Annotated in this window: 47 protein-coding genes; 24 read left to right on the top strand and 23 right to left on the bottom strand. The window is 70.5% G+C overall.

Features of this window, described 5'->3' with window-relative positions; genetic code table 11:
* The first annotated feature begins 113 nt into the window (after positions 1–113).
* The 3 genes from ACFOGJ_RS21380 (at position 114) to maiA (ending at position 2,551) form a co-directional block, all read left to right on the top strand.
* The gene (locus ACFOGJ_RS21380; protein ID WP_379904372.1) at positions 114–1,112 is read left to right on the top strand and encodes a TIGR00341 family protein; all 999 of its coding nucleotides are present in this window, start codon (positions 114–116) and stop codon (positions 1,110–1,112) included.
* A gap of 98 nt (positions 1,113–1,210) precedes the next feature.
* Positions 1,211–1,831 carry a DJ-1/PfpI family protein gene (locus tag ACFOGJ_RS21375; protein ID WP_379904370.1) on the top strand — a complete coding sequence of 207 codons (621 nt, stop codon included), beginning with the start codon at positions 1,211–1,213 and terminating at the stop codon, positions 1,829–1,831.
* Positions 1,832–1,900: 69 nt separating this feature from the next.
* A complete protein-coding gene (gene maiA, locus ACFOGJ_RS21370) occupies positions 1,901–2,551 on the top strand; it encodes a maleylacetoacetate isomerase (protein WP_379904629.1) in 651 nt (216 codons plus the stop codon).
* Here maiA and ACFOGJ_RS21365 read toward each other — a convergent pair.
* Together ACFOGJ_RS21365 and ACFOGJ_RS21360 are read right to left on the bottom strand one after the other, a co-directional pair.
* Positions 2,538–2,807, bottom strand: a complete 270-nt coding sequence (locus tag ACFOGJ_RS21365) for a hypothetical protein (RefSeq protein ID WP_379904368.1) — start codon at positions 2,805–2,807, stop codon at positions 2,538–2,540. The genes maiA and ACFOGJ_RS21365 overlap by 14 nt on opposite strands.
* Before the next feature lie 399 nt (positions 2,808–3,206).
* On the bottom strand, positions 3,207–6,425 hold the full coding sequence (locus tag ACFOGJ_RS21360) for a bifunctional cytochrome P450/NADPH--P450 reductase (RefSeq protein ID WP_379904367.1): 3,219 nt from the start codon (positions 6,423–6,425) through the stop codon (positions 3,207–3,209).
* 129 nt (positions 6,426–6,554) lie between these two features.
* Between ACFOGJ_RS21360 and ACFOGJ_RS21355 the strand changes: the two genes are divergently transcribed.
* On the top strand, positions 6,555–7,193 hold the full coding sequence (locus ACFOGJ_RS21355) for a TetR-like C-terminal domain-containing protein (RefSeq protein WP_379904365.1): 639 nt from the start codon (positions 6,555–6,557) through the stop codon (positions 7,191–7,193).
* Between the two features lie 36 nt (positions 7,194–7,229).
* On the opposite strand, the gene ACFOGJ_RS21350 is transcribed toward ACFOGJ_RS21355, so the two are convergent.
* The 4 genes from ACFOGJ_RS21350 to ACFOGJ_RS21335 form a co-directional block, all read right to left on the bottom strand.
* The gene (locus ACFOGJ_RS21350; protein ID WP_379904363.1) at positions 7,230–7,712 is read right to left on the bottom strand and encodes a GNAT family N-acetyltransferase; all 483 of its coding nucleotides are present in this window, start codon (positions 7,710–7,712) and stop codon (positions 7,230–7,232) included.
* Positions 7,713–7,723: 11 nt separating this feature from the next.
* Positions 7,724–8,566, bottom strand: coding sequence for a phytanoyl-CoA dioxygenase family protein (locus tag ACFOGJ_RS21345; RefSeq protein WP_379904361.1), 843 nt, complete (start codon positions 8,564–8,566; stop codon positions 7,724–7,726).
* An 89-nt stretch (positions 8,567–8,655) separates the two neighbouring features.
* Positions 8,656–9,357: a TetR/AcrR family transcriptional regulator gene (locus ACFOGJ_RS21340; protein ID WP_379904359.1), complete on the bottom strand. Its 702-nt coding sequence runs from the start codon at positions 9,355–9,357 to the stop codon at positions 8,656–8,658.
* Positions 9,354–10,124, bottom strand: coding sequence for an ABC transporter permease (locus ACFOGJ_RS21335; protein WP_379904357.1), 771 nt, complete (start codon positions 10,122–10,124; stop codon positions 9,354–9,356). Before ACFOGJ_RS21335 ends, ACFOGJ_RS21340 begins: the two co-directional genes overlap by 4 nt.
* 79 nt (positions 10,125–10,203) lie before the next feature.
* On the opposite strand from ACFOGJ_RS21335, the gene ACFOGJ_RS21330 reads away from it, so the two are divergent.
* Positions 10,204–11,235 (top strand): cobalamin-independent methionine synthase II family protein, encoded by a 1,032-nt coding sequence (locus ACFOGJ_RS21330; RefSeq protein ID WP_379904355.1) that lies wholly within the window; start codon positions 10,204–10,206, stop codon positions 11,233–11,235.
* An 84-nt stretch (positions 11,236–11,319) separates the two neighbouring features.
* On the opposite strand, the gene ACFOGJ_RS21325 is transcribed toward ACFOGJ_RS21330, so the two are convergent.
* Both ACFOGJ_RS21325 and ACFOGJ_RS21320 read right to left on the bottom strand, forming a co-directional pair.
* Positions 11,320–11,907 (bottom strand): pyridoxamine 5'-phosphate oxidase family protein, encoded by a 588-nt coding sequence (locus tag ACFOGJ_RS21325; RefSeq protein ID WP_379904353.1) that lies wholly within the window; start codon positions 11,905–11,907, stop codon positions 11,320–11,322.
* 13 nt (positions 11,908–11,920) lie between these two features.
* Entirely contained in the window at positions 11,921–12,523 is a 603-nt protein-coding gene (locus ACFOGJ_RS21320; RefSeq protein ID WP_379904351.1) for a 2-hydroxychromene-2-carboxylate isomerase, read from the bottom strand.
* A 96-nt stretch (positions 12,524–12,619) separates the two neighbouring features.
* Here ACFOGJ_RS21320 and ACFOGJ_RS21315 point away from each other — a divergent pair, with 96 nt between their 5' ends.
* The gene (locus tag ACFOGJ_RS21315; RefSeq protein WP_379904349.1) at positions 12,620–13,162 is read left to right on the top strand and encodes an SET domain-containing protein; all 543 of its coding nucleotides are present in this window, start codon (positions 12,620–12,622) and stop codon (positions 13,160–13,162) included.
* 24 nt (positions 13,163–13,186) lie between these two features.
* On the opposite strand, the gene ACFOGJ_RS21310 is transcribed toward ACFOGJ_RS21315, so the two are convergent.
* A complete protein-coding gene (locus tag ACFOGJ_RS21310) occupies positions 13,187–14,125 on the bottom strand; it encodes a hypothetical protein (protein WP_379904347.1) in 939 nt (312 codons plus the stop codon).
* A 57-nt stretch (positions 14,126–14,182) separates the two neighbouring features.
* On the opposite strand from ACFOGJ_RS21310, the gene ACFOGJ_RS21305 reads away from it, so the two are divergent.
* Complete coding sequence (locus ACFOGJ_RS21305; protein WP_379904345.1) at positions 14,183–15,058, top strand: SDR family oxidoreductase; 876 nt, start codon at positions 14,183–14,185, stop codon at positions 15,056–15,058.
* A gap of 9 nt (positions 15,059–15,067) precedes the next feature.
* Here the strand turns inward: ACFOGJ_RS21305 and ACFOGJ_RS21300 are convergent, their stop codons facing one another.
* Together ACFOGJ_RS21300 and ACFOGJ_RS21295 are read right to left on the bottom strand one after the other, a co-directional pair.
* Positions 15,068–15,844 (bottom strand): DUF1206 domain-containing protein, encoded by a 777-nt coding sequence (locus ACFOGJ_RS21300; protein WP_379904343.1) that lies wholly within the window; start codon positions 15,842–15,844, stop codon positions 15,068–15,070.
* Between the two features lie 89 nt (positions 15,845–15,933).
* Positions 15,934–17,253: an MFS transporter gene (locus ACFOGJ_RS21295; RefSeq protein ID WP_379904341.1), complete on the bottom strand. Its 1,320-nt coding sequence runs from the start codon at positions 17,251–17,253 to the stop codon at positions 15,934–15,936.
* 277 nt (positions 17,254–17,530) lie between these two features.
* On the opposite strand from ACFOGJ_RS21295, the gene ACFOGJ_RS21290 reads away from it, so the two are divergent.
* The 5 genes from ACFOGJ_RS21290 to ACFOGJ_RS21270 all read left to right on the top strand — a co-directional run bounded on the left by ACFOGJ_RS21290 (position 17,531) and on the right by ACFOGJ_RS21270 (position 23,915).
* Entirely contained in the window at positions 17,531–17,890 is a 360-nt protein-coding gene (locus tag ACFOGJ_RS21290) for a hypothetical protein (protein WP_379904340.1), read from the top strand.
* Between the two features lie 30 nt (positions 17,891–17,920).
* Complete coding sequence (locus ACFOGJ_RS21285) at positions 17,921–18,409, top strand: acyl-CoA thioesterase (protein ID WP_379904338.1); 489 nt, start codon at positions 17,921–17,923, stop codon at positions 18,407–18,409.
* Positions 18,410–18,436: 27 nt separating this feature from the next.
* Positions 18,437–20,860 (top strand): patatin-like protein, encoded by a 2,424-nt coding sequence (locus ACFOGJ_RS21280; protein WP_379904336.1) that lies wholly within the window; start codon positions 18,437–18,439, stop codon positions 20,858–20,860.
* A gap of 108 nt (positions 20,861–20,968) precedes the next feature.
* On the top strand, positions 20,969–21,844 hold the full coding sequence (locus tag ACFOGJ_RS21275) for an SMP-30/gluconolactonase/LRE family protein (protein WP_379904334.1): 876 nt from the start codon (positions 20,969–20,971) through the stop codon (positions 21,842–21,844).
* Positions 21,845–22,076: 232 nt separating this feature from the next.
* On the top strand, positions 22,077–23,915 hold the full coding sequence (locus ACFOGJ_RS21270; protein WP_379904332.1) for an amidohydrolase: 1,839 nt from the start codon (positions 22,077–22,079) through the stop codon (positions 23,913–23,915).
* 39 nt (positions 23,916–23,954) lie between these two features.
* On the opposite strand, the gene ACFOGJ_RS21265 is transcribed toward ACFOGJ_RS21270, so the two are convergent.
* The 7 genes from ACFOGJ_RS21265 to ACFOGJ_RS21235 all read right to left on the bottom strand — a co-directional run bounded on the left by ACFOGJ_RS21265 (position 23,955) and on the right by ACFOGJ_RS21235 (position 31,302).
* On the bottom strand, positions 23,955–25,013 hold the full coding sequence (locus ACFOGJ_RS21265; RefSeq protein WP_379904330.1) for a succinylglutamate desuccinylase/aspartoacylase family protein: 1,059 nt from the start codon (positions 25,011–25,013) through the stop codon (positions 23,955–23,957).
* A gap of 43 nt (positions 25,014–25,056) precedes the next feature.
* Positions 25,057–25,962, bottom strand: a complete 906-nt coding sequence (gene rimK / locus ACFOGJ_RS21260; RefSeq protein WP_379904328.1) for a 30S ribosomal protein S6--L-glutamate ligase — start codon at positions 25,960–25,962, stop codon at positions 25,057–25,059.
* Positions 25,963–26,133: 171 nt separating this feature from the next.
* The gene (locus ACFOGJ_RS21255; protein WP_379904326.1) at positions 26,134–27,573 is read right to left on the bottom strand and encodes an aldehyde dehydrogenase family protein; all 1,440 of its coding nucleotides are present in this window, start codon (positions 27,571–27,573) and stop codon (positions 26,134–26,136) included.
* Positions 27,574–27,697: 124 nt separating this feature from the next.
* Entirely contained in the window at positions 27,698–28,342 is a 645-nt protein-coding gene (locus tag ACFOGJ_RS21250; protein WP_379904324.1) for a histidine phosphatase family protein, read from the bottom strand.
* The gene (locus tag ACFOGJ_RS21245) at positions 28,333–29,295 is read right to left on the bottom strand and encodes an alpha/beta hydrolase (protein WP_379904322.1); all 963 of its coding nucleotides are present in this window, start codon (positions 29,293–29,295) and stop codon (positions 28,333–28,335) included. Before ACFOGJ_RS21245 ends, ACFOGJ_RS21250 begins: the two co-directional genes overlap by 10 nt.
* Position 29,296: 1 nt before the next feature.
* Entirely contained in the window at positions 29,297–30,340 is a 1,044-nt protein-coding gene (locus tag ACFOGJ_RS21240) for a quinone oxidoreductase family protein (protein WP_379904320.1), read from the bottom strand.
* A 41-nt stretch (positions 30,341–30,381) separates the two neighbouring features.
* Positions 30,382–31,302 (bottom strand): NAD-dependent epimerase/dehydratase family protein, encoded by a 921-nt coding sequence (locus tag ACFOGJ_RS21235; RefSeq protein WP_379904318.1) that lies wholly within the window; start codon positions 31,300–31,302, stop codon positions 30,382–30,384.
* A gap of 158 nt (positions 31,303–31,460) precedes the next feature.
* Here ACFOGJ_RS21235 and ACFOGJ_RS21230 point away from each other — a divergent pair, with 158 nt between their 5' ends.
* The 4 genes from ACFOGJ_RS21230 to ACFOGJ_RS21215 all read left to right on the top strand — a co-directional run bounded on the left by ACFOGJ_RS21230 (position 31,461) and on the right by ACFOGJ_RS21215 (position 37,198).
* On the top strand, positions 31,461–32,921 hold the full coding sequence (locus tag ACFOGJ_RS21230) for a mannose-1-phosphate guanylyltransferase/mannose-6-phosphate isomerase (protein WP_379904316.1): 1,461 nt from the start codon (positions 31,461–31,463) through the stop codon (positions 32,919–32,921).
* A gap of 232 nt (positions 32,922–33,153) precedes the next feature.
* Positions 33,154–34,386, top strand: coding sequence for a hypothetical protein (locus ACFOGJ_RS21225; RefSeq protein ID WP_379904314.1), 1,233 nt, complete (start codon positions 33,154–33,156; stop codon positions 34,384–34,386).
* A gap of 298 nt (positions 34,387–34,684) precedes the next feature.
* Positions 34,685–35,797, top strand: a complete 1,113-nt coding sequence (locus ACFOGJ_RS21220; RefSeq protein ID WP_379904312.1) for a hypothetical protein — start codon at positions 34,685–34,687, stop codon at positions 35,795–35,797.
* Between the two features lie 144 nt (positions 35,798–35,941).
* On the top strand, positions 35,942–37,198 hold the full coding sequence (locus tag ACFOGJ_RS21215) for an NAD(P)/FAD-dependent oxidoreductase (protein WP_379904310.1): 1,257 nt from the start codon (positions 35,942–35,944) through the stop codon (positions 37,196–37,198).
* A 28-nt stretch (positions 37,199–37,226) separates the two neighbouring features.
* Here the strand turns inward: ACFOGJ_RS21215 and ACFOGJ_RS21210 are convergent, their stop codons facing one another.
* Entirely contained in the window at positions 37,227–37,757 is a 531-nt protein-coding gene (locus tag ACFOGJ_RS21210) for a tetratricopeptide repeat protein (protein ID WP_379904308.1), read from the bottom strand.
* 198 nt (positions 37,758–37,955) lie between these two features.
* On the opposite strand from ACFOGJ_RS21210, the gene ACFOGJ_RS21205 reads away from it, so the two are divergent.
* Genes ACFOGJ_RS21205 through ACFOGJ_RS21195 form a run of 3 tightly spaced genes read left to right on the top strand, consistent with a single transcriptional unit; the run spans position 37,956 to position 41,780 of the window.
* Positions 37,956–39,320: an ABC transporter substrate-binding protein gene (locus tag ACFOGJ_RS21205; protein ID WP_379904306.1), complete on the top strand. Its 1,365-nt coding sequence runs from the start codon at positions 37,956–37,958 to the stop codon at positions 39,318–39,320.
* 16 nt (positions 39,321–39,336) lie between these two features.
* A complete protein-coding gene (locus ACFOGJ_RS21200) occupies positions 39,337–41,100 on the top strand; it encodes an ABC transporter permease (RefSeq protein WP_379904304.1) in 1,764 nt (587 codons plus the stop codon).
* The gene (locus ACFOGJ_RS21195; RefSeq protein WP_379904302.1) at positions 41,097–41,780 is read left to right on the top strand and encodes an ATP-binding cassette domain-containing protein; all 684 of its coding nucleotides are present in this window, start codon (positions 41,097–41,099) and stop codon (positions 41,778–41,780) included. The genes ACFOGJ_RS21200 and ACFOGJ_RS21195 overlap by 4 nt, the downstream gene beginning before the upstream one ends.
* Here the strand turns inward: ACFOGJ_RS21195 and ACFOGJ_RS21190 are convergent.
* On the bottom strand, positions 41,723–43,354 hold the full coding sequence (locus ACFOGJ_RS21190) for a glycosyltransferase family 39 protein (RefSeq protein ID WP_379904300.1): 1,632 nt from the start codon (positions 43,352–43,354) through the stop codon (positions 41,723–41,725). The genes ACFOGJ_RS21195 and ACFOGJ_RS21190 overlap by 58 nt on opposite strands.
* A 107-nt stretch (positions 43,355–43,461) precedes the next feature.
* Between ACFOGJ_RS21190 and ACFOGJ_RS21185 the strand changes: the two genes are divergently transcribed.
* Complete coding sequence (locus ACFOGJ_RS21185) at positions 43,462–44,220, top strand: phosphatase PAP2 family protein (protein WP_379904298.1); 759 nt, start codon at positions 43,462–43,464, stop codon at positions 44,218–44,220.
* Here ACFOGJ_RS21185 and ACFOGJ_RS21180 read toward each other — a convergent pair.
* The 3 genes from ACFOGJ_RS21180 to ACFOGJ_RS21170 form a co-directional block, all read right to left on the bottom strand.
* Positions 44,170–45,219, bottom strand: coding sequence for a lysylphosphatidylglycerol synthase transmembrane domain-containing protein (locus ACFOGJ_RS21180; protein WP_379904296.1), 1,050 nt, complete (start codon positions 45,217–45,219; stop codon positions 44,170–44,172). The two genes, ACFOGJ_RS21185 and ACFOGJ_RS21180, sit on opposite strands and share 51 nt — an antisense overlap.
* Positions 45,216–46,505, bottom strand: coding sequence for a glycosyltransferase family 9 protein (locus ACFOGJ_RS21175; RefSeq protein WP_379904294.1), 1,290 nt, complete (start codon positions 46,503–46,505; stop codon positions 45,216–45,218). The genes ACFOGJ_RS21180 and ACFOGJ_RS21175 overlap by 4 nt, the downstream gene beginning before the upstream one ends.
* A gap of 226 nt (positions 46,506–46,731) precedes the next feature.
* Complete coding sequence (locus tag ACFOGJ_RS21170; protein WP_379904292.1) at positions 46,732–47,268, bottom strand: MarR family winged helix-turn-helix transcriptional regulator; 537 nt, start codon at positions 47,266–47,268, stop codon at positions 46,732–46,734.
* Positions 47,269–47,351: 83 nt separating this feature from the next.
* On the opposite strand from ACFOGJ_RS21170, the gene ACFOGJ_RS21165 reads away from it, so the two are divergent.
* From ACFOGJ_RS21165 to ACFOGJ_RS21150, 4 genes are all read left to right on the top strand, one after another.
* Positions 47,352–47,939: a hypothetical protein gene (locus ACFOGJ_RS21165; protein ID WP_379904290.1), complete on the top strand. Its 588-nt coding sequence runs from the start codon at positions 47,352–47,354 to the stop codon at positions 47,937–47,939.
* A 123-nt stretch (positions 47,940–48,062) separates the two neighbouring features.
* The gene (locus ACFOGJ_RS21160; RefSeq protein ID WP_379904288.1) at positions 48,063–49,850 is read left to right on the top strand and encodes a monovalent cation:proton antiporter-2 (CPA2) family protein; all 1,788 of its coding nucleotides are present in this window, start codon (positions 48,063–48,065) and stop codon (positions 49,848–49,850) included.
* Between the two features lie 183 nt (positions 49,851–50,033).
* Positions 50,034–51,080, top strand: coding sequence for a Gfo/Idh/MocA family protein (locus tag ACFOGJ_RS21155; protein WP_379904286.1), 1,047 nt, complete (start codon positions 50,034–50,036; stop codon positions 51,078–51,080).
* A gap of 27 nt (positions 51,081–51,107) precedes the next feature.
* Positions 51,108–52,253, top strand: coding sequence for a DegT/DnrJ/EryC1/StrS family aminotransferase (locus ACFOGJ_RS21150; protein WP_379904284.1), 1,146 nt, complete (start codon positions 51,108–51,110; stop codon positions 52,251–52,253).
* Positions 52,254–52,338 lie beyond the last annotated feature (85 nt).

Genomic DNA, 52,338 nt, shown 5'->3' with positions numbered 1-52,338 from the left:
CCGGGCACCCGCCCGGCGGCCGTTTCCGTTTGCGGCGGCGCGGCTCTCGTCTACCGTCGGCGGCAAACGGAGCTCCGGCGCCGGGAAGCCGCTTTCGGGGGAGGCATGAGCCCTTGTCTCTGAAATACATCCAGGTCACCGCGCCATCGGCACATGCCGAGGCACTCCGCTCGACGCTGGCCGACCGCGACTCGATCGTCGATCTTCGCCTGTCCGGCATCGAGGACGGCGAGCGGACCCTGCACCTGGTGGCCGGACCGCAGGATCGCCAGACCCTTCTTGACGATATCCAGGGCCATTTCGGGCCTGGAACCGACTGGCGGATGATCGTACTGCCGGTCGAGGCGTCCGTTCCCCAGCCCGAGGAACCGGAGGAGGTGCGGGCACGCCTGGCCTGGGCGGCCACCGTCCAGACCCGTGAGGAACTCTACACAACCATCGAGAAGGGCGCGTCGCTCGACACGAACTACCTGCTGCTGGTCGCCCTCTCCACCATCGTCGCGGCGATCGGCATGAGCGAGGACAATATCGCCGTGGTGATCGGGGCGATGGTGATCGCCCCCCTCCTCGGCCCCAACCTGGCGCTGATCCTCGCCACCGCGCTCGGCGACCGCGACCTGATCCGGCGCGCCCTGACCACCGGCACCGCGGGCGTGGCGCTGGCCATCGCCTTCTCCTTCGCCCTGGGCCTCGTCATGCCGCTCAACCTGGCGGCGGCCGAACTGCTCGCGCGGACCGATGTCTCCCTGTCGGCGGTCGCACTCGCCCTGGCATCGGGCGCGGCCGCGGCACTTTCGGCCACCACCGGGCTGTCCAGCACCCTGGTCGGGGTGATGGTGGCGGTCGCCCTGCTGCCGCCCGCGGCGACGATCGGCCTGATGCTGGCGGCGGGCGATGTCGGCCGGGCCTCCGGCGCCGCCTTGCTGCTCTGCGCCAACGTCATCTGCGTGAACCTCTCCGGGCAGCTGGTCTTCCTGCTGCGCAACGTCCGGCCGCGCACCTGGCTGGAGAAGCGGGCGGCGCGGCAGTCGGTGCGGCTCGGCCTGCTGGTCTGGGCCGCGGGCCTGCTGGCCCTGGCGGCCTTCTTCGTCCTGCGCGATGCGGCGACCTGAGCGGCACCGCCCGGCGATACCCGTTCCGGCCGCCACCGTGTATCTTCCGCTCCGGGGATGAGGCGCAGGCCGCGAGGCCGCTGCCGAAGGAGATGTTCATGCAGATCGCGGTCCTGACATTCGAGGGGTTCAACGAACTGGATTCGTTCGTCGCAGCGGCGATCCTGAATCGCATGAAGCCACATGGCTGGGCGGCCCATATCACCGCGCCGGGGGAGCAGGTCACCTCGATGAACGGGGTGACAGTCCAGCGGCAGAAGCCGCTGGAATTCGCCGCAGAGGCCGATGCGGTGCTAATCGGCAGCGGGATCCGGACCCGCGAGATCGCCGCCGATCGCGCATTGCTGTCGCGGATCCGGCTCGACCCGTCGCGCCAGCTCGTGGCCGCGCAATGCTCCGGCACCCTGCTGCTGGCGACGCTGGGCCTGATCGGCGACCTGCCAGCCTGCACGGACCTGACAACGAAGCCCTGGGTGATCGAGGCCGGGGTGCGGGTGATCGACGCGCCGTTCATCGCGCATGGCAATCTCGCCACGGCAGGCGGCTGCCTCGCCTCCCCGTACCTGGCCGCCTGGATGATCGCCCGCGGCGCATCCATGGCGGATGCCGAAGCGGCCTTGCACTATGTCGCCCCGGTGGGCGAGAAGACGGCATATGTCGACCGGGCCAGGGCGGTCGTCGCGCCCTTCCTCCCCCGGGCGGGGACGGTCGCCGCCTGACGGGCAGCATCCGTCGCGGCCGCAATCGGCGGGGACAAGCGCATGATCGTCTACACCTGGTGAGGTTCGCTGGCCGCCTTTCGCGTGCGCATCGTCATGAACCTGAACGGCGTCACGGCTGAAGAGCGCCAGGTCGATCTTGGCGAGGGCCGGCAGCACGATCCGGCATTTCTTGCGATCAATCCGCAGGGCGCCATCCCGGTGCTGGTGCTCGATGACGGGCGCAGCCTCGTCCAGTCCATGGCGATCATTGAATATTTCGAGGACACCTGTCCGGAGCCGCCGCTGCTGCCCGCCGACCCTCCCGGGCGGGCGCGCGTCCGTGCCCTGGCCCAGATGGCCGTGGCCGACGGCCATCCGCTGGTCTCGCCCCGCGTCCGCACGTATCTGGAAGTCGAGCTCGGCCGAGGCGAGGCGCAGTACATGGCGTGGAGCCGGCATTTCATGGGCAGGGCGCTGGAGGCGATGGAGGGCCATCTGGCGCGCGATGCGGAAACCGGCATGTTCTGCCATGGCGACCGGGCGACCCTGGCCGATATCTGCCTGGTCAGCCAGGTCACCGGCTTTTCCTATTTCGGCGGCACGGCCGACGCCTTCCCCGTCGTGACGCGGATCAATGCGGCCTGCATGGAAATCGATGCCTTCCGGCATGCGCATCCCCGCGCGCAGCCGGATGCCCCGAAGGGGCAGGCGCCCCGACCACCCGCTACTGCCGCATGAAGTCCGACAGAGAGATCCGCGGATCGTCGAGCCCCTCCCGCATCACCCTGCGGGCCCTGTCGCGGTTGCGGGCCTCTTCGCTTTCGTCGACGACCTTCTGGTAGCTGTCGATCACCAGCTTGGCGATGCGCCGGCAGGTCCTGCGCCGCCGCATCAGCTCCTCGTCGGCGCAGCCCGGCATGTTCGCCCAGGCGTCGGGGTCCAGTGCGCTGGCGGCGGCCTCCATCGCCTTGTCGGTCGCGGCGATGCCGTCCATCCACTGGTCGAAGCCGGGCCGGCCGGGTTGCGGCGCCTCCCCTCCGGCAGGGGTGGAAGACGCGGCAGAGGGTGTTTCGGCCCGAGATGCGCCTGTCGCTGCGGCACGCGGCGCGAGACGCGGCTCCGGCCGCTGCTCGGCTCGGGGCTCGGCGCGCGGCTCCGCTCGGGGCTCGGGCGGCGTCTTCCGGGACCGAGCAGCGGGCCGGGACGGCGCAGGGTCCGGCGCAACCGGATCGCCGAAGACCCGATACAACACGCGGTCGACGAAGCCCTTCCCGCTCATATCCCGGTTCCCCGACAGCACCCGCACAGACCCACACGCATCGACTGCAGGGTAGCGCCGCGACGGGAGGGCGTCGATGCGCGCAGGATGGCAGGGGCGCCGGGAAGGGGCCGCTCAGGCGAAGACGTCGGAGACGTAGCGGCCGTGCACATGCTCCATCTCGTCGGCCCAGGCCTGCGCCGCATCGTCCGCGTCGCCGGTGGCCTCCTGGTAGATGCGCACCAGTGTTTCTCGTGCCGCAGGGGCCATGTGCTTGCCGTCGCCGCAGACGAAGACGATGGCGCCCTGCTCGAACAGCTCTGCGATGCGCGCGCGCTCCGCCCAGACCCGGTGCTGAACGAAGGGCATGGCGCCTTCCGGCCCCTGTTCCGGCGCCTCGGAAAAGGCGGGCATCACGGACACCACGCCGTCGCCCTCCCAGCGCGCCAGCTCGTCGCGGTAGAGGAAGTCCACATCGGGATGGTCGACGCCGAAGAACAGCAGCGACGGCCCGACCGCGCGGCCGGCGGCCTTCTGTGCGGCACGCTCCTGGATGAAGCCGCGGAACGGCGCGATGCCGGACCCGGCGCAGATCATCACCATCGGCACCGCCGGGTCCGCCGGCGGCTCGAAATGCGCCTTCGACGGCCGCACCGCGATCGCGACCCGGTCGCCGGGCTGCAGCCCCGCCAGGTAGGAGGAGGCGACGCCGCGATGGCGACCGGCCCCCGACAGCGCCGGGGCATCGACCACGGCGATGGTCAGGGTGACATGATCGCCCCGCCACAGCGGCGAGGAGGAGATCGAGTATTGCCGCGCCCGCATCGGCGGCAGCATGGCCAGGAAGCGGCCGAAATCCAGGTCGCAGGAGGCGAAGCGTTCCAGCAGGTCCAGCACGCTGCAGCGCGGCTCCAGCACGCCGGCATCGTAGCCGTCGCCGGCCAGCGCCTGCAGCGCCTGGCGCTCCGGCGGGCAGGCCGTCGCGGCGGCCAGCTCCGCGACCTGCGCGCGGGTCGCCGGCTGCGCCAGTTCGACATAGTCGGCCAGCAGGTCGCCGCAGCTGACCGGATGGCCGGTCGGCAGCGCCGCCGCGCCGGTGGCCTGGTGCAGCACGACCTGGCTGTCCGCCTTCAGCCCGAAGCGGCGCAGCGCCCTGGCGACGATGTCGCCATGGTTGCTGGCAAGCACGGCGAGATAGTCGCCGGCCCGGTAGCTGGCGCCCGCCGGCAGGGCGAATTCCAGATGCCGTTTCGACCGGGCGTTCGGCGCCGCCATGTCCACCAGCTCGCGGTTCTCCACCACGGTGCCGGCCTGCAGTTCGTTCAGCCGCAGGGCATCCTCGCGGCCGGCGGCGACGAACTCCACCCGGACGGCGGCGGCACCCGGTTCCCGGGGCGCGGCCTCGCGCCCGAAGGCGGCCGCCATGGGCTGCCAGAGCCCGCCATACCATTCGTCGAAGGCGCCGAAGAAGTCGCCGCCGGAATCCGCCTCGCCGCGATCGGCGACCCGCACCGCCCCGGCGCGCGACAGCGCCGCATCGACCCGCTTCGGGATCGCCTGCCAGGTGCGGGCCCATTGCCGGTTGCCGCAGCCCATCACGGCGAAGTTCAGGCCCGCGAGCGCGCCTTCGGGCAGCGCCTCGACATGCGCCATGAAGCGCCGCGCATTGTCGGGGGGCTGGCCCTCGTAGGAGGCGGTGACGACAACCAGCGCCCCCTCCCCCTGCAGGGTGTCGATCCCTTCGTCCATCGGCGCCAGGCGCGCGGCAAAGCCCTGCACCGCCGCCTCTCCCGCGATGCGCCGGGCGAAGGCTTCCGCGGAGCCGGTATTGCTGCCGTAGAGCACCGCCAGCGGGATGCCGTCCGCCGGCTGCGCGATCTCCGGCTGCCCTGCCGGCTCCAGGGCCGCGGATTGCACCGCGACGGGTGCCGGCAGCTCCGCGGCCGCCGACCCGCCGCCCCGCAGGCCGGCGGAGGGCCGGCGCGGCGTGGCGCGGATCCGCAGCCCTTCCGGCTTGATGGTCAGGGTCTCGTGGATCTTCAGCCGGTAGCCGGGATCGTCGAAGGCGATGTCGAAACGCTGCAGCATCAGGGTCAGCACCAGCTGCGCCTCCTGCATCGCGAAGGGGCGGCCGATGCAGGCACGGGCGCCGTTGCCGAACGGCTTCCAGGCGTTCGGCGGCAGCTTCGCTGCCGTCTCCGGCGCGAAGCGTTCGGGCCGGAAGGCTTCTGCATCCGGCCCCCAGACGGCGGGGTCGCGGTGCAGGACCGGCTCCAGGATCAGGACCGTGTCGCTGGGCTTCAGCGGATAGCGGCCGCCCAGCACCGTCTCCTCAAGTGGCTTCACCGCAAATATCGACGCCGTCGGCCAGAGCCGCAGGCTCTCCATCAGGATCTGCTCGATATGGCGCAGCTGCGCCAGATCCTCGACCCGGGGCATCCGGTCGCCCAGAACCGCGTCGACGATGGCGCGCGCCCGGGCCATCGCCTCCGGGTTCTTCAGCAGCAGGTAGGTGGCGAAGGACAGCAGCCCGCTGGTGGTCTCGTGCCCGGCGATCAGGAAGGTCACCATCTGGTAGCCGATATTCTCGTCGCTCAGGCCTTCGCCGGTGACCGGGTCCCTGCCGTTCAGCATCAGGTTCAGCAGGTCTTGCTTCGCCGCGCCCTCCGGGTCGCGCCGGCGTTCCGCGATCAGCTGCTGCGCGACCGACTGCATCAGCGCGGCATTGCTGCGGTAGCGCTGCGCCTTGTGGACCAGCAGGCTGTTCATGCCGGGCAGCCGGCGGCCGCGCATCCCGGCCTCCTGCAGCGCGCCGACCATGGCGGCGACGAAGGGATGCAGTTCTTCCCGGTAGAAGCTGTTGAACCGGTAGTCGAAGGCGCAGAGCGCAATCGTGTCCAGGGTCAGCCGGGTCATGTTGTCGGCGACGTCGATCGGGGCGTCGGGGCCGAACCGCTCCCAGCGCACGAACATCTGGTCGGCGATGTCCAGCATCCGGTCGAACATGCCGCGCACGCCGATCGGCCCGAAGGCCGGCATCAGGATGCGATGCGCCTTCTCCCAGTTCGGCTCGCTGTTATGGGCGGTGAACAGGCCGTCGCCGGCAAAGGCGCGGATCTCCTGCAAGGGCCCGTGCAGCCGCTTGTTGAAGCGGCTCTCGTCGCAGAGCTCGTTCACCAGCTCCTGCGAACTGGCGACATACATCTCGGTGTCGACCAGCCGCAGCTTGAAGAAGGGGCCGTATTCGCCGGCCAGGCTGATCAGGCTCTGCACCGGGTTGTCGGAATCGATCTGCGGCAGGTTGCCGACGATCGGCCGGGTCGGCGGCTGGGGAACGGGATGGGTCTGGACCACCGGGGACCTCTTGCGCAGCGGCTTGACCGCCGGCGGCCGGCGATCTAATTTACGAATGTAAAATTAGTGACGAGGCAGGCCTGCGTCAAGATGCATGCCCTGAAGCTTCATTGATCGTCCGGGGGCCCGATGTCTGCCGCAGCCGACCGCAAGTCCGCCGACCCCCGCTTCCTGCGCAGCCTGGAGGCGCTGCTGGCGGCCGTGACGGCGCTGGCCGACAGCGAACCGCTGGCCGGCATCTCGATCACCCGGGTGGTGGAGACGGCCGGGGTGACCCGACCGACCTTCTACCAGCACTTCGCCAGTGTGGCGGAGGCGGCCCAGCAGGCGGCGCTTGCCCGCCTGTCGGCGGCCTATCCGCCGCTGGATCCGGCGCTCCTGGATCCCGCCCCTGCGGACGGCCCGCTGACGGAAGACGAGATCCAGCGCCGCATCGAGCGCCATGCCCTGCCGGTCCTGCAGCACCTGCTGGCGCACCGACCGTTCTACCTGCGGGTGCTGGACGGCGCCGGCACGGCCCAGTTCTTCGACGAACTGGTGGCGTTCCTGTCCGCCCGCCTGCTGCCCGGCGCGTTCGAGGCTGCGGTGCGGCGCAGCGGTGCCACCACCGCCGACATGCTGACGATCCAGGCCAGCGGCATCATGTGGCTGGTGATCCGCTGGCTGCGCAGCGAGGCCGGCGGCGAGGCGCCGGAGGCCATGGCCGGGCGCCTGGCCCGCGCCGTCACCGCGATGCTTCTGCCGCCGCGCACGCCGGACGCCTATTGAGGCCATAGGCGGGCCGCCCGCCCCGGCGGCCCGGGATCAGCGGGGACCGGGCGGTGGCGCCGGGACGGGTTTCTCCATCTCCACGATCGTGAAGCCGGGCCGCGCCGGGTTCGGCCGGCGCCCCGTCTCGCGATAGCCGAGGGACGCATAGAGCGCGATGTTCCGTTCCATCAGGGCATTGGTGTAGAGCCAGACGGCCGCCTTGCCGGCCGCCGCCGCACGGCGCTCCGCCTCGGCCAGCAGGGTACGGCCGATGCCCTTGCCGGCATGGCCGGGATCGACGGCCAGGTTGTAGACCAGGTCGCGCACCTCGCCCGGCTCGACCTCGACCAGGCCGACCGCCGTTTCCCCGTCGCAGGCGAGCAGGACCTTGCCGTCCGCGATCCAGGCCTGATGGTCCGCGGTCACCGGCTCCGGCGGATAGCCGAGCACGGGCAGCCATGCGGCATAGGCCCGCTTCGTGATCGCGCGGACAGCGGCAATGTCGCCCGCACCGGCAATGCGGAAATGCACCACCACGGGCGCGCCCCTCAGGTCAGGCGCAGCACCAGGCTCTCGTCATAGGGCAGGGCCGGATGCGCGAAGCGGTTGCCGTTGCGCACATAGTGGATCGCGCAGGCGCGGCGCCAGCGGTCGGACCTGTTGTCGGCCGACTGGTGCCAGGTGCCGCCGTGGTGGAAGCTGACGCCGCCCGCCGGCACCGGCGCCGGCACCATCTCCCGGGTCGCCGCCCTTGCCGGGGGGATCAGCAGGTCGTAGGGCCGCTCCGGCGGCGCCTCGTGCGGCACGATGCCGTGCAGGTGGCTGCCCTCGGCGTAGTGCAGGCAGCCATTCTCCAGGTCGGCATCCTCCAGCGCGATCCAGGCGGTGACCATGCCGTCCGGATCGGCCGGGCCGAAATAGTAATTGTCCTGGTGCACCGGCTTCGGCCCGCCGCCATGCGGCGGCTTCATGAAGATCTGGCTGAAATAGGCGCTGACCCCGCGGCCGATCAAGGTTTCCACGCAGTCCAGCAGCGGCCGGTGCGCCGCAAGCCGGCGAAACAGCGGCCGGTTGGCATGGGGATTGTCCAGCTTGCGCAGCACGGCGGACTGCGCCTCCGCCCGGCTGGCCGAATTGTCCAGGTACCAGGCCCGCTTCGCGTCATCCAGCTGTTCCAGGAAGGCGGCGCTCCAGGCCATCGCATCGGCGATCGCGCCCTGCATCTGTGCCGGCGAGAAGATCGCCGGCACGGTGACATGGCCGGTGCGGCGGTATCGGCCGACCCAGTCGTGCCAGGTCGGGCCTTCGCCACGGGACAACGCGGCCGGCGGCATGTCGTCGAGGACGACGAGGTCGGGCGAAGTGGATTCGGACGTCATTGGGGCGGTCATCTGGCATGCCCTCCTGCCCAGCTGCATCTTTTAACCGTATGGTTACATAGATGCGGCGGGCCGGCAAGCACCCGCAGTCCGGCGACGGCCTACGGCCGCACCCCCGCCAGGATCATCTGCCGGACATGGGCGCGCCAGGCCTGCCGCGCCTCGGGCCGGCTCAGGTCCTCGCCGAAGAACATCGACAGGGTCACCGCGTTGGACTGCGCGAAATAGATCTGGCCGACGATGGAGAGGTAGAGATGCACCTCGGAAATGCCAGGGCGGAAGCTGCCCTCGGCCACGCCGCGCTCGATCAGCCGGGCCAGGTTCTTGCGGAAGCCGGGGCCGAATTCCGTCAGCCGGGGCGACTGGGACAGATGCCGCCCGCGATGCAGGTTCTCGCTGTTCAGCAGGGTGATGGAATCCGGGTGCCGGTCGTAATGGTCGAAGACCATGTCCACGAACTGCGCCAGCAGCGCCGCCGGCGCGCCCGTCTCCACCTCCAGGTTCGCCGCCAGCGCCGACAGCTCGTCGTAGACCTGCTCCAGCACCGCCGTGAACAGGCCTTCCTTGTGGTGGAAATAGTAGTAGAGCATCCGCTTGTTCAGGCCGGCCTGGGCGGCGATCCGGTCGACCCGCGCCCCGGCCAGCCCAAAGCTGGCGAACTCCGCCCGTGCGGCGGCGAGAATGTCGCGCTGCGCCCGCGCCGGATCGCGGGTGGCATGGCGCCGCGCCCGGCGGCCGCCCCCTTCGGCGCCATCCGTGGCCGGGATGGCGCCGGCGCTCTCGCCGTCGCGGTCGCCGCTCAACTGCCTTCCAGCCTCCGGTCCTGCACCACCACCAGTTTCTCCAGGCCGATGACGATGCCGTACAGCACGACGCCGATCAGGGTGGTCAGCAGGACCGCCATCAGCATCGCCGCGGTGTCCAGGGTGACCTGCACCTGCAGCATCAGGTAGCCCAGTCCCTCGCCCGAGGCGATGAACTCGCCGACGATCGCGCCGGCCACCGCCAGCACCACGGCGACCTTCATGCCGGAAAAGATGTAGGGCAGCGAACCGGGCAGCTGGATCTTGGTAAAGACCTGCCAGCGCGAGGCGCGCAGTGCGCGCACCAGGTCCAGCAGGTCGGGCTCGATCTCCGTCAGCCCGCGGGCGGTGGTCAGCAGGATCGGCAGGAAGCAGATCGAGAAGGCGATGATCGAGTTCGGCAGGAAACCGTAGGAGAACCAGACGATGATGATCGGCCCCAGCGCCACCTTCGGGATCATGTTGGTGGACAGGATCGCCGGCATCATCAGTTCCGTCGTCAGCGACGACCAGGAGAACAGGACGGCGATTCCCACGCCGAAAATCACCGCCGCGAAAAAGCCGAGGAAGATCTCGCCCGCGGTGACCAGCGTGTTGTGCGTCCAGTCGTAATCCTCGCCCAGCGCCATCAGGGTGTCCCATGGCGTGGCCATCACATATGGCGGCACATCCCCCAGAACGACCCAGAAATGCCAGATCGCGATCAGGACGACATGGACCAGGACCGCCAGGGTCCAGCGTCGCCAGAGCGACTGTTTGGAGCGCATCTTCCCTCCCCGTTCGACAGCACGGCTTGTCTGTATTAACCAATCAGATAATTATAGCCTCAATTGCTGGGAGGGTACCATGTCGAGCAACGAGCCCCGGATCAAAACCACCGTCGTCGGGTCCTATCCGGTCCCGGACTGGCTGACCGCGCTGCCATCGTCGCAGGCGCTCACCGACGCCACCCGCGTCGTCCTGGGCATCCAGGAGAGCGCCGGGATCGACCTTGTCTGCGACGGCGAGCTGTACCGGTTCGACGTCAACCACCCCGAGACCAACGGGATGATCGAGTATTTCGTCTCCCGCATGGGCGGGGTGCGCACCGCGGTGCAGTTCGAGGAAGTGATGGCCTATCGCAGCCGCGCGGGCATGCGCTTCCGCGCCGCGCCGCCCGGCGTGGTGGACGGGCCGCTGTCCAGCGGCACCCTCGACCTGCCGCAGGCCTGCAACAAGGCGGTGGCGCTGGCGTCCAGGCCGCTGAAATTCACCCTGACCGGCCCGCACATGCTGGCGAAGACCCTGATCGACACCCATTACGGCAAGCTGCCCGACCTGGCCTTCGCGATCGCCGATGTGCTGGCGGAGCAGGTCCGGCACTGCAACGCCGCGGTGATCCAGGTCGACGAGGCGAACCTGCCGGGCAGCCCGGACGAGGGCGGCTGGGCCGCGGAGGCCATCAACCGGGTGCTGGATGCGGTGCCGGGCACGCCGGCGGTGCATCTGTGCTTCGGCAATTACGGCGGCCAGACCATCCAGAAGGGCGGCTGGGGCGCGCTGATGGCCTACCTCAACGCCCTGCACACCGACCATATCGTGATGGAATGCGCTCATCGCCCGCTGGAGGAACTGGAGGTGTTCCGCGACCTGCGGCCGGAGATCGGTCTGGGCCTCGGCGTGGTCGACATCAAGTCGACCGTGGTCGAATCGGCGGACTCCATCGCCCACCAGATCGAGCGGGCGGAGGGCCTGCTGGGCGAAGGCCGGGTGCGCTACATCCATCCCGATTGCGGCTTCTGGATGCTGAAGCGCTCTATCGCCGACGCGAAGATCCGCGCCCTGACGGCCGGCCGCGACCTGTTCGAGGGGCGGCAGGTGGCGGACGCGGCGCAGTAGCGGCGACGGATCGGGGCAGGCCATGGCCGCCTGACGGCCGGCCGCGCCCCGCTTTCTCGCCTCTTCGAGCCGTCGGGGGCGGCCTCAGGGCACCAGCCATTGCCGCGACAGCCGGCCCTGCGGCCAGTCGAAGGCGGCGCGGCGATGGCCGTCCGCGCCCAGATACAGCCATTCCAGCCGGGTCACGGCGAACAGCAGGACGGCGAACCGTCCGCGCCCCGCGTCCGGATCGCCGCCCGCGGGCGGATGGCCATGCTCCGGCGCCGGGATCGGCGTGCCCGGTCCCGGTTCCACCCGGTAGCAGATCCGGCTGGACAGGCGGCTGGCGGCCCAGGCGCCGTCCACCAGCCCGCCGTCGCGATGCACCGACACCGCACCGTCGAGGCGAAGCTGGATCGCTGCCCCCGCGTCGTAGACATGCAGGGCTGAACGCGGCTCCGCGCCAAGCTCGGCAACCTTCGCGGAGCGGCTGTCGGTGTGCAGCCGCAGGCATCGCGCCTGCGCGTCCACCGCCCGCAGCACGACAGTGCGGACGGACGGCGCGCCGTCCGCCCGGACAGTGGCCAGTGCCGGCCGGTTCCATGCCCTGGCATCGCCCGCCGCACCGGCAGCCAGCAGACGCCATGCCGCGTCCAGGATGCCGTCGAGATCGTCGGCCGATTGCGGCAGCATCGCGACGACAGGCTCAGCGCCGCAGCGCCGCCTCCACCAGGAACATCCGGTCATTGCCGAAATACATGTCGTCCCCGTCGACGAACATGGTGGGCGAGCCGAAGCCGTTGCGGGCGATCAGTTCGTCGGTATTCGCGCGCAGCTTCGCCTTCAGCGCCGGATCGCGCACGGCGGCCATAAACTCGCCGGTGTCGAAGCCGGCCTCGGCAGCGATCTCCTGCAGCACCTCGTCCTGCGCGATGTCGCGGTCGCGGCCCCAATAGGTGTCGCCCACGATCATGTTGTAGCGGTGGATCATGCCCCGGTCCTGCGCATAGAAGGCGCCGCGCATCGCCGCGGCGGAATTGACCGGAAACACCGACGGCCGGAACTTGATCGCCACCCCGTAATGGCGCGCGCAATCGGCCAGGTCCTTGCCCATGTGGCGGTATTTCGGGTGGTCGGGCGCGGCCCGGGTCTCATAGACCTCCTTGTTCACGGCGTTGAACACGCCGCCCACCAGGATCGGCTTCCAGACCAGTTCCGCGCCCGCCGCCTCGGCCAGGGCCTCGACCCGGCTCGCCGCCAGGTAGGTCCAGGGGCTGGACAGATCGTAGAAGAACTCGAGCTTGTGCAAGGCGGCCTCCCCGGCTTTCCTATCGTTCATGCTGCGGGGCGGATACTGCCAGCCCCCGGCGGGCAAATCGAGCGCGGGACACCGGGGGGATCCGGGATGAACGGAGACGAAATCGCAGGCGGACATGCGCCGCTGGCCTTCACCTGGTTTTCGCCGAAGACGGAGAAGCGCGGCAGTGGCATCGAAGGCACCGGCCTGTTCGCGAAAGCCCCCATCGCCAACGGCGAATGGCTGGTGGTCAAGGGCGGCCATGTCATTGATCGGGCCACCCGCGACCGGGTGGCGGAGGAACTCGGCCCGGCGGAGATCCAGATCGGCGACGACCTGTTCATCGGCCCGCTGAATGCGACCGAGCGGGAGGGTTCGATGATGCACCTGAACCATTCCTGCGACCCGAATGTCGCGATCCAGGGCCAGATCGTCTTCGTCGCCCTGCGCGACATCGCAGCGGGCGAGGAACTGGCCTTCGACTACGGCACCGGCGATGACGACGACTGGGAGATGGCCTGCCGCTGCGGCAGCCCGGCCTGCCGCGGCACGATCACCGGCCGGGACTGGCTGCGGCCGGACCTGCGGCAGCGCCATGCTGGCCGCTTCGCCGACTATCTGGCACGCCGGATCGCAGCCGAGGGCGGCTGACCGGCGGTCGCCTCCCGGCGGGTCTCAGCCCTTCGACGCGACCGGCCGCAGCGCCGGCCGGCGGGGCATGGCCGGCCCGTCAAGAGTGCTGGCAGGCAGCGTTGCGGCGGCTACGACGGCAAGCGCCGCGGCCCGCACCGGCCGGCCGCCTTCCCCTGACGGACGGAGCAGACGGGTGGCGCCGCGCCGCATATGATCCGCCGGCTGCGGATCTGTCCGCGCCAGGACCGCAGCGGCCGCAGCCAGGGCCAGGGCCAGCATGGCCCGCGCCGTCGGATCCGCCGGCGGGTCGCCGCGCAGGCGGCTTTCGGCGGCGGCCATGAGCGCAGGGCGCGCTTCCGTCAGTCCCGCATGGCGCGCCAGTTCCGCCGCCGCCCAGAGCGCGGCGGCCGCAGCAAGCTCCGCCGTCTCCGGTCCCGCCTCCCCGGGCAGCCGGGCCACCGCGCCCATGACACCGGCGGCCCGGGCATACCGCCGCTCCGCGACGGGATCCGGCAGGCGCGCCCAGGCGGCCACCGCCAGCGCGATTTCCAGTGGACCGGGCGCCACCGGCACCGACTGCCGGGTGAAGGCGAACCGGCCATTGGGCCGCCAGGCCGCGTTCACCGCCTGCGCAGCGCGCGCCTGCAGCCCGCGCAGGGCCGGATCGCCGGCCCGATCCTGGCCCAGCGCCTCCAGCGCCAGCACCGTCGCGGTCGCGACCGCCGGCACCGGCGGTGCATCCGGCATCGGGCCGGAGAGCAGGTCGTCGCCGTCCGTCGGACGGCCGGCCAGCGCAACCGCCAGGCCGACGTCATCGCCGGCTCTGCCGGCGGACGCCAGCGCCCAGAGCGCCATCCAGCCGTCCAGCAACCCGGCATCCGGCGGACCGCCCTGTTCCGCGGCATGGCGGAGCGCGGGCAGCAGCAGCGCCGCACCTTCTGCCGCCATCGGGCCGGAAGACATGGACTCTGGCTGCGTCACGATGGAGATTTCCGCTGCATCACAGAACCGAGATCACGAAACCTGGGGAGAGACGTCATGTTCCGGACCGACCTGATGAAGGGCAAGCGCATTCTGGTGACCGGCGGCGGCACCGGGCTCGGCAAGTCGATGGCGACCCGCTTCCTGGAGCTGGGCGCGGAGGTCTTCATCTGCGGCCGCCGCCTGTCGGTGCTGGAAGAGACGGCGAAGGAGATGGCCGATGCCACCGGCGGCAAGGTGACCCCGCTGGCCTGCGACATCCGCGTCGCAGACGCGGTGGAGGAGGTGGTCGCCGAGGTCTGGCGCGGCGGGCCGCTGGACGCCCTGGTCAACAACGCCGCCGGCAACTTCATTTCGCCCACCGAGGATCTGAGCCCTCGCGCCTTCGACGCGATCTCCAACATCGTGCTGCATGGCACCTTCTACATGACCAATGCCTGCGGCAAGCGCTGGCTGGCCGACGGCCACAGCGCCAGCGTGCTGTCGATTCTGACCACCTGGGTCTGGACCGGGTCGCCCTATGTCGTGCCTTCGGCAATGTCGAAGGCCGGCGTGGCCGCGATGACCAAGAGCCTGGCCGTCGAATGGGGGCCGCGCGGCATCCGCTGCAACGCCATCGCCCCCGGCCCCTTCCCCACCGAAGGTGCCTGGGCGCGGCTCAGCCCGACCCCGGAGCTGGCGGAGCGGCAGATGAGCTCGATCCCGATGCGGCGCTATGGCGAGCATTCGGAACTGGCCAACATGGCCGCCTTCCTGCTGGCCGACGAGGTCGCCTATATCAACGGCGAGGTGATCGCCATCGACGGCGGGCAGTGGCTGTACGGCGCCGGCACCTTTGCGCGGCTGGGCGAACTCAGCGACGAACAATGGGGCGAGATCCGCGAGCTGATCCGCGGCACCACCGCCAAGGACAAGGCGCAGCGCAGCGTCTGACGCTGTCCTTCAGGTCAGGTCGTCGAGGCGCAGGTCGATCCGGCGGAAGGCCGCCTCCGCCCCGCAATAGAGGGCGAAGGCGAGCAGGCCGCCGCCGATCGCGGCCAGCCAGAGGGGGCCCGCCGGCAGGGTGGAGACGAACTCCAGCGCATCCTGCATCGTGGGGGGATCGTCGGCGGTACGCACACGCAGCGCGCCGAGGACCAGGATGCCCGCGATCAGCACGAAGACCAGGCCGCGCGCCATCAGGCCGTAATGGCCGATGAAGCGCACCACGGCCCGGATCCGCGGCCGGTCCGGCAGGTGGCGCTCGAAGGTCAGGCGCCAGCCTTCGATGAAATGCGCGATCCCGGCGCCGGCCACGACCGCGGCGACGATGCAGAGCAGCAGCGGCGAGCCGGCGACAATGCCGAACAGCTCGCGCCGGGCGTCATCGCCGCTGCCGCCCAGGTCCAGCAGCAGGCCCAGCGCGAAGGCGGCCAGCAGGGCGTGGGCGGCGGCACTGCCCAGCAGGCCGCCGCGGATCAGCAGGCCGCGTGCGCTGCGGCCGTGATTGTCGGTATCGAGGAGGGCCTGCGCCAGCCGCCACAGCGCGAAACAGGCCAGCCCGAAGACCATGACGGCGACCAGCACCCCGCCCAGCGGCTGCGACATCAGCTCGGTCAGCGCGTCCTGGCTGCTTTTCGGATGCGCCGCGCCGATCGCGGCCATGATGGCGAACCAGCCGACGATCAGAAAGACGATGCCCCGCGCCGCATAGCCGCCGCGGGCGAGTATCGGGATCATGCCTGCCCTCGATTGCGCGTTGCGCCGCTCCCCCGGGGCGCGGTCGGTAGCGGGGAAACGCAGCCGGTGGCGCCCCGGTTCCGAAGCGGTCAGTCGCGGACCTGGCTGGGCCGCGCGTCGGGCACCACGGAATAGGCGCAGAGCCCCAGGATCAGGGCGCCGCCGCAGACGATGAAGACGGCGCGATAGGCCGCTTCCGGGATCGCGCCGTCGACCTCCGGGAAGAGGCCGATCAGCCAGCCGGTCAGGGTCTGCATCGCCGCCACGCCGGCCATCACGGCAACGTTCAGCACCGACATGCCGCGGCCGACCTTGTCGACCGGGAACAGCGCGCGGATATGGCTGAGCAGGATGACATTGGCGGAGCCCATCATGCCCAGCAGCACCAGCAGCCCGACGGCGACCGACAGCGGCAGGTGGCCGGCAAAGGCCAGCACGGCATAGCTGGCGACGGAGACCAGGGTGGTGGCGAAGACGATGCGCTTGCGCGTGTCCAGCCAGCGGTCCAGCGGCGCCGCGCAGGCATAGCCGGCCAGCACGCCGATATGGACCAGGGTCAGAACATTGCCGCGCGCATCGGTGTCCAGGCCGTATATGTCCGCCAGCCAGGGGCCGGCCCAGAGACCGATCACCGTGATGATCGAGGCATAGGCGACGAAGTTCATCGCGAACAGGAACGGCACGTTGCGGTTGACGACCACCGAGAGCAGGCCCGACAGCACCTGCCCCAGCCGTTCGCCCTGGCTGCGCGGCACCTTCGCGCCCGGTGGCGCGTCGCGCACGATCAGGAACAGCTGCACCACCAGGACGAAGGTCAGGATGCCGGAGAACAGGAAGCTCTCCCGCCAGCCGAAGGCCTGGCTGCCATAGGCCAGCGGGCTTGCCGACAGAAGGTTGCCGGTGCCGCCGATGAACAGCACGGCGGCACCCAGGGTGGCGAAGTGCCGCTGCGAGAACCAGCGGGCGAAAACCACGAAGCTGCCCATCAGCACTGCCGAGCAGCCGGCCCCCTGCATCAGCCGGCCCAGCAGCGCCGGCCCGTAGCTGCCCGACAGGCCGACCAGCAGGGTGCCGATCACCGTCACCATCATCATCGCCGCGATCACCCGCCGCGGACCGAAGCGGTCGAGCAGGACGCCGGCCGGGATCTGCGCGACCGCGAAGGCGATGAAATAGGCGCCGTTGAGGAAACCCAGTTCACCCGGGCTCAGCGCCAGGTCGGCCCCCACTTCCGGCGCGATCACCGCCAGCGCGGTGCGGTAGAAATGGCTCATCATGTAGACGAGGCCGAGGCTGAGCAGCAGCACGATACCCTGTGACGGCGTGACCCGCGCACGCGCCGCTTCGGGCGCGGCGTCAGGCGCCGGCCGGCCGTCCGCAGCCGACGGGCTGTCGGTAAACTGCGCCAAGGACGTTCCCCCTATTCACGGTTCCGCGCGGCCCGCTTTCCGCCTGTGCCGGCGGTTCCACCGCCCGCAGGCCCGGAACGGGACGGCAACAGGCAGTGATCCGGGCGTTATTACGCTACGATGCCGCCAGGGGTAAACCGGACGGGCATCGGCCCGACCGCGCCCGCAACAGCGACCGGAGCCGATGATGGCCGGACTCTCGCCTTTCCGCCCGCTGCCGCGGCGCCGCATCCCCGTTGGCGGCATGCCTGCCGTGCGTTTCCGGCAGGTGGCCGTCATGGCGGCATGCATGCTGTTCCTGGCCCCCGGGCAGGTTGGCGCCTACGACTGGCGGAACCGCGCACCCGACAGGCCCTGGGAGCCGACGCCGGAGCAGCTGGAACCATGCGCGCGGGTGGAACGCGATCCCGACTCGCTGACATATTGCAAGCACAAGTCGGACGGGCGGTGGACCATCCTCGACGAGGCCCTGCCGAGCCTGATTCCCGGCGCCTTCATCACCTTCACCGATCACGAGGGTCGCTTCTGTGTCTATGCCCATGCCCCCTATGCCAACAACGGCCGCAGCCGGCCGGAGGCCACGACGAGCTGCCGCACCCCGGACGGCAGCTACGTGCCCAGCGATGCGATACCGTAGTCGGGCCTGCCGGGCGGGGGGGCGCTGCGCATGACCGCTGCCGCCGCAGACCTCGCCGATCCCGCGATCTACCAGCACTGGGAGACCCAGACCCTGCGCTTCTCGGACCAGGACAGCCAGGGCCATATCAACAACGTCGCCTATGCCGCCTATATCGAGGCCGGCCGGGTCGCCTTCTGCTACGACATCATGCGCGAGGCACCGGGCGAAGGCGCCGACTTCGTCCTGGCCCATCTGGCGATCGACTACCGGGTGGAGATGCACTATCCGGGCACCATCAGGATCGGATCCTGCGTGCACCGCATCGGCACCAAGTCGGTGCGCCTGGGCCACGGCATCTTCCTTGACGGGCGCCTGCACGCCACGGCGGAATCGGTGCTGGTCTTCATCGACACGAAACACCGCAAGTCCATCGCCGTGCCCGACGGCATGCGCGCGGTGCTGGAGGCATTGCGGCCGGTCGCGCCGCCGCCGGACGCCCTTGCCGCCGACAGCGGTGCCGGCGGAGGCGCATCCTGACCTTCCCGACCTAGGACAACCGACACGATGCGCGAGACGGAACTGCGGCTGGCGCTGGTCTGCTATGGCGGCATCAGCCTTGCCGTCTACATGCACGGCATCACCAAGGAGGTGCTGAAACTGGTGCGCGCCTCTGCCGCCCTGCGGCCAGGCGGGCCGGCCCCCCGGCGCTGGCATGAGGACAGCGAGCCGGTCTACCGCGACCTGCTGCAGCGGATCGGCGCCCATGTCGACCTGCGGGTGGTCGTCGATGTGGTCGCCGGCGCCTCCGCCGGCGGCATCAACGGCATCATCCTGGCGCGCGCCCTGGCGCACGACCTGCCGCTGGAGCCGCTGACCGCGCTCTGGCTGAAGAACGCCGATATCAGCGAATTGATCGCGCCGGAGAACATCGCCCGCCCCTGGAGCAAGTGGTACATGCGACCCGTCATCTGGGGCGCCAACATGCGCGGGCTGGAACGGCTGGCCGGCGATACGGAAACGCAGGAAAAGCTCTCCACCTTCCTGCGCTCCCGCTGGTTCAAGCCGCCCTTCGAGGGGACGATCCTGGCCCGCATGCTTCTGGACGGCTGCGACGCGATGGACGAGGCGGCGGATGCGGCCGGCGGCAGCCGTGCCGATGACGCGCCGTTCAGCCTGATGCCGCCGGGGCATCGGATGGACCTGTTCGTCAGCGTCACCGACTTCTACGGCTATCGCCAGCTGATCCGCCTGCATGACCCGGCGGAGATCGTCGAGCGCGAGCACCGCCATGTCCTGGACTTCACCTACCGGCGCGCCCTGGACGGACGGGAAGAGAGCGATTTCGGCCGGGAGTCCGTGCCCGGCCTGGTCTTCGCGGCGCGGGCGACCTCCTCCTATCCCGGTGCCTTCCCGCCCGCGCAGATCGCGGAGATCGACCAGGTGATCGCGGCCCGCGGCCGCGCCTGGCCGCGGCGGGGGCATTTCCTGGCGCATTGCTTCGAGGCCTATCGCGCGCATGACCCGGTCTATGGCACCGATCCGGAGAAGACCGCCTTCATCGACGGCAGCGTCCTGAAGAACAAGCCGTTCGCGGAGGCGATCGCCGCGATCCGCGCCCGCCCCGCCGACCGGCAGGTGGATCGCCGCATTGTCTATATCGAGCCGACCCCGCGCCGACCGGCGCCGCCGCCTTCGGGTAAGGTCCCGGGCTGGTTCCGTACGATCCGGGCGGCGCTGTCGGACATCCCCCGCAACGAGCCGGTGCGCGACGACCTCGCCTGGATCTCCGAGCATGCCGAGCAGGTGAAGGAGCTGCGCGCGGTGATCGCCGCCAGCTGGCCGCGGATCGAGGCCCTGGTCCAGGGCATCACCGGCCGCCGCCGGCTGCTGAAGCCGCGCCCGGCCGACTTCACGAAATGGCGCAACGCGGCGCATCGCGCCACGGCACGCGAGGTCGGCTTCCTTTATGGCGGCTATCGCCGACGTCAGGTCGCCGCCGCCACGGTGCAGGTCACGGAGATCGTCACCCAGCTGACCGGCTGGGCCGCCGACGGGGCGGAGGCGGCGGCCTTCGCCCGCAACCTGGCGGACTGGCAGTCGGCCCATGGTCTGGCCCTGGAGCAGGACTTCGACGACCTGCCGCCGGCCACCGACCCGATGGAGGGCGCGCTGGCCTTCCTGCGCAGCTTCGATGTCGACTATCGCCTGCGCCGGGTGCGCGGCCTGATCCAGGCGGTGAACGAACGCTATGCGGAGCTTGCCGACGATGCCGAGGCCGACCGGCATCGCGGCCTGCTGAACGATGCCAAGCGCAGCCTCTACCAGGAGCTGGAGGCGCTGCGCCACATGCGCCTGGGCCGGCTCGACAACCGGGAGGCGCTGGCCGCGCAGTTCGACGGCCTGCCGCCGCCCGGCGATCCGGAGGCGGTCGCCCGCACCGGCTCGGCCCTGCAGAGCCTGGCTGCGGCGATGGTGCTGGAGACATCGTCGGAGCGGCTGGACGCGCTGCTGGCCGGGATCAGCGCCGAACGCGTCGCCCGGGCGATGCTGCGGCCGGTGCATGTCGCCTATATCGGCTTCGCCTTCATCGACCTGCTGATGTTCACCATGACCCACTGGGAGGATGTCGGCGAGCTGGACGAGATCCGGGTCGACCGGATCAGCCCGGAGGATGCCGACAGCATCCGCCCTGGCGGTGCAGAGGCCTGCCTGAAGGGCATCCGCTTCGGCAGCTTCGGCGCCTTCTTCAGCCGCGCCAGCCGCGAGAACGACTATCTCTGGGGCCGCCTGCACGCGGTGGACCGGCTGATGGACATCGTCTGCGACGCCGCCGGCCCGCAGGCCGCGCCCGACGCGGCGGCGCGCGAGGCGCTGAAGCGCGATGCCTTCCGCGCGATCCTGGCCGCCGAACGGCCGGCCCTGCGGCAGATCCCGGAGCTGTTCGACGCGATCGAGGCGGAGCTGGCCGCCCGCAAGGGCGAAAGCTGACCCCTGCCCGTCGAGGTTGCATCTCTGCGCCCTTGCGCGAGCGGGCGATCCGGGCCGTACTGTGCGACAGAATTGTCGGACAATCGGCACGCAAGGACGGAGGAACGCATGGCTGTCAGCATCGACCGGATCGGGGAAACCTGCGACCTGCTGGGCGAAGGCCCGCTGTGGGACGTGGCGGAGCAGGCCTTCTACTGGATCGACAGCCGCAACGGCATCATCCACCGCCTGGACTGGGCGAGCCAGAAGCGGCGCGGCTGGGATGTCGGCCAGAAGATCGGCTCCATGGCCCTGCGCGCGGGCGGCGGCGCGGTCTGCGCGCTGCAGGACGGCTTTCAGTTCTTCGACTTCAACAGCGGCGAACTGACCATGATCGAGGATCCGGAGGCGGACGAGCCCCGCACGCGATTCAACGATGGCAAGGTGGACCGCCAGGGCCGCTTCATCGCCGGCTCGATGGCGCAGTTCGAGCGCGAACTGGCGCTGGGCAGCTACTACCGGCTCTGGCCCGACGGCCGGCTGGAGAAGCTGGTCGGCGACATCAAGGTCGCCAACGGCCCCTGCTTCAGCCCCAAGGGCGACATCTGGTATTTCGCCGACAGCCGCGCCCGCTGCATCTACGCGATGGACTATGACGGCGAGACCGGCGCGATCTCCAACCGCCGGGTGGCGGCCGACCTCGGCCAGTGGGACTCTGTGCCCGACGGCACCACCGTCGATGCCGACGGCAATCTGTGGACCGCGATGGTGGTGTCGGGGAAGGTCGGCTGCATCTCGCCGAAGGGGGAGCTGATCCGCACCATCGACATGCCGGTCAGCTATCCCTCCTCGGTGATGTTCGGCGGCCCGAAGCTGGACATCCTGTTCGTCACCTCGATCCTGGATTCCGGCAACCGCCGCGCCGACGAGGCGGAGGCCGGCGGCCTGTTCGCCGTCACCGGCCTGGACGTGGAAGGCGTGCCGGAGCCGCGCTTCAAGGGATAGCGGCCACCCGTCATCTCCCGCCCCGAGCATGGGATCTTGCACCGACGGTGCAACGTGCAGTTCCCGGCTGAGGGACCTGAGTTGACGCAGAAAGCACAGTTGCGGCCGGGTCGGCGCTAGCATCCCCCTGGGATTTGGCAATACCGTTGGTTGATCTTGTCCTGTCCTTTGTGCCTGCAAAGTTGGCGGCCTCTGGAAACAGGCCGGCACCAATCGATCCCGGAGACGTCCAATGGGCAAAGCGAGCCACGGTTGCGCATGTTGCGGTACCGACCTCGGAAACCTGTTCGCCGCGAACAAGCATGTGCGCCAGCGGTCTTCGTCCGGACCGGCCGCTGCCCCGGTCCGACCGTCGGCCCCGGGTACCCTGGGCCGGCGGGATTTCCTGAAGGGAACCGTCGCGACCGCCGCATCGGGCACCTTCCTGCCATCGGTTGCCCAGGCGGACACGCAACGGGCGAAGGTCTTCACCGGCGGCACCATCCTCACTGTCGATGCCGACTTTTCGGAGGCAGAGGCGCTAGCGATCCGCGGCAACAGGATCATTGCGGTCGGCACCGACGAGGCGGTGCGCGCCGCGGCAGGTAGCAATGCAGAAATCATCGATTTGTACGGCATGACCATGTTGCCGGGCTTCGTGGACGCACACACCCATGTCGTAAGCGGCTCCGTCCTCGCCTCTCTCACCGACTATGTGGGCATCCAGCGCTTCCGATCGACACAGGAAGTGCTCGACCACATCGCGGCGGTCGCGGCGAAGGCCCGACCCGGCGACTATCTCGCATTCCGCAACTACGACCCTTCGCTGCAGACCGGACCGGACGCGATCGGCTTCGCCGAGTTGGATCCGATCGCGCCGCATAATCCGGTCTTCGTCCTGAATGCCTCCGGTCATCTTGGATATGCGAACCGGCAAGCCTTCTCCTACGCAAAGGTCCCCGAAGACGTCCCGGACCCGCCCGGGGCGGAGTTCGTACGGGATCTCGAGGGCCGTCTGACCGGTGTGATGAAGAATAATACTGCATGGCTGCAGGTCTTCGGCCCGAGCCCGATGGTTTCGTCCGTCAATCCGGCCGACGCCATCGTCAGCGTCGCGGCCTCCTGGTCGCGTGTCGGCCTGACCACGGCCAGCGAGTTGTCGCTGGGCTCGTTCTCCCACAGCCCTGCCGACATTGGCTTCCTGGAAGATGCGAACCGGAGCGGCCGCCTCAATCTCCGCGTCCGCACCTACCCGTTCTATACCCTCGGTACCGAGGTCTGGGACAAGGCCGGCGTCACCCAGGGCATGGGCAACGATAAGATCCGTGTGGCCGGGTTCAAGCTGATCGCCGACGGCTCGAACCAGGGCTATACGGGCCTGCAGCGCGAACCCTATCTGGGCACCGACAGCCGCGGGCTGGCCTATACAAGCCGCGAGGAACTGACCCGGCTGGTCATGGACCGCGCAAGCAAGGGTTGGGGCCTGGCGATCCACGGCAATGGCGACGCGGCGATCGACAATATCCTGGACGCGCTGGAACAGGCCCATGCCTCGGGCATCGACATCGCGGCCCTGCGTCCGCGGATCGAGCATTGCTCGATCCTGCATGACGGCCAGATCAAGCGCATCAAGGCATTGGGCGCGAATCCCAGCTTCCTGATCGGCCATGTCTACTATTGGGGAGCCGCCTTCCGCGACGATATCTTCGGCACGCAGAAGGCTTGGCTGCTGGACCGTTGCGGAAGTTGCGAACGCGTCGGTGTGCCCTACTCGCTGCATTCCGACTTCTTCGTGCTGGACCCCGACCCGTTGCTGCAAGTCGGCATCGCCGTGACCCGCAATACCTTCTTCGAGCCCGACTATGTCCTTAACCCCGATGAGCGTGCCAGCGTCGAAAATGCGATCCGCGGCGTCACCTCGGAAGCAGCCTGGCAGCTCTTCTCCGACCATGAGGTCGGCTCGCTGGAGGTCGGCAAGCTCGCCGACATGGTGATCCTGGAGGCGGACCCTCGGACCGTCGCCCCCTCCGCCATTAAGAATATCCGGGTTATGCAGACCTGGTTCGACGGGCGGCAGGTCTACGCCGCCTGACGGCCCGAACGCAGCCCCGACCGCCTGGCAACTGCACCATCAGATGATCTCGTCCTCGTCGAACAGGGGGTCGGCGCCGAGCTGCACGGTGAGACTGTCGATGGTCGCCTCCGGGTCGTCGGCGGCGCCCATCTCGGCGATGTGGAACAGGCCGTCGCCCTCGTTCACCACCGGCAGGTTGGTGCGGCCGACGATCAGGCCGGGCCGGGCGGCATGCACCTCGGTCTCCACCTCGCCGAACGGGTCGGAGACGATGCCCAGCAGGTCGCCCTCGGCCACCCGCTCGCCGGTGGTCTTGAAGGTGCGCAGCAGGCCGCCCGCCGGCGCCCGCAGCCAGTGGCTGGCGGCGGAGCGGATCGGCACCGCCTTCGGCCGCGCCACCCCCTTGGCGCCGATCATGGCCATGTGGCGCATCACCCGCAGGATGCCGCTGACCCCGACCCGCACCGCGAACTCGTCGAAGCGCAGGCCCTCGCCGGCCTCGTAGACCAGCACGTCGACCCCGTCGGCCTGCGCGGCATGGCGCAGCGAGCCCTCGCGCAGGCCGGCGGTCAGCACCACCGGCGCGCCGAAGGCGCCGGCCAGGTCCAGCAGCTGCGGCCGGTCCGGCGCGATGCGGATCTGCGGCAGGTTGGTGCGGTGGATGGAGGCGGAATGCAGGTCGATCCCCAGGTCGGCGCGGCGCACCACCTCGGTCATGAACAGGCCGGCCAGGCGTCGCGCCAGGGAGCCGCCGGCGCTGCCGGGGAAGGCGCGGTTCAGGTCGCGCCGGTCGGGCAGGTAGCGCGACTGGTTCAGGAAGCCGAAGGCGTTGACGATCGGCACCGCCAGCAGGGTGCCGCGCAGGCCGTCCAGGTTCGGCGCCCGCAGCAGCCGGCGGACGATCTCCACCCCGATCACCTCGTCGCCATGGATCGCGGCGCTGACGAACAGCACCGGCCCCGGCCGGCGGCCGTGGACGACATGGACCGAGAGGGTCACCGGCGTATGGTCGGACAGCACGCTGACCGGCAGGTCCACGGTCTGCCGGCTGCCCGGCGCGATCCGGCGGCCGCCGATCTGGAACGGCCGGACCTTGCCGGCGGCCTTCTCAGCCACGTCCGGCCCCGCGAACCTTGTCCGGCGTCAGCCCCGGCCCCCTCTAGCCCTTGCCCTTGGTGCGGGTCTTGCCGGGCTTGGCCTGCTTTTCCAGGAATTCGATGATCTGGCCGGCGATGTCCTTGCCGGTGGCCTTCTCCACCCCTTCAAGCCCGGGGGAGGAATTGACCTCCATCACCACCGCGCCGTGATTGGCACGCAGCATGTCGACGCCGCAGACATTGAGGCCCAGCGCCTTTGCCGCGCGGACGGCGGTGGAGCGCTCCTCCGGCGTGATCCGCACCGCCTGGGCGCTGCCGCCGCGATGCAGGTTGGAGCGGAACTCCCCCTCCGCCCCCTTGCGCTGCATCGCCGCCACGACCTTGCCGCCGATCACCAGGGCGCGGATGTCGGTGCCGCCCGCCTCCTTGATGAATTCCTGCACCAGGATGTTCACCTGGGCGCCGCGGAACGCCTCGATCACCGACTTGGCCGACCGGTTGGTGTCCGCCAGCACGACGCCGATGCCCTGCGTGCCCTCCAGCAGCTTGATCACCAGCGGCGCATCGCCGGCCAGCTTCAGCACCTCTTCGGTCTGGCGCGGGTCATGGGCGAAGGTGGTCACCGGCAGGCCGATCCCGTCGCGGGCCAGGATCTGCATCGACCGCAGCTTGTCGCGGGAGCGGCCGATGGCCACGGACTCGTTGAGGGGATAGACCCCCATCATCTCGAACTGGCGCAGCACGGCCAGGCCGTAGAACGTTACGGAAGCGCCGATGCGCGGGATGATCGCGTCGAAACGCGGCAGCTTCTCGCCGTTGTAGTAGACCTCCGGCCGCCGCGAGGCGATGTTCATGTAGCAGCGCAGGGTGTTGATGATCGTGAGTTCGTGGCCGCGCGCCTCGGCCGCTTCCTTCAGGCGCTTGTGGGAATAGAGTCCCGCATTGCGCGCCATCATCGCGATCTGCACGTCCGGCCTCCTCAGCCTCCGCGCAAGGCGCGGTCCGTCTGTGTCCACAGCCCAGGGAACCCGACCGGCCCAGGTAAGTTTCCTTGGGGTCGTTCCCCGCTGCCTCCACCTACGACCGTAAAGGGTCGGGCGGCGGCGATCCACCGCCGCCCGAGTCCGAGGGGGCCGGAACTACTTCGCCGGCGGCGGTTCCCAGCCGAAGACCGACTTGATCTCCAGGAACTCGTCAAAGCCGTAGCGGCCCCATTCGCGGCCATTGCCCGACTGCTTGTAGCCGCCGAAGGCGGCACCGAAGTCCGGCAGGGCGCCGTTCAGGTGCACGGTGCCGGTGCGCAGCTGGCGGGCGACCGCGCGGGCGCGGTCCAGGCTGGCCGAGGTGACGCCGCCGGACAGGCCGTAGCGACTGTCATTGGCGATGTCGATCGCGTCGGCCTCGTCGCGATAGCCCATGATCGACAGGACCGGGCCGAAGATCTCCTCCCGCGCGATGGTCATGTCGCGGGTGACCTTCGAGAACACGGTGGGACGGACATAGTAGCCGCGGTTCAGCCCCTCCGGCCGGCCGGTGCCGCCGGCGACCAGGTCGGCACCCTCCTTGATGCCGGTCTCGATCAGGCCCTGGATCTTGTCGAACTGGGTCTTGCTGACCACCGGGCCGACCATCGAGTTCTCGCCGAACGGGTCGCCGACGGTCGTCTTCTCCGCCGTCTCCTTGGCGATCTGGGCGACCTCGTCCATCCGGTCCAGCGGCACCAGCATGCGGGTCAGCGCGTTGCAGGACTGGCCGGAATTGAAGAACACGCCACGGGCGCCGCCCTTCACCGCCTTCGGGAAATCGGCATCGTCCAGCAGGATCAGCGCCGACTTGCCGCCCAGTTCCTGGTGCACCCGCTTCACGGTGTCGGCGGCGGCCTTCGCCACCTCGATGCCGGCGCGGGTGGAGCCGGTGAAGGAGATCATGTCGATATCGGGATGGGTCGCCAGCGCCTGGCCCACCGTCGGCCCGTCGCCGTTCACCAGGTTGAAGACGCCTTTCGGCACCCCGGCGTCGTGCAGGATCTGGGCGAGCAGCAGGGCGGAGGTCGGCGCGATCTCCGACGGCTTCAGCACCATGGTGCAGCCGGCCGCCAGCGCGGGCGCGATCTTGCACATCATCTGGTTGACCGGCCAGTTCCAGGGGGTGATGAAGCCGACCACGCCGACCGGCTCGCGGGTGACCAGCGAGGTGCCGCGGATCTCGTCCGCCTCGAACGCCTTCAGCGCCTTGATCGCCTGCATCAGGTGGCCGATGCCGGCCGGCGCCTGCGCCTGCTTGGAGAAGCCGAGCGGCGCGCCCATCTCGCGGCTGATCGCCTCCGCCATCTCGTCGATGCGGGCCTTGTAGCCGTCCAGCACCTTCGACAGCAGGTCCAGCCGCTGCTCCTTGCTGGTCGCCGCGAAGGCCGGGAAGGCCGCCTTGGCCGCCGCGACCGCGCGGTCGACATCATCCTGGCCGCCCAGCGCGATGCGGGCAAAGGGCTCCTCGGTGGACGGATCGATCACGTCCAGCTTCTGCGCGGTGGCGGCGGCGGTCCAGCCGCCGTCGATATAGAATTCCAGATGTTCCTGCACGATCCTCTCCTCCCGGAATCTCTGCGAATGAGCCATGGCGTTCGGGCGCGGAGTGTCCTGCCGCCGGCCCCCGCAATCAAGGGGGCGATCAGGCGTCACGACCCAGGGCCGGCGGAATTCCCGCTCAGCGCGGCGAGCCCGGAACCGGATAGCCGCCGGCATTCCAGGGCAGCACGTTCACCGCCTCCACCCGCCACAGCCCGTCCGGCAGGCGGTGCATGCGGGTGACTGAGAAATTGTCGATCAGCACCCGGGTCACCGCCCCCAGCGGGATCTGCAGGACATGGGCGATGGCCGACTTGATCGGCCCGCCATGGGCCACGGCCACGATGTCGCGGTCGCTATGCTCGTTCGCCCAGCGGTCGAGGATGCGGCCGACCCGGTCGTGGACATCCTGGTAGGATTCGCCCTCCGGCGGGCGGTGGCCCAGCGGGATCGGCCAATGGTCGTTGTCCTTGACCCCGCCGGCGCGGGCCAGCGCCTCCTGGTAGGTCAGGCCCATATAATTGCCGAAATACTGCTCCGCGATCTCCGGCACGATCTTCAGCTCCGGCCGGTGGTCGGCATAGGCCAGGATCGCCTCCGCCGTCATGCGGGTGCGGTGCATCGGGCTGATCACCCAGTCCGCATCCCGCGGCAGGTGCGCCGCCAGCGCCTGCGGCGCCTCCGGCAGCGGCACCTCGATCTCCACATCCTCGCTGGGATAGATCACCCCCGCCTGACGCCCCAGCACCGGCCCGTGCCGCACCCAGAACAGCCTCAACGCCATCGCTCGCTTCCTTCGCTTTCCATCGTCCCGCCATCCCGGGACCCGCCGTGTCGGTCCGCCCCGACCCGGTCGCGCAGACCGGCCAGGACATGCCTGGCCTGCCCGACTGTCGCCGGCCAGGTCTCCGCCCAGCAGCAGTCATGCCCCTGCCCCGCCACCACGAGAAGCGCACCGGGTGCCTCCGCCGGCAGCCGCCCGAGATAGGAGTCGGCCACAAGGCGCGGCACGACATCGTCGACGGCACCGACCAGGTGCAGTTGGGGAACATCCGCCAGCGCCGCCGCGGCATCGGCCGGGTTCAGCGATGCCGCCAGCGGCGTGACCCGGTGATGGGCCGTCCAGGCGCGATGGTCAAGATTGCCCGCCACCGTGACCAGGGCGGCGACATCGTCGCGCGCCGCGGCCATCAGCACGGCCAGGCCGCCGCCACCGGAATAGCCGATCAGCTGCACCAGGGGCGTGCCCGCCCTCGCCTTCAGCCGGTCGACCGCCCGGTTCATCGCCGCCACCGTCTCCGGCGCGAAGCGCCCGCCGGACCAGTAGGCCGGCGGACAGGCGGCACCGTCGGCAAGCCGCAGCCGGTACTGGCAGGGCCGCGCCAGCCAGGCGACCGACGGTGCCGGATCGGCCGCGGCCAGCCGCAGGCCCAGCGGGTTGCGCGGCGTGGGATCGGCCGACAGGCGGGTGCGGCTTTCCCAGGCCAGGCCATCGCCCTCCAGATAGACGGCGAGCGCCGGCGGCGGCGGCTCGGCGACACGGGCATAGGCCAGCAGGCGGAACGGCGGCGCCGGCACCTCCAGCGGCTGCAGACCGCCGGCGCCGGCAATCTCCGCGGCGGCCGCCAGCCGCGACGGGTCGGCCCGCCGCGGCGCGGGCGGCTCGCTCGCTCCGGCGCAGCCGGCAAGCACCAGCAGGGCGGCGACGGCCGCCGCCGCCCGCCGGAGGTGCGTCACGTCAATCGGGGATCAGCACCATCTTGCCGAAGAAGTTGCGGTCGGCGGTCCGCGCCGCCGCCTCGCGCACCTGCGACATCGGCATCGCCGCATGGATTACCGGCTGCAGGCGCTTCTGCGCCACCAGGCCGAAGACATGGGCCAGTTCCCGCCGGCCGCAGAAATGGCTGCCGTGGAAGTGCATCCGCTTGCGGAACAGCTCGATGACGTTGACCGGCACGATCTCTCCGGCATGGGCGCCGCAGGTCACCAGATGGCCGTCGGGCCGGACTGCGTCGATGCTCTGGCGCAGCACCTCGCCGCCCACCGACTCGATCACCAGGTCGACGCCGTCGCCGCCGGTCAGCGCCAGGCATACGTCGCGGAGGCTCTGGGTTGAGTAGTTCACCACCTCGTCGGCGCCCAGTTCCTTCGCCCGCTCCAGCTTCGCGTCGGAGCCGGCGGAGGCGATCACCCGTGCGCCGTGCAGCTTCGCGACCTGGATCGCGGAGGTGCCGACACCAGAGCCGGCGGCATTCACCAGCACCGTCTGGCCGGCCTCGACCCGGCCTTGCACCACGGTCATGTGCCAGGCGGTGCCGAAGCAGACCATGGAGGCGGCCGCCGTCTCGAAATCCAGCCCGTCGGGCAGTTTCACCAGCGCGTCCGCACGGCTGATGCAGTACTGCGCATGGGTGCCCCAGAGGTCGACGCCGATCCGTCCATGGGTGAAGTCCAGCCCGTCCAGCCCTTTCAGCCAGAGCCGGCTGCGCGGATCGCCCTGCGGCATGAAGATGGCGACCCGGTCGCCGACCGCGACCGCTTCCGCACCGCCATCCACGCCGGGGCCCAGGGCCTCCACAACGCCGACGCCTTCGACCCCCAGCACATGCGGCAGGGCCTGCTGCACGCCGGACACCCCTTCGCGGATGTCATGGTCGAAATGGTTGACGCCGGACGCCTTGATCGCGACACGGACCTTCCCCGCGCCGGGCTCCGGCGTCGCCACCTCCGCATAGTCGAGCTTGTCGACGCCACCATGTTCGTGGATCACCACGGCCTTCATCGCCGGCCCCCCTTCCAAGTCAGTCCATTCATGTCCGCCACTCAGTAGCGGTTGCTGCGCAGATGCTCTGCATAGGATTTCACAGCTTCCTCCAGCACGGTCCGCGGCGTCCAGCCCAGGTCCCGCTCCGCGGCTGCGGTGTCCATCGGCGGGATCGCGCCGTCGACCGGCGGCGGCCCGCCCTCCTGCACCTCCATCCGGGCCGCCGGGATCGCCGCCTTCACCGCGGCATGCAGGCGCATATAGTCGATGCGCGGGCCGCCCAGGTTGTAGACCCGGGCCGGCGGCGCCTCGATGTCCAGCGCGGTCACCACCGCATCGACCACATCCTCAACATGAATGAACTGCCGGCCGAAATGCGGCGCATGCGGCAGCAGGGTCGTCCTTCCCGCCAGGGCGTCGGAGATCATGGTGTGCACGATGCAGTCGGTCCGCCGCCGCGGCCCGTAGACCCAGCCGATACGGAACGACAGGGTGTCGGTCCAGCCGTTCTCGGTATAGGTGCGTGCCAGCCATTCGCCGCAGACCTTGCTGGCCGCATACATGTCGTTGACCTGGAACGGCGAGGCCTCCGTCAGCGTTTCCCCCGCCCCGGCGGCCGGCCAGTAGACCACCAGGCTGGAGCAGTAGACGGTGCGGCGGATGCCGTGCAGCCGCGCCGCCTCCAGCACGTTCAGGGTGCCGTCGATGTTGATCCTGGCGATGCTGGCCGGGTTGTCGCGCGCCAGCATCGGCCCGGAAATGCCACCGCCGTGGAAGACGCAGTCGATATCCTCCGCCATCAGGGCATGGATGCGGTGCACGTCCAGCAGGTCCGCCACCTTCCACGGCCAGGGCACCTGGCCGTCCGGCGGCGCCACGTCCGTCGCCAGGATCGGCCGCCCGGCCGCGTGCAGGCGTTCGCAAAGGGTGCGCCCGATCAGCCCGCCCGCGCCCGTGACAAGTACCCTGCCTTTCGCCATCGCCCGCTCCTCTCTCTGTTGCTCCCCGGATGTCGGACCGACACCCGCCGTCTGACGCCTATCGTATTCAAGAACGGCGGCCCGACACAGCCTCTTGGTCAAGTTGACCTCAGCCGGGCCGGGCCGCAATGTCGGTGCCTCATCGCACGGGAGCCGCCATGCCGCCATCGCCCAGTCCGGACGGGAGCCATGCCGCAGCGCCGCCGGTCTATCCGGTGGTGCTGTCCGGTGGCGCCGGCAGCCGGCTCTGGCCGCTGTCCCGGCGCTCCTATCCGAAGCAGTTCCTGCCGCTGAACGGCGCGCTGAGCCTGCTGTCGGAGACCCTGCGGCGGGTCGCCGACGGCGACCGCTTCGCAGCCCCGACCATCGTCTGCAACGACGAGCATCGCTTCCTGGTCGCCGAGCATGCCCGGCAGGCCGATGTCGCCCCGCGCGCCATCGTCCTGGAACCCCTGGCGCGCAATACCGCGCCGGCAGTGGCCGTGGCCGCGCTGAGCATCGCGGCAGAGGCACCGGACGCCTGCGTTCTGGTGCTGCCCTCCGACCATGTGATCGCCGACCTTCCGGCCCTGCACCGGGCCCTGGACTGCGCCCTGCAGGGCGCCGCCGACGGCCGGCTGATGACCTTCGGCGTGGAGCCGAACCGGCCGGAGACGGCCTATGGCTATATCGAGCTGGGCGATGCCCTGCCGGCGGCGGACGGCGCCTTCGCGATCGCCGCCTTCCACGAGAAGCCCGACCTCGCCACGGCGGAACGCTACCTCGCCTCCGGCCGCTTCCTGTGGAATGCCGGCCTGTTCCTGTTCCCGGTCACGCCGCTGCTGCAGGCGCTGTGCCGCCACGCGCCGCAGGTGGTGGCGGCAGCCGAGCAGGCGCTGGCGGCGGCGCAGGGCGACCTGGATTTCCTGCGCCTGGACCGCGAGGGCTTCGCCGCGAGCCCGTCGATCTCCATCGACCATGCCCTGATGGAGCATCACGACCATGCCGGCGTGGTCCCCGTTTCCATGGGCTGGTCCGACCTGGGCGGCTGGGAGACCTTCTGGACCCTGGCGCCCAAGGACCCGGCCGGCAATGTGCTCGATGGCCGGGCGGTGGCGGAGGATTGCGAGGGCGTGCACCTGCGCAGCACCGGCCGGCTGGTGGCGGCGCTGGGCCTGAAGGACCTGCTGGTGGTGGAGACGGACGACGCCGTCGCGGTGGCACCGCGGGACCGCAGCGAGGATATCAAGCTGCTGGTCGAGCGCCTGCGCCGGGACGGCTATCCGGAGGCCGAGCAGGGCAGCCGCGACTACCGGCCCTGGGGCTGGTTCCGCCGCATCGACGACGGCGACCGCTTCCAGGTGAAACATATCTCCGTGCTGCCCGGCGGGCGGATGTCGCTGCAGCTGCACCATCACCGCGCCGAGCACTGGATCGTGGTCCGCGGCACCGCCCGGGTTGTGCGCGGCGACCAGGAACTGCTGCTGCAGGAAAACGAGTCGACCTATATTCCGCCCGGTACCCGGCACCGGCTGGAGAATCCCGGCCGGATCCCGCTGGAGATCATCGAGGTGCAGTCCGGCGCCTATCTGGGAGAGGACGACATCGTCCGGTTCACCGACGCCTATGGCAGAGACTGAACGGGGCCCGGACTGGGCGAGCCAGCGGGAATTCGATAAAAATCAATAAAAGTAACGAATACATTCAACCGGAATGTATAATATCCGCAATTCAAGAAAGTATTTACGCCTAGGAACTTTGACCTACACTGCTCGTTACCGGGATTGATTCACCCGCGGGAGCCACCTGCCTGCACCATGACCGGCACGGGCCGGTGCGGCGGCTCCGCGGCCCTGGGCAAGGAGCAGTGCGATGCGGCAGGAACAGCTGGCGGAAGGCCCCCGGGCCTGGCACAGCCAGAAGCTCTTCCAGGAGCAACGCGGTTTTTCGCTCGACGATCTGGACCGTTTCGGCATGCCGGTGCCGGAGGACAAGCGGACAGGGGCCCTGTGGCGCACCGTGCCGGTGGGCGATCTCTCCCGGGTGCTGTCCGGCCGACCGCCGGTCGACCCGCCGGCGGCGAATGCCGCCGGGGCCGCCGGTTCCAGCGGCCGGCTCTGGCCGGCCCTGCGGCCGGTCGGACCGGGTCCGGAAGACCAGCGGATGCAGGCGGAGATTCTCGATCTTGCCCGCGGCGCGGCGCAGGACGTGCCGTGCCTGCGCGGCAGCTTCGCCGATTTCCGTCAGGCCCTGCGCAGCCACCTGACCGGGATCGATCCACGGCCGACGGGCGGCAGCGGTCCCGATCTGTCGGAGCTGGCCGCCATCGTCGGCACCAGCGCGGCGCGCAGTCATCTGCGCGGCGACCTTGCCCTTGCCGACCTGCCCTACCGTGCCCGGCACCGGGACGGCCTGGGCGCCTACCGGTTCGGCGAATCGCAGCTGGAGGATCTCGGCTACTATCAGCGCCTGCACCGCCCCGCGGCCGCGAACGACCTTGGCGGCCAGGGGGCCGATCGCGAGAGGGGAGCGGACGGGAAGGCGGGCGCCGGAACGTTTGCCGCCGACAGGGACCCGGCGCTGGCCTGGTGCGGGCGGTTCACCGGGCGGCGCGGCATCACCACGATCGCCGACCTGATGAGCACCGCGGCACAGGAGCGCCTGATTCTCGAGGCGTTCGTCCAGCATCTCCGCGATCTCTCCGCCCTGCTGCCGCAGGGCCGCGTGCTCGCCGGCTGGCTGGGCCGGCCGATCGGCTTCGACGGTTCGGACCGCATGCTCGACGACAGCCCGGAGAACCGACTGACCGTCTCGGCGCTTCTGGCAGCCGCGCAGGTCCATGGCCCCGCGGCGGTCTGCCAGGTCCTGCTGGAACCGGACAGCCTGACCGGCAGCCGGGCGGTGGAACGGACCCTGCGCAGCTTCACCGGCTATGCGACGCCATTCGACGGCGTACCGCGCCCTGGCGATGCGGAAATCGAGGCGATCATGCAGCGGGTGCGCAGCGCCTCCACCGAAGGCCGTGCCGAACCGCGTCGGCCAGCGACACAGGGTGCCCAGGGCGGTCAGGGCGGTCGGTACCTGAATCACACGATCAACTTTTAGACCAGTTATCGATTAGATTTTCGATAAAATTTTACGCAATCAGTACTAAATTCATCGGAAAAGAGTCATTAGTTCCAGATAACAACAGCTTTACATATTCTTTTGGATCACTAAAATTGCGAATTACTGAGGCATGCCGATGAAATTGCATCGGTTTCGTCGTCAATTCGCCGAACGGCATCGGTTCAAGCTCCCCGGCTGCGGACTCCTGGGCGGGCACGGACCGGTCGCTGTGCTGGTAGATCGCGAAAAATGCGCCACCCAGCCCGGCCCCATACAAGGTCTGGAGTCGAGTCCCATGCCCTTCACCCTGTCGCCCCGGAAGCCGTCCCGTCCCGCCCAGAACCAGCGCGGCCAGCGCAGCGCCCTGCGCGACCTGCAGCGCACGCTGGAGGAGGAGGCGCAGAGCCAGGACGAGGACGTGTTCCGCGAGGAAGTGAACAGCCTGCCGGCGCGGAACCGCCGCCCGGCGCAGGCCGCGGCAGCACTGGAGGCGGAATTCGCCCCGGCCCCGAAGACTCCGCCGGCGGAGATCCCGGCCGAAGCCCCGGTCCGGCGTGACTTTGCGGCCAGAGAGGCCGCCGCACAGCCGGCGGCCGCCAGCCGGCCGCAGGGCAGTTTCCGCGACTTCAAGAACGCGCTCCGCGCCTACCTGACCGGCCTGGCGCCCGGCCGCATCACCGCCACCGAACTGCGCCTGCGGGTCGGTGAAGAGGCGATGGAAGCCTACCAGCATGGCGAGGTCACGCTGGAGCAGCTGCAATATCGTGCGGTGGATCCGCGCGGCTTCATCGGCTACCGGTTCGGCGAGGAACTGCTGGAGGTCCTCGGCTACTACCGGCCCTCCACCCGCGCCCTGCAGGAGCGGCGGGAACTCGCCCGCGCCCGGCCGGAGGATGCCTGGGCCAAGGTGTCGAACCGGTGGGACGGTCTGTTCACCGGCCTCAACGGCGCCTTCAGCATGAAGGAATTCTGCTCCGCCCGGGTGCAGGAGATCGCGATCGGCGAGGCGTTCGCCTGGCATCTGCAGAAGATCATCGGCCTGCTGCCGGAGGAGAGCGGCCTGGGCGACATCGTCGGCCTGTCCCGCGACATGGACCCGCCGCCGCGCTCCCGCGGCATCGGCCGCACGACATCGGAGGTCACGATCTCCGGCATGCTCGCCGCCGCACAGGTCTACGGCCCCCAGGCCGTGGCGGACTATGTGCTGGGACAGGTGACCGCGAAGGACCCGATCGCCCAGGGCGTGCACCGGCTGATGGACGAGTTCGCCGGCTTCGCCACCCCCTACGACACGATCCCCTGCCCCAGCGACAACGATGTCGGGCGCCTGATCAACCGCGTGCGCAGCCGTGCCGACTCGATGAGCAGCCTGACCGCGCCGTCCAGCGACCTGAGCTGGCTGCGCTGACCCTCCGCCGGGGGCAGACCGCCTCCCCGCACCCCCATTGCGCCCTGCCCGCTGCAGGATGCCTGCGCGCGACCGCCGGTTTCCTTTGACCTCGGCAGCGCCGCTGGCTAGGCGTGAGCCGGTGCGGCATGGAGGAATGCGGAGATGGCGGCGGGCAGTACGCCACCCTATGTGGTGATCGGCGGCGGACAGGCCGGCTTCTGGGCCGCCGATACGCTGCGCAAGGCGGACCCGGACAGGGAATGCATCCTGCTGGCGGCCGAGCCGCTGCCGCCGCATGAGCGCCCCCCGCTGTCCAAGGGCTATCTGCTGGGCCGGCAGAGCCGCGACAGCCTCCTGTTCCGCGCCCCGGACTTCTATGCGGCCGCCGGCATCGACCTCCGCCTGTCCTGCCCGGCCACCGCCATCGACCCCGACGCCCGCACCGTGACCCTGGCCGATGGCACCCGGCTCTCCTATCAGGCGGCGATGATCGCCACCGGCGCCCGGCTGCGCCGCCTTTCCGTTCCGGGGGCCGACCTGACCGGGATCCACTACCTGCGCAGCGTCACCGATGCCGATTCCCTGGGCCAGGCATTGCGGGCCGCTGGCCGGGTGGCGGTGATCGGCGGCGGCTTCATCGGCATGGAGGTGGCGGCGGCCGCGCGCGAACTGGGCTGCGCGGTCACCGTCGTGGAGGCGGAGCCCAGGATCATGAACCGCGGCGCCCCGGCGGAGATCTCCGACGCCATCGCCGCGCTGCATGCGGCGAAGGGGGTGACCATCCTGACCGGACGGCGGGTGACCGGATTCGCCGGCGACCGCGCCGTGGCGGCGGTGGAACTGGACGGCCATGCGGCCCTGCCCTGCGACCTGGCGGTGGTCGGCATCGGCATCCAGCCAGAGACCGGCCTGGCGGAGGCGGCCGGCATCGCCTGCCGCGACGGGATCCTGGTGGATGCCTGGGGCCGCACCTCTGCCGAAGCTGTCTTCGCCGCGGGCGATGTCGCCAGGCGGGAGGATCCCGGCAGCGGCCTCTCGCTGCGGCAGGAGGCTTTCCAGAACGCCCAGGGGCAGGCCGTGGCGGCGGCAAAGACGATGGCCGGCCAGCCCACCCCCTACCTGGAAACGCCCTGGCTCTGGTCCGACCAGTATGACGAGAACGTGCAGATCGCCGGCATCCCCGCGGCGGACGACAGGCTGATCCTGCGCGGCGACCCGGCGGCCCGGGCCTTCACCGTCCTGCATCTGCGCAGCGGGCGCCTGGTCGCCGCATCGGTGATCAACACGATCCGCGAGATGCGCGCCTGCCGGCGGCTGATCGAGGCCGGCCTGCGGGTGCCGGAGGACGCGACCGAAGCGGAGCTGGCGGACCCGGAGGTCCGGCTGCTGGACCTCACCCGGCGGCTGAAGGGCCGGTAGCGCCAGCGACCGGTCCGCCGCCGCCGCGTCAGTGCAGGGTGCGACGGAAGCGCTTCTGCAGGCCTTCCGCCTGGGCGCGCACGCCGGGCAGATGCGGGTTGATCCGCAGCGCCGCCTCGTAGGCGGTAAGCGCCCCGGCATAGTCGCCGCGGCGCTCGCAGATCTGGCCATAGCCGGCCAGGGCGCCGAAATGGCGCGGCTCCAGTTCCAGCACGCGGGCGATATCCTCGATGCTCTCGGCATCGCGGTTCTGCAGGAAGTACAGGGTGGCCCGCTTGTTCCAGGCCTCGGCGAAGTCGGGATGGGCGGAGACCAGCTCGTTCAGCAGCAGTTCCGCTTCCCCCAGCTTCTTGCTGGCGATCGCGGTCACCGCCTCGCCCAGCCGCGCGCGGGCCGGCGCCGCCGGATGCTCCATCCACAGGGCCCAGATCAGGTCCTCGACCTCGTGGGCGCGATGCCCCAGCCTGTCGTCGACCAGCCGGCTGAACAGGCTGTCCAGCTGTGGCGACAGGCCCGGCGCGGGCCGCCGCTCCGGCAGTGACAGAATCAGCCTGACCATCCGATCGTGCATCGCTCCACTCCGGCGCCCCCGCAGTCACAAATGCGCCAATCGCCTTCTATCGGCCTGACAGGCCGCCGACGCAAGGGATAGAACGGTCAGGTCCGCGCGAACGAAAGATGCCGCTCCGCGGCCGCCAGAAGGGAGTTCCCGATGCCCGAGACCGCACCCCTTGCCCGCAGGACGCCAGTGTGTCGGTTGAACCGCCTGCTTGCCACCGCGGCCCTTGCCGGCTGCCTCGCCCTGCTGCTGGCCGGCGGATCGCCGGCCTTCGCGGATTCCGCCACCGGCAACGCGACTCCCGGCACCACGGCCGCCGTACCTTCGACCTCCACCTCCCCGACTGCCAAGGGCCCCAGTGCCGGCGGCACAGGTGGCGACCAGGATGTCGCCGCGCAGGGCGGCGGCGCAGAGGAGGCCCGGGACAGGCATTGGCAGGAGGTCCTGCAGAAGGCGCGCGACCAGCAGGTCTATTTCAACGCCTGGGGCGGGGAGCCGCGGATCAATGCCTACATCGAATGGGCTGGCCAGCAGGTGGAACAGGCGCACGGCGTATCGATCCGCCACGTCAAGCTGGGCACCACGGCGGAGGCGGTGTCGCGCATCCTGTCGGAGATGGCGGCCGGCAATACCGGCAGCGGCAGCGTTGACCTGATCTGGATCAACGGCGAGAACTTCGCCGCCCTGCAGCGCCGCGGCATGCTGTTCGGGCCCTGGACCGATGCCCTGCCGAACATGCGCTATGTCGATCCGCAGGCGATGCCCAGCGTCGCCACCGACTTCGGCATCCCGGTGGACAACATGGAGGCGCCCTGGGGACTGGCGCAGCTGGTCTTCCTTCACGATACCGAGCGCATGCCGGAGCCGCCGCGCGGCGCCTACGAACTGCTGGACTGGGCCGTCGCCAATCCGGGGCATTTCACCTATCCGCAGCCGCCCAACTTCATGGGGACCACCTTCCTGCGGCAGCTCCTGTACGACCTGACCGCCGACCGGGAGGCCCTGTTCAAGCCGGTCTCCGCGGTCGATCCCGACGATGTGGCGGTCACTGTCTGGAGCTACCTGGATCGCCTGCACCCGCTGCTGTGGCGGTCCGGCGTGGCTTTCCCGCAGAACACCGGTGCGGCCCGCAACCTGTTCGAGGATGGCGAGATCGACATCACGATCTCCTTCGACCCGGCGGAGGCGGCGAACGGCATCGCCTCCGGCGCCCTGCCGAAGACGACCGCGGTCTACACCTTCCGCGACGGCACGATCGGCAATGCGAGCTTCCTGGCGATCCCCTCGAACTCGCCCAACAAGGAAGCCGCCATGGTGCTGGCGAACTTCCTGCTCTCGCCCGCGGCACAGGCCCGCAAGCAGGATCCTGCCGTCTGGGGCAGCCAGACCGCGCTATCGCTGCCGCTCCTGTCGGCGGAGGAGAGGTCGGCATTCGCGGCCTTCGACAAGATGCCGGGCATGCCCAAGGCGGGCAGCCTGGGCACGCCGCTTGCCGAGCCGCATCCGTCCTGGACCCAGTACCTGGACGAACAATGGTCGCATCGCTACGGCGGCGGCGACTGAACGGCTGCCGGCCGGCATGAAGACCGCGGGCCGGCGCCGGCCGGCCGGCCCGGCCCTGCACGCAGCACTGCGTGCAGCCCCGCTCGTCACCGCCGCCCTTCTGACCCTGCCGGTTGCTGTCGGCACGGCCGGCATCGTGCTGCCATTCGGCTGGCTCGACCTGCTGACGGGTAGTGCCGGGCGGCTGGACTGGAGCCGCCCGTTCGGCCAGGCGGTGGCCGAGTTCTTGGCGGCGCCGGGGATCTGGACCTCGCTGCGGGTCAGCCTGACCAGTGCCCTCGCCGCGACCCTGATCTCGCTGCTGCTGGTGCTGGGCCTCACCGCCGCCGCCCAGGGCAGCCGCCTGTTCGCCCTGCTGTCGCACGCGATCTCGCCGCTGCTGGCGGTGCCGCATGCCGCGATGGCCGCCGGCCTGGCCTTCCTGGTCGCGCCGAGCGGCTGGCTGTTCCGGCTGGCCTCGCCCTGGGCGACCGGCCTGGAGCGTCCGCCCGACCTCCTGATCCTGCACGATCCGGCCGGGCTGGCGCTCACCGCCGGGCTGGTGGTGAAGGAGGTGCCCTTCCTGTTCCTGATGACACTGGCGGCGCTGCCGCAGACCGACGCCGCCCGGCGCACCCTGCTGGGCCGGAGCCTGGGCTATGGCCGCATCGCGGCCTGGTGCGCCGGGGTGGCGCCGCAGCTGCTGCGCCAGCTCCGCCTGCCGGTCCTCGCCGTCCTGGCCTACGGCCTGTCCACGGTCGACATGGCCGTCATCCTGGGACCGACCACGCCGCCGCCGCTGGCGGTCCGCTGCCTGCTCTGGCTGACCGACCCGGACCTGACCATGCGGGCGACGGCGGCGGTCGGCGCCATCGTGCTACTGGCGGCAACGGCGGCAGGCGCCGCCATGCTCTGGCTGCTGGCCCTGCTGGCCCGCATGGCCTGGCGCTGGTGGATCTGGCAGGGCCTGCGGCTGCGGCGCGATGCGCCGCTCCGCCGCCTCGCGGTCGCCGCGGCGGTGCTGGTCAGCCTGCTGGGCGGTGGCGCCATGCTGGTGCTCCTGATCTGGTCGGTGGCCGGCCCCTGGCGGTTTCCCGAGCCGCTGCCGGACAGCTTCACCCTTACCCGCTTCGCCGCCCATCTGCCGCAGATCCACGAAGCGGTTCTCACGACACTTGGCCTCGCCCTGGCGACCAGCGGCCTCGCCCTGCTGCTGACCGTCGGCTGCCTGGAGAACGAGGCCCGCGGCGGCGGCGCGCGGCGGCCGGGCCGGGCGCTCTGGCTGCTCTACCTGCCGCTGATCCTGCCGCAGATGAGCTTTCTGTTCGGCCTGCAGGCGGTGGCAGCCGCCCTGGGCCTGGTCCCGGGCCTGCTGGCCGTCGCCTGGGCGCAGCTGCTGTTCGTGCTGCCCTATACCTACCTGTCGCTGGCGGACCCCTGGCATGCCTGGGACCGGCGCTTCGGTCTGGTCGCGCGCGGCCTGGGCGCCGGTCCCGTGCGGGTCCTGCTGGCGGTGAAGCTGCCGATGCTGCTGGCGCCGCTGCTGACCGCCGCTGCGGTCGGGATCGCGGTGTCCACCGCGCTCTACCTGCCGACCGCCCTGCTCGGCGCCGGCCGGGTCAGCACCCTGACGACAGAGGCGGTGACCCTCGCCTCCGGCCAGGACCGGCGCCTGCTGGCGGTGTTCGCGGTGCTGCAGGCGGTGGTGCCGTTCCTCGCCTTCGGCCTGGCGCGCCTCTTGCCAGCGGCGCTGCACCCCGCCGGCCGGCGTTCGGCGGCGCCACCGGGCGGGTCGCAATGACCGCAGGTCTGACATTGTCCGGGGTAGCGGCACGGCTGCACGGCCGGCGGCTCTTCGCGCCCCTGTCGCTGACGGTGGCTCCCGGCCAGGTGGCCACCGTGATGGGGCCGAGCGGCACCGGCAAGTCGACCCTGCTGGCACTGATCTGCGGCGCGCTGGACCCGGCCTTCGAGGCGGAGGGTCGGGTGCTGCTGGATGGGCGGGACCTGGCCGGCCTGCCCACCGAGGCACGCCAGATCGGCATCCTGTTCCAGGAGCCGCTGCTGTTCCCGCATCTCAGCGTCGCCGGCAACCTGGCGTTCGGCCTGCCGCCGGCCCTGCGCGGCCGGCAGGCCCGTGCCGCCCGGGTGCGGGAGGCGCTGGCGGCCGCGGACCTGGACGGCTTCGAGAAGCGCGACCCCACGACCCTGTCGGGCGGCCAGCGGGCGCGGATCGCCGTGTTGCGCACCCTGCTGTCGGAACCGCGGGCGCTGCTGCTCGACGAACCCTTCGCCGGGCTGGACGCGGCGGCCCGCGGCCGGTTCCGGGACATCGTCTTCGATGCCGTGCGGCGGCGCGCCCTGCCGACCCTGCTGGTGACCCATGACGGCAGCGATGCCGAGGCGGCCGGCGGGCCGCTGGTTCACCTGGAGCCGGTGGCGGCGGAGGGCCCGAACGGCAGCTGGAAATCGCCCATGTAGCCGCGGCCCAGATAGGCCTTCAACGGCACTTCGCAATGACCGGCGCGGCCGACGCAGATCTCCCCCAGCGGCTCGATCTCGCGGAAATGCGGACGGTAGCGGTCGACCCAGCCGCGCTCGGTCCGCTCACGCCCGACCAGGATCGCGTCGCGGCCCGAAAAATCGGAGAGGTCGTGCTGGAAGGCGAAGTTGCGCGGGTCGGATGTCAGCACCGCAACCGGCAGCCGGCCGCCCAGCGCCGCGTCGACCTTGCCGGCATCGATCCAGTGCCAGACGCCGACGAACAGGTCCGGCCGGTCCAGGTCGCCGCGCGCCGCCAGCCAGTCGTGCAGGTCGGTCCAGTCCAGCCCCTCGTGGGTCGGATCCCCCTTGGCGAACAGCGCGGGAAAGGCGCGGCCCGCCCAGCCGGTGGCGGCATGGCTGGCCAGCACCGGCACCGCCAGCAACAGCGCCGCGGCCGACAGGCCCAGCCACCAGCGGGCGCCGCGGCGCGCCGGTGCGGGCGCCGCCGGCCACCATGCGGTCATCGCCCGGCCCAAAAGCGGCAGCCAGAAGATATAGCCCGGCGCCTGCCAGTGCGGCAGGCCGCGGCTGCCCCAGAGCGGCGTCAGGGTGAAGATCAGGATCGGCAGCAGGCCGGCCCAGAACAGGAACCAGGCGCCATTGTCCCGGGGGCCGGCAGCCACCGACCGCGCCACGGCCCAGACCAGCGGCAGCCAGATCCAGGGGCCCAGATAGAGGATCTGCCCCAGCACCGCGACCAGCGCCTGCTGCGGCTTCGGCTCTTCCCGCGCGGCGGCCCGCCCGGCCTGGAAGGCGATGCTGATCCATTCGTTCTGGGCGTTCCAGATCAGCACCGGCGAGAACACCGCCAGGGCCACCAGGCCGGCCGCCCAGGTCTCCGGCCGCACAAGCCAGTACCGGTGACGCGGCGAGGTCGCCAGGAACAGGGCGATGCCCGCGCCGAACAGGAAGCCGTGATATTTCGCCAGGCAGGCCAGGCCCAGGAACAGGCCGGCCCCCAGCGCCAGCGCCCAGCGCCGGGCGGGACGGCAATCCTTGCCCGCCTGCAGCAGCCCGACCAGGCAGAGCGCGCTGGCAAGCATCGCCGCCAGCAGCGGCCCGTCGGGCAGGATCCAGCCGCCGAAGGCGATGGTGTAGATCGGTGCCAGGTTGGCCAGCACCGCCGCCCAGGCACCCGCCCAGGGAGAGAACAGCACGCTGCCCAGCCGGTAGAGCAGCCAGCCGGTCAGCACGAACAGCGCGATGAACGGCAGCCGGACGACCGGATTCGCCTCGCTCCCGGTCAGCCAGACCGTGGCGTGGACGATCCAGAACGACAGCGGCGGATGGTCGTAGTAGCTCCACTGCAGGGAGCGGGCATTGGCGACGGTGTAGGATTCGTCGACCCCCAGGCCCAGTACGGCGGCCACGGCCAGGCGCACCGCCGCGCCCAGCAGCAGGGCCGCCCAGACCAGCTGCGCCGGGCTGGCCTGGATGCCGAAGGCGATCTCCCGGCAGTCGCGATCGCCGTTCACCGGCATGCCGCCCTGCGCCGGCACCGGGTTCGACACGACCGCAAATCGCGTAGTATCCGGCCCGTGCCGCGCCATCGGGCGCGGCGCTGCGACATACCGCGCCCCGACCACCCGTCATGGGCCTCCAACTCAGTCACCAGGTCATGCCTTCCGTTGATTCCGCCCGCCAACGCCTGACCGATCTGCTGGGCCCCAGGACGGGACGCCTTCTCAGGCCGCGCAATCCCTATCTCCGCTGGCTGCTCTGGTCGACCCTGGCCAGCCTCGCCTGCATCCTGCTGGTCGATCGGCAGATCGTGCTGTTCTTCTATGAGCATCGGACGCACTGGGTCTACGGCTTCTTCCAGGCCATCACCGATATCGGCATGGGCACGGGATGGTACATCCTGGCCGTGCTGACGGCCCTGGCCGGTACCGGCGGCGAGCGTTTCACCCTGTCGGTGGCACGGGCGCTGATGTGGCGGCGGGTCCGCAATGCCGGCCTGTTCCTGCTGGCCAGCCTGCTGCTGAGCGGCATCGTCATGATCGCGATCAAGGTGCTGACCGGCCGGCTGCGCCCGCGCTACCTGTTCGAGGATGGCAGCTATGCCTTCCAGCCGCTGACCTTCGACACCGGGATGGTCGGCTTCCCGTCGGGCCACACCCAGACCATCTTCGCCGTGATGACGGTGTTCTGGCTGGTTCTGCCGCAGCATCGCCCGCTCTACCTGATCGTGGCGGTCCTGGTCGGCTTCAGCCGGGTGGTGGTGGGCGCGCATTACCTGGGCGACGTGGTCTTCGCCGCCTTCCTGTCGATCGCCCTGACGGTCTGGCTCTACGAACGGATGGTGCGCCGCGGCCTGCCCTGCCGCCTACAGCGGGGCGGCTATGTCCTGCCCTTCTTCCGTCGCCGAACGCCGTGAAAGGGCGGCACCGCTGAGCGACCAGGCCAGGCCGCCGGCCAGGCCCTGCGCCAGGGTGGCCAGGCCGATCCCGACCGATACCAGGAAGGCGTCGGCGGCGCTGATCCCGGCAAAGCCGAGGGCCGTCACCATCGCCGCTTCCCGCAGGCCCCAGCCGGCGATGGCGATCGGGATCTGGGCGATCAGCAGCACCGGCGGGATCAGCAGCAGGGCCACGGCCGGCGACAGCGGAATCTCCAGCCCGGCGGCCACGCAGAGGCCGAACAGGGCGGTCAGGAAATGCCCGGCGATGCCCGCCAGGAGGATCGCCGGCAGCCGCCCGGCGGCGACCAGCGCCTGCCGGATTCCGGCATAGAGCCCGGCCACCCGCTCCAGCAGCCGGTGGTAGCGGCCGAGCCAGCGCAGATGACGCAGCAGCAGCAGCACGGCGATCACCGCCAGCGCCACGACGCCGGCCACCAGGTCGGTCGCCACCAGGGTCGCCCGGTCGGCGGGCGCGATCGCGATGTCGGCCAGCGCCAGCAGCGGCAGCCCGGCCAGCATCGCCAGCAGCATCGCCAGCAGCGCGGCACCGCGGTCCGCCACCACCGCGGAAAAGGCAGTGCCGAGCCCGACGCCCATGCGGCGCAGCAGGACCACGCGCGCGACATCGCCGCCCAGGGTCGAGGGGAAGGGCTGGTTGAACAGCAGCCCGGCCAGCACGGTGCGCGCCACCGGCCAGAACCGCCAGCGTTCGGGCGCACCGGCCAGGGCGCCCTGCAGCACCCAGTGGAAGCGCAGGCACAGCAGCGCCGCCTGCAGCACCACCAGCGCCGCCAGGGGTAGCAGCCAGGGCCAGGACAGGTCGCCCAGCCGCGCACCGATCGCCGACAGGTCGACCTGGCCGACCGCCCACCAGATCAGCAGGCCGGACAGCGCCAGCTTGACCAGTGCCGAGGCCAGCTTGCGAAGGCGGCCCTGCCAGACGCCCCTGCCGCCGGCGCTGTCCGGCACCGTCACGAGGCTGCGCGCCGCCCGTTCGCGGGTCCGGCGGCGTCCCCGGCAGCCGCATGCGCCAGGTTTCCGCCTGGCGCGGACGGCCCCCTCGGCGCCCCCATTGCGGCCTGCAGCGCCGTCAGCACCTGTGCCACGCCGATCCCGGTCATGCAGCGATTGTCGCCGCAGACGGACTTCTTCTGGTTGTAGACGGAGACGCAGGGCGAACAGGCCAGCCCCAGCCAGATCGCCCGCTGCCGGTCGCCGATCGGGCCGAAGATCCGCGGCGTCTCCGGCCCGTACAGGACCACCGTCGGAATGTTGGTGGCCGAGGCGAAATGGGCCGGCCCGGAATCGTTGGTCACCAGGCCGTCGGCCAGGCAGAACAGGTGCAGCAGGCCGGTCAGGCTGGTCCGGCCGGCAAGGTTCACCACCCGGTCGCTGCCGATCTGTCGCACCAGACGCTCCGCCTGCGGGCGTTCCTCCGGCGATCCTGTCAGACCCAGGGTCACCGAGGGGTCGCGCAGCAGCCGGGCCGCCAGCTCTGCATAGCGTTCCACCGGCCAGCGGCGCTGCGCAATCAGATCGCTGGCATTGGCGTTGAGCAGGATCAGCTTGCGGCTGCCGTCCAGCGGCACCCCCTCCGCTGCGAGCCTCTGCCGCAGGGCCTGAAGTTCCGCCGGATCGGGCTCGAAGCGGAACCGCATCGGCCGCACATCGGGCAGCACCGCCTTGGGCACCGGCTCGTCGGTCGCCGGCTCGGAGAGGGCGGCGACCAGGCCCAGATAGGCCGATGCGGCATGCAGGTGCGGGCTGTAGACCGCCCGGTGGGTCAGGAGGTCGCCGATATAATGGCCCTCCTCCCGGAAGCGGTGAAAGCCGGAGCGCCAGCGCGCGCCGCTCAGGAAGGCCAGGATGGTGCTGAAGCGGGCATAGACCTCGAAGTTCACCGACGCGTCGATGCCCAACCGGCGGCAGCGCCAGATCGCGGCCAGGGTCCCGAAGACGAAGCGGAACAGCCCGTCGGTCCGGATGGTGACGATGTTCCCCGGCGGGACGCCCATGATCTCCAGCACCTGGCGGCCGGCCGCGAAGGTCAGGAAGTGGTGTTCCGCGTCAGGGAAACGGCGCCGCGCCTCCTGCATCGCCGGATAGGTCAGCACCAGGGCGCCCAGTTCGGCCAGGGCGATGAACATCAGCCGCCGCGGCCGGGGCTGTTCGCCCCTGCGCCGGCGGGCTGCCAGGGAAAGCAGGAAACAGAGCGGCCGGCCGACCCAGCGGTCGATCCGGCGCATCGTATCGGGAGACATCAGCTACGCCTTCATCCTCGGCCGTACCGCGCCAGCCCGCGGGCGGCAGCGGAACGCGCCGTTTCCGGCACAGGCAGGGCCGTCACCTCGGGAAGCCCTGCCGCGCCAGAGATATCCGGCAAGGGTGTCCGATGTCCGGCCGGCGAAGTCAATCGCGCGTCCTGCCGCGGCGGCGGCGCGATGGGCCGACCGCCACGGCGGTCCCCCGCCGGCCCGTGGCAAGAGGCTAGTCCGCGGCAACCGGCAGGTCGTGCAGGACCTGCAACCGGCGGCGCAGGTCGTGCCAGGCATCGTCGCCGAACTCCTGCTGCAGGCGGGCCACCGCCTCGTCCTGGGCGTGCCGCCAAAGCGGTACCGCCTGCCGCACCACCTCCGCCCCCGCCTCCGTGATCGCGATGCGGCGGGCGCGGCGGTCTTCCGCAGGCGACTCAACCCGCACCCAGCCATGGCTCTCCAGCGGGCGCAGGTTGCGGGTCAGCGAGGTGCGCTCCAGCCCCATCACCTCCGCCAGCCGGGCCATCGGCACCGGCGGCCGGCCCATCAGGGCGGCCAGGATGGAGAACTGCGTGGCCTTCAGGCCCAGCGGCTTCACCGCATTCTCGTACGACCGGGTGACGATCCGTGTGGCCTTGCGCAGGTTGAAGCAGATGCAGTCGCCGCCGAACCGCTCCAGCGGCCGCGTGCCCCAGGGCGAATCGCCGCCCGCGGGCCTGCGGGTCGCGGCACGCCCGTCGGGATCGCTGCCTGACGCTCGGTCTGTCATGATCCGTGCAAATACACCTTCCCCCGGACAATTGCCACGCCGCCGGTTTCCACGCCGCGGCCCCGGCATGGTAAGGATAGGAGATGGTAAGGAACCGGATCAGCATCGCCGACAAGCCCAGGTCCGGCCCCCTGTCCCCCGCCGCCGGCGGTGCGCGCCGGGCGGTGCCCGCGCTGATCACCGCCGCCCTGGCCGTCCTGGCCCAGGCCGTCCCGACCCTGTCCGTCCTCGCCCTGGCCGCCTGCAGCGGCGCGGACCGCCCCGTCGGCATGGCGGAAACCGACGACAGGCTGCTGCCGGGCCTGTTCCTCGGCCCCAGCCTGCTGTCGTCGCAGGGTGCAACCTCCGGTCGAACGGCCCCCGTGATCAATGCGTTCGAGGCAATCGACAGCGACGGGGACGGCCACCTCTCCGAGGCGGAGATCGCACATCACCTGGCAACGCGTTTCGCCCGCGCCGACCGGAACGGCGATGGCGAACTCGACCTCGCCGAACTGGGACTGGCCGGCCAGCCCGTCGCGGCGCAGACCCTGCCCTTCGACCTGGACGGCAATGGCCGCATGTCCCTGGCCGAACAGCGGATCTATATCAATACCGTGATCTCCGAAACCAGCGGCACGGGGTCGGCCACCGTGCTTTGGCGCGATGTCGACCGCCGGCTCGTCCGCTGATCCCCACTGCCCCGGTGCCGGCGGGTCCCGCCCCTGGCGCCGGCCGGCGGCCCGCCTGCCTGCGGCCGCAGCGGCAAAGCCGCGCCCGAGCCGCCCGAACAGGGCGAAAGGAAGCCCTTCGTCATGAGCCTGCTGCCCACACTGGTCGTCTTCCTTGCCGCGGCGGTGTTCGCCGTGCCGCTGTTCAAGCGGATCGGCCTGGGATCGGTGCTGGGCTATCTGGCCGCAGGCATCGTCATCGGGCCGATGGTGCTGGGCCTGGTGCAGAACGTGGACGAAATCCTGCACATCGCCGAACTCGGCGTGGTCATGCTGCTGTTCCTGATCGGACTGGAGCTGCAGCCGACCCGCCTGTGGACGATGCGGCGGGTGATCCTGGGCCTGGGCGGCGGCCAGGTCCTGCTCACCGGCGCCGCCCTCGGGCTGGCGGCCTGGCTGCTGGGGATCCAGCCGCTGAGCGCCGCGATCATCGGCCTGTCCCTGGCCCTGTCGTCGACCGCCTTCGCGCTGCAGATCATGGCGGAGCGCAGCGAACTGACCACCCGGCACGGCCGCGCCGGCTTCTCGATCCTGCTGTTCCAGGACCTGGCCGCGGTGCCGCTGATCGTCCTGGTGCCGATCATCGCCGAGCTCGACCGGATGGGGCTGCAGACCCTGACCTTCGACACCGACATGCTGCTGGGCATCGGCAAGGCGGCCGCCGCGGTCGCGGTGGTGGTGCTGGGCGGCCGCTACGCCGTGCGGCCGCTATTCCGCTATGTCACCTCGTCGAAGATCGCGGAGGCCTTCACCGCGGTCTCCCTGTTCATCGTGGTCGGCACCGCCCTGATGATGGAGGAGGTCGGCCTGTCGATGGCGCTGGGCGCCTTCCTGGCCGGCGTGCTGCTGGCGGATTCGGAGTTCCGGCATGCGCTGGAAGCCGATATCGGCCCCTTCAAAGGCCTGCTGCTGGGGCTGTTCTTCATCGGCGTGGGGATGTCGATCCGCCTCGACGTTGTGGCCGAACATCCCGGCACCGTGGCGCTGCTGGTCGCGGGCCTGCTGGCGATCAAGGCGGCAGTGCTGTTCCTGATCGGCCGCTCCGCCGGCATGGGGACGAAACCGGCGATCCGGCTGGCCGCCACCCTGTGCCAGGGCGGCGAGTTCGCCTTCGTGATCTTCGGCGTGGCCGGTGCCGCGTCGGTGATCGACCGCGAGCTGGCGGACACGCTGACCCTGGTCGTCACGATCTCGATGGTGATGACGCCGCTGCTGCTGCTGCTGATCGACCGCACCGGCCGCGCAAAGAAGACGGAGGCGGAAGCGCCGACCGCCCTCTACGAGGAGAACGAGGTGATCATCGCCGGCTTCGGCCGGGTCGGACAGATCGTCGGCCGCATCCTGCGCGCCAAGCGGATCCCCTTCACCGCGCTGGAGGCAAGCCACGAGCAGGTCGATTTCGTCCGCAATTTCGGCGGCCGGGTCTATTACGGCGATGCCAGCCGGCTCGACTTCCTGCGGGCTGTGCATGCCGACACCGCCCATGTCTTCGTGATCGCGATCGAGGATATCGAGCGCTCGATCCGCTGCGCGGAACTGCTGCTGCAGCACTATCCGCACCTGAAGATCATCGCCCGCGCCCGCAACCGCGGCCATGCCCACCGGCTGATGGCGGTCGGCGTGAAGCATGTGGTGCGCGAGACCTTCGCCTCCTCGCTGGAACTGACGGAGCTGGTGCTGGAGAAGCTCGGCATGGCCGACTACCAGGCACAGCAGGCGATCCAGACCTTCCGCGAGCTGGACGAGCGCCGCCTGCGGGAGGATCTGGCGATCTACACCGACCAGGAGGCGATGGCGGAACGCGCCCGCCAGTGGGAGGAGGAACTGGAGGAGCTGTTCAACGAGGATGCGCGCCGCGACGAGGTGGCCTGACGCGCTGCGACGCTGGCGGACGGAACGGGCTGTCGAGACGGGGGGTTGAAACGGAGGCGTTTCAGGGGGGCGTTTCAGGGAGGGGGGCGTCGGAGCCGGAACCGGCACGGGGCGCCGCACCACCCCCGGCCCGCCCCGGGCAAAGCGCCTGACAGCCCCCTGGCACCGTGCTAAGGCAGCCGCATGACAGAGGCAGAGTTGACCGATCGCCGCTCCCCAGAACCGCATGGCCATCGCCCTGTCCGCATGGCGGTGATCGGCGTCGGCCATTTCGGCCGCTTCCATGCCCAGAAACTGGCCGCCAGCCCGTACGCCGCGCTGGCCTGCGTCTATGACACCGATCCGGCGCGGGCGGCCGCGGTCGCGCAGGAATGCGACACCCGCGCCGCCGCCTCCCTCGACGAAGCGCTGTCGCAGGCCGAAGCCGTGAGCATCGCGGTGCCGACCCGACGGCACGCCGCCGTCGCAACGGCGGCGCTGGAGGCCGGACGCCATGTCCTGATCGAGAAGCCGATCACCGAGACGCCGGCGGAGGCACAGGCACTGATCGACCTTGCGGCACGCTCCGGCCGCGTGTTGCAGGTCGGGCATCTGATCCGCTTTGCCGCGCCGATCGCCCGGCTGCGCGCGGAGATCAGCCAGGCGCTCTACGTCGAATGCGTGCGCATCGCGCCCTGGACGGCGCGCGGCACCGATGTGAACGTGATCCTGGACCTGATGATCCACGACCTGGACCTTGTCCTGTCGATCGTGCCGGCCCCGATCGCGGATATCGACGCGGTCGGCACGCCGGTCCTATCGGAGCGGGAAGACATCGCCAATGCCCGGGTGAAATTCGCCGATGGCTGCGTCGCCACCATCACCGCCAGCCGGGTCAGCATGAAGACCGAACGCAAGCTGCGGGTCTTCGAGGCAGACCGCTACACCTCCATCGACTTCGGCGCCCGCCAGGTGCGGCGGGTGCGCCGGACCGGCGCGGTCTCCAAGGGCGGGATCCCGGACCTGGACGTGAGCTTCGACGACTTCGCCGAGACCGACCTGCTGGCGGAGGAGCTCTCTGCCTTCCTGGCGGCCGTGCGAGGCGAGCGGCCCCCCGAAGTGACCGGGCGGGAAGGCTTGCGGGCGCTGGAGGCAGCGATCGCGGTGAACGAGTCCCTGCGTCGGCATGCCGCCTTCGTCGCCGAGCGGACGGGCCTGGTGCCCGGCACGACGAACCGCGTCAGCGCCTGACCTCGACAGCGAACCCGGAGGCAGGCATTGGCCAGACGCGGCACCATCCCCCTGATCGACCTGCAGGCGCAGCACCGCCGCATCGCGAAGCGGATCCGGGACCGGGTGATGAAGGTCCTGGAGGCGGGACAATATGTCCTGGGGCCGGAAGTGGCGGAGCTGGAGGCGGCGCTGGCCGCCCGCTGCGGCACCGCCCATGCCGTCGGCCTGGCCAGCGGCACCGACGCCCTGCTGGCGGCCTTCCTGGGGGAGCGCATCGGCCGCGGCGACGCCGTCTTCCTGCCTGCCTACAGCTTCGTCGCGACCGCCGGCACGGTGGTGCAGTGCGGCGCCATGCCGGTCTATGTCGATATCGACCCGGAAACCTTCACCATGGATCCGGAGGACCTGGCCGCTGTGGTCGACACCGCGCGGGCCGCCGGCCGCGCGGTGCCGCGGGCAGTGGTCGCCGTCGACCTGTTCGGCCTGCCGGCACGCTATGACGAGATCGCGCCGATCGCGGAGGAGGCGGGCCTGTTCCTGCTGGCCGACGCGGCACAGAGCCTGGGCGCCAGCCTGGACGGCCGGCCGGTGGGCTCCCTGGCCCATGTCACCGCCACCAGCTTCTACCCGACCAAGACGCTGGCCGCCTATGGCGATGCCGGGGCGCTGTTTACCGACGACCCGGCACGCGACGCCGCCTATCGCCGCCTGCGCCAGCACGGCCAGGGCCCGGACCGGACCGAGGCGCTGGAGATCGGCATGAACAGCCGCCTGGACACCCTGCAGGCGGCGATCCTGCTGGAGAAGCTGGCTTTGTTCGACGACGAGCTGGCGGCGCGCCGGCGCCTCGCCGCCCGCTACGGCGAACGGCTGGCCGACCTGGTGCCACGGCAATGGGTGCCGCCCAATGCGGAAAGCGCCTGGTCGGTCTACACGGTGCGGATCGAGGGCGGGCCGGCCCGGCGCGACAAGGTCCGGGCCGCCCTGCAGGACAAGGGCATCGCCACCGGCATCTACTATCCGGTGCCGATCCATCAGCAGGCCGCCTATCGCCGCTTCGCCGACCGCCCGCTGCCGCACAGCGAACGCCTGGCCGCCGAGGCGCTGGCCCTGCCGATGCATCCCTACCTGGCCGATGCGGATGTCGACCGGGTGGTCGAGGCGTTGCGCAAGGCGCTGAAGGCGAACTGAGGCGGCGGACTGACCGGAGCAGGGGCGACGGACCCGGTTCCCTGCCCACCGCGCATTCTCAGATCTCTTTGACGCATGTCCCTGG

It is taken from the genome of Marinibaculum pumilum, assembly GCF_042646425.1.
GTDB classification, from domain to species: domain Bacteria; phylum Pseudomonadota; class Alphaproteobacteria; order Ferrovibrionales; family Ferrovibrionaceae; genus Marinibaculum; species Marinibaculum pumilum.
This window is presented reverse-complemented; position numbering and strand designations above follow the sequence as displayed.

Excerpts from the sequence above, each read along its gene's own strand:
- ACFOGJ_RS21375 (WP_379904370.1), top strand. The coding sequence starts at position 1,211 with ATGCAGATCGCGGTCCTGACATTCGAGGGGTTCAACGAACTGGATTCG.
- ACFOGJ_RS21365 (WP_379904368.1), bottom strand. The coding sequence starts at position 2,807 with ATGGACGGCATCGCCGCGACCGACAAGGCGATGGAGGCCGCCGCCAGC.
- ACFOGJ_RS21355 (WP_379904365.1), top strand. The coding sequence starts at position 6,555 with ATGTCTGCCGCAGCCGACCGCAAGTCCGCCGACCCCCGCTTCCTGCGC.
- ACFOGJ_RS21345 (WP_379904361.1), bottom strand. The coding sequence starts at position 8,566 with ATGACCGCCCCAATGACGTCCGAATCCACTTCGCCCGACCTCGTCGTC.
- ACFOGJ_RS21335 (WP_379904357.1), bottom strand. The coding sequence starts at position 10,124 with ATGCGCTCCAAACAGTCGCTCTGGCGACGCTGGACCCTGGCGGTCCTG.
- ACFOGJ_RS21330 (WP_379904355.1), top strand. The coding sequence starts at position 10,204 with ATGTCGAGCAACGAGCCCCGGATCAAAACCACCGTCGTCGGGTCCTAT.
- ACFOGJ_RS21325 (WP_379904353.1), bottom strand. The coding sequence starts at position 11,907 with ATGCTGCCGCAATCGGCCGACGATCTCGACGGCATCCTGGACGCGGCA.
- ACFOGJ_RS21315 (WP_379904349.1), top strand. The coding sequence starts at position 12,620 with ATGAACGGAGACGAAATCGCAGGCGGACATGCGCCGCTGGCCTTCACC.
- ACFOGJ_RS21305 (WP_379904345.1), top strand. The coding sequence starts at position 14,183 with ATGTTCCGGACCGACCTGATGAAGGGCAAGCGCATTCTGGTGACCGGC.
- ACFOGJ_RS21300 (WP_379904343.1), bottom strand. The coding sequence starts at position 15,844 with ATGATCCCGATACTCGCCCGCGGCGGCTATGCGGCGCGGGGCATCGTC.
- ACFOGJ_RS21290 (WP_379904340.1), top strand. The coding sequence starts at position 17,531 with ATGGCGGCATGCATGCTGTTCCTGGCCCCCGGGCAGGTTGGCGCCTAC.
- ACFOGJ_RS21285 (WP_379904338.1), top strand. The coding sequence starts at position 17,921 with ATGACCGCTGCCGCCGCAGACCTCGCCGATCCCGCGATCTACCAGCAC.
- ACFOGJ_RS21280 (WP_379904336.1), top strand. The coding sequence starts at position 18,437 with ATGCGCGAGACGGAACTGCGGCTGGCGCTGGTCTGCTATGGCGGCATC.
- ACFOGJ_RS21275 (WP_379904334.1), top strand. The coding sequence starts at position 20,969 with ATGGCTGTCAGCATCGACCGGATCGGGGAAACCTGCGACCTGCTGGGC.
- ACFOGJ_RS21270 (WP_379904332.1), top strand. The coding sequence starts at position 22,077 with ATGGGCAAAGCGAGCCACGGTTGCGCATGTTGCGGTACCGACCTCGGA.
- ACFOGJ_RS21250 (WP_379904324.1), bottom strand. The coding sequence starts at position 28,342 with ATGGCGTTGAGGCTGTTCTGGGTGCGGCACGGGCCGGTGCTGGGGCGT.
- ACFOGJ_RS21240 (WP_379904320.1), bottom strand. The coding sequence starts at position 30,340 with ATGAAGGCCGTGGTGATCCACGAACATGGTGGCGTCGACAAGCTCGAC.
- ACFOGJ_RS21235 (WP_379904318.1), bottom strand. The coding sequence starts at position 31,302 with ATGGCGAAAGGCAGGGTACTTGTCACGGGCGCGGGCGGGCTGATCGGG.
- ACFOGJ_RS21230 (WP_379904316.1), top strand. The coding sequence starts at position 31,461 with ATGCCGCCATCGCCCAGTCCGGACGGGAGCCATGCCGCAGCGCCGCCG.
- ACFOGJ_RS21225 (WP_379904314.1), top strand. The coding sequence starts at position 33,154 with ATGCGGCAGGAACAGCTGGCGGAAGGCCCCCGGGCCTGGCACAGCCAG.
- ACFOGJ_RS21220 (WP_379904312.1), top strand. The coding sequence starts at position 34,685 with ATGCCCTTCACCCTGTCGCCCCGGAAGCCGTCCCGTCCCGCCCAGAAC.
- ACFOGJ_RS21215 (WP_379904310.1), top strand. The coding sequence starts at position 35,942 with ATGGCGGCGGGCAGTACGCCACCCTATGTGGTGATCGGCGGCGGACAG.
- ACFOGJ_RS21210 (WP_379904308.1), bottom strand. The coding sequence starts at position 37,757 with ATGGTCAGGCTGATTCTGTCACTGCCGGAGCGGCGGCCCGCGCCGGGC.
- ACFOGJ_RS21200 (WP_379904304.1), top strand. The coding sequence starts at position 39,337 with ATGAAGACCGCGGGCCGGCGCCGGCCGGCCGGCCCGGCCCTGCACGCA.
- ACFOGJ_RS21195 (WP_379904302.1), top strand. The coding sequence starts at position 41,097 with ATGACCGCAGGTCTGACATTGTCCGGGGTAGCGGCACGGCTGCACGGC.
- ACFOGJ_RS21185 (WP_379904298.1), top strand. The coding sequence starts at position 43,462 with ATGCCTTCCGTTGATTCCGCCCGCCAACGCCTGACCGATCTGCTGGGC.
- ACFOGJ_RS21175 (WP_379904294.1), bottom strand. The coding sequence starts at position 46,505 with ATGTCTCCCGATACGATGCGCCGGATCGACCGCTGGGTCGGCCGGCCG.
- ACFOGJ_RS21170 (WP_379904292.1), bottom strand. The coding sequence starts at position 47,268 with ATGACAGACCGAGCGTCAGGCAGCGATCCCGACGGGCGTGCCGCGACC.
- ACFOGJ_RS21165 (WP_379904290.1), top strand. The coding sequence starts at position 47,352 with ATGGTAAGGAACCGGATCAGCATCGCCGACAAGCCCAGGTCCGGCCCC.
- ACFOGJ_RS21160 (WP_379904288.1), top strand. The coding sequence starts at position 48,063 with ATGAGCCTGCTGCCCACACTGGTCGTCTTCCTTGCCGCGGCGGTGTTC.
- ACFOGJ_RS21155 (WP_379904286.1), top strand. The coding sequence starts at position 50,034 with ATGACAGAGGCAGAGTTGACCGATCGCCGCTCCCCAGAACCGCATGGC.